The sequence below is a fragment of the Actinomadura sp. 3N508 genome, from assembly GCF_044326375.1.
Lineage (GTDB): Bacteria > Actinomycetota > Actinomycetes > Streptosporangiales > Streptosporangiaceae > Spirillospora.
On the sequence record NZ_JBIRAX010000015.1, the window covers coordinates 57672 to 115342 of the forward strand.

General features: G+C 69.2%; 48 protein-coding genes and 1 pseudogene (2 of these 49 cut by a window edge). 17 read left to right on the forward strand and 32 right to left on the reverse strand.

From position 1 onward, the window contains the following. Positions 1-38 carry the 5' end (the start) of a sensor histidine kinase gene (locus ACH34S_RS37625; RefSeq protein ID WP_395957679.1) on the reverse strand. It extends 1123 nt beyond the left edge of the window, so the window shows 38 of its 1161 coding nt (coding positions 1-38); its start codon is at positions 36-38; its stop codon lies off the left edge, out of view. Positions 39-91: 53 nt separating this feature from the next. Continuing rightward, entirely contained in the window at positions 92-361 is a 270-nt protein-coding gene (locus ACH34S_RS37630; RefSeq protein WP_395957680.1) for a hypothetical protein, read from the reverse strand. Between ACH34S_RS37630 and ACH34S_RS37635 the strand changes: the two genes are divergently transcribed. From ACH34S_RS37635 to ACH34S_RS37655, 5 genes are all read left to right on the forward strand, one after another. After that, entirely contained in the window at positions 360-2528 is a 2169-nt protein-coding gene (locus ACH34S_RS37635; protein WP_395957681.1) for an MMPL family transporter, read from the forward strand. The genes ACH34S_RS37630 and ACH34S_RS37635 overlap by 2 nt on opposite strands. A 480-nt stretch (positions 2529-3008) precedes the next feature. After that, a complete protein-coding gene (locus ACH34S_RS37640) occupies positions 3009-4604 on the forward strand; it encodes a hypothetical protein (RefSeq protein WP_395957682.1) in 1596 nt (531 codons plus the stop codon). Then, the gene (locus ACH34S_RS37645; protein ID WP_395957683.1) at positions 4588-5325 is read left to right on the forward strand and encodes a hypothetical protein; all 738 of its coding nucleotides are present in this window, start codon (positions 4588-4590) and stop codon (positions 5323-5325) included. The genes ACH34S_RS37640 and ACH34S_RS37645 overlap by 17 nt, the downstream gene beginning before the upstream one ends. Next, positions 5322-9800, forward strand: coding sequence for a hypothetical protein (locus ACH34S_RS37650; protein ID WP_395957684.1), 4479 nt, complete (start codon positions 5322-5324; stop codon positions 9798-9800). The genes ACH34S_RS37645 and ACH34S_RS37650 overlap by 4 nt, the downstream gene beginning before the upstream one ends. Continuing rightward, complete coding sequence (locus ACH34S_RS37655; RefSeq protein WP_395957685.1) at positions 9797-10834, forward strand: Wadjet anti-phage system protein JetD domain-containing protein; 1038 nt, start codon at positions 9797-9799, stop codon at positions 10832-10834. The genes ACH34S_RS37650 and ACH34S_RS37655 overlap by 4 nt, the downstream gene beginning before the upstream one ends. Positions 10835-11146: 312 nt before the next feature. Here the strand turns inward: ACH34S_RS37655 and ACH34S_RS37660 are convergent, their stop codons facing one another. Then, positions 11147-11395 carry a hypothetical protein gene (locus ACH34S_RS37660; RefSeq protein WP_395957686.1) on the reverse strand — a complete coding sequence of 83 codons (249 nt, stop codon included), beginning with the start codon at positions 11393-11395 and terminating at the stop codon, positions 11147-11149. Between the two features lie 407 nt (positions 11396-11802). Between ACH34S_RS37660 and ACH34S_RS37665 the strand changes: the two are divergent. Next, positions 11803-12036 (forward strand): annotated as a pseudogene (locus ACH34S_RS37665) (IS630 family transposase); the annotation flags it as partial. A gap of 28 nt (positions 12037-12064) precedes the next feature. On the opposite strand, the gene ACH34S_RS37670 reads toward ACH34S_RS37665, so the two are convergent. Next, positions 12065-12253, reverse strand: coding sequence for a hypothetical protein (locus ACH34S_RS37670; RefSeq protein ID WP_395957687.1), 189 nt, complete (start codon positions 12251-12253; stop codon positions 12065-12067). Between the two features lie 192 nt (positions 12254-12445). After that, positions 12446-13984 carry a PQQ-binding-like beta-propeller repeat protein gene (locus ACH34S_RS37675; RefSeq protein ID WP_395957688.1) on the reverse strand — a complete coding sequence of 513 codons (1539 nt, stop codon included), beginning with the start codon at positions 13982-13984 and terminating at the stop codon, positions 12446-12448. Positions 13985-14237: 253 nt separating this feature from the next. Here ACH34S_RS37675 and ACH34S_RS37680 point away from each other — a divergent pair, with 253 nt between their 5' ends. The 5 genes from ACH34S_RS37680 (at position 14238) to ACH34S_RS37700 (ending at position 20712) form a co-directional block, all read left to right on the forward strand. Next, entirely contained in the window at positions 14238-14360 is a 123-nt protein-coding gene (locus ACH34S_RS37680) for a hypothetical protein (protein ID WP_395957689.1), read from the forward strand. Between the two features lie 172 nt (positions 14361-14532). Next, a complete protein-coding gene (locus ACH34S_RS37685) occupies positions 14533-15138 on the forward strand; it encodes an FMN-binding negative transcriptional regulator (protein ID WP_395957690.1) in 606 nt (201 codons plus the stop codon). 23 nt (positions 15139-15161) lie between these two features. After that, positions 15162-18566: an AAA family ATPase gene (locus tag ACH34S_RS37690; protein ID WP_395957691.1), complete on the forward strand. Its 3405-nt coding sequence runs from the start codon at positions 15162-15164 to the stop codon at positions 18564-18566. After that, complete coding sequence (locus ACH34S_RS37695) at positions 18566-19288, forward strand: class I SAM-dependent methyltransferase (RefSeq protein WP_395957692.1); 723 nt, start codon at positions 18566-18568, stop codon at positions 19286-19288. Before ACH34S_RS37690 ends, ACH34S_RS37695 begins: the two co-directional genes overlap by 1 nt. A 20-nt stretch (positions 19289-19308) precedes the next feature. Further along, a complete protein-coding gene (locus ACH34S_RS37700) occupies positions 19309-20712 on the forward strand; it encodes an SET domain-containing protein-lysine N-methyltransferase (RefSeq protein ID WP_395957693.1) in 1404 nt (467 codons plus the stop codon). Here ACH34S_RS37700 and ACH34S_RS37705 read toward each other — a convergent pair. The 14 genes from ACH34S_RS37705 to ACH34S_RS37770 all read right to left on the reverse strand — a co-directional run bounded on the left by ACH34S_RS37705 (position 20709) and on the right by ACH34S_RS37770 (position 37303). Beyond that, positions 20709-21569 carry a diiron oxygenase gene (locus ACH34S_RS37705; protein WP_395957694.1) on the reverse strand — a complete coding sequence of 287 codons (861 nt, stop codon included), beginning with the start codon at positions 21567-21569 and terminating at the stop codon, positions 20709-20711. The genes ACH34S_RS37700 and ACH34S_RS37705 overlap by 4 nt on opposite strands. After that, positions 21569-22006: a hypothetical protein gene (locus tag ACH34S_RS37710; RefSeq protein WP_395957695.1), complete on the reverse strand. Its 438-nt coding sequence runs from the start codon at positions 22004-22006 to the stop codon at positions 21569-21571. The genes ACH34S_RS37705 and ACH34S_RS37710 overlap by 1 nt, the downstream gene beginning before the upstream one ends. A gap of 403 nt (positions 22007-22409) precedes the next feature. Further along, positions 22410-23627, reverse strand: coding sequence for an amidohydrolase family protein (locus ACH34S_RS37715; protein WP_395957696.1), 1218 nt, complete (start codon positions 23625-23627; stop codon positions 22410-22412). Beyond that, positions 23628-24641 (reverse strand): BMP family protein, encoded by a 1014-nt coding sequence (locus ACH34S_RS37720; protein WP_395957697.1) that lies wholly within the window; start codon positions 24639-24641, stop codon positions 23628-23630. Between the two features lie 65 nt (positions 24642-24706). After that, entirely contained in the window at positions 24707-25678 is a 972-nt protein-coding gene (locus tag ACH34S_RS37725; protein ID WP_395957698.1) for an ABC transporter permease, read from the reverse strand. An 11-nt stretch (positions 25679-25689) separates the two neighbouring features. Continuing rightward, positions 25690-26748, reverse strand: a complete 1059-nt coding sequence (locus ACH34S_RS37730; RefSeq protein WP_395957699.1) for an ABC transporter permease — start codon at positions 26746-26748, stop codon at positions 25690-25692. Further along, entirely contained in the window at positions 26748-28358 is a 1611-nt protein-coding gene (locus ACH34S_RS37735) for an ABC transporter ATP-binding protein (RefSeq protein ID WP_395957700.1), read from the reverse strand. Before ACH34S_RS37735 ends, ACH34S_RS37730 begins: the two co-directional genes overlap by 1 nt. A gap of 79 nt (positions 28359-28437) precedes the next feature. Next, the gene (locus ACH34S_RS37740; RefSeq protein ID WP_395957701.1) at positions 28438-29523 is read right to left on the reverse strand and encodes an LLM class flavin-dependent oxidoreductase; all 1086 of its coding nucleotides are present in this window, start codon (positions 29521-29523) and stop codon (positions 28438-28440) included. Continuing rightward, on the reverse strand, positions 29520-31622 hold the full coding sequence (locus tag ACH34S_RS37745) for a hydantoinase/oxoprolinase family protein (protein WP_395957702.1): 2103 nt from the start codon (positions 31620-31622) through the stop codon (positions 29520-29522). Before ACH34S_RS37745 ends, ACH34S_RS37740 begins: the two co-directional genes overlap by 4 nt. After that, the gene (locus ACH34S_RS37750) at positions 31619-33859 is read right to left on the reverse strand and encodes a hydantoinase B/oxoprolinase family protein (RefSeq protein ID WP_395957703.1); all 2241 of its coding nucleotides are present in this window, start codon (positions 33857-33859) and stop codon (positions 31619-31621) included. Before ACH34S_RS37750 ends, ACH34S_RS37745 begins: the two co-directional genes overlap by 4 nt. Next, positions 33856-34515 (reverse strand): cysteine hydrolase family protein, encoded by a 660-nt coding sequence (locus ACH34S_RS37755; protein ID WP_395957704.1) that lies wholly within the window; start codon positions 34513-34515, stop codon positions 33856-33858. Before ACH34S_RS37755 ends, ACH34S_RS37750 begins: the two co-directional genes overlap by 4 nt. Before the next feature lie 160 nt (positions 34516-34675). Then, a complete protein-coding gene (locus ACH34S_RS37760) occupies positions 34676-35578 on the reverse strand; it encodes an agmatinase family protein (protein ID WP_395957705.1) in 903 nt (300 codons plus the stop codon). Between the two features lie 83 nt (positions 35579-35661). Continuing rightward, positions 35662-36360 (reverse strand): YybH family protein, encoded by a 699-nt coding sequence (locus ACH34S_RS37765; RefSeq protein WP_395957706.1) that lies wholly within the window; start codon positions 36358-36360, stop codon positions 35662-35664. A gap of 100 nt (positions 36361-36460) precedes the next feature. After that, complete coding sequence (locus ACH34S_RS37770) at positions 36461-37303, reverse strand: DUF1028 domain-containing protein (RefSeq protein ID WP_395957707.1); 843 nt, start codon at positions 37301-37303, stop codon at positions 36461-36463. A gap of 228 nt (positions 37304-37531) precedes the next feature. Here ACH34S_RS37770 and ACH34S_RS37775 point away from each other — a divergent pair, with 228 nt between their 5' ends. Next, entirely contained in the window at positions 37532-38299 is a 768-nt protein-coding gene (locus ACH34S_RS37775; RefSeq protein WP_395957708.1) for a FadR/GntR family transcriptional regulator, read from the forward strand. A gap of 203 nt (positions 38300-38502) precedes the next feature. Here the strand turns inward: ACH34S_RS37775 and ACH34S_RS37780 are convergent, their stop codons facing one another. The 4 genes from ACH34S_RS37780 to ACH34S_RS37795 all read right to left on the reverse strand — a co-directional run bounded on the left by ACH34S_RS37780 (position 38503) and on the right by ACH34S_RS37795 (position 43835). After that, positions 38503-40278: a dipeptide ABC transporter ATP-binding protein gene (locus ACH34S_RS37780; RefSeq protein ID WP_395957709.1), complete on the reverse strand. Its 1776-nt coding sequence runs from the start codon at positions 40276-40278 to the stop codon at positions 38503-38505. A gap of 1 nt (position 40279) precedes the next feature. Continuing rightward, a complete protein-coding gene (locus ACH34S_RS37785; protein WP_395957710.1) occupies positions 40280-41209 on the reverse strand; it encodes an ABC transporter permease in 930 nt (309 codons plus the stop codon). An 11-nt stretch (positions 41210-41220) separates the two neighbouring features. Further along, positions 41221-42141, reverse strand: coding sequence for an ABC transporter permease (locus ACH34S_RS37790; protein ID WP_395957711.1), 921 nt, complete (start codon positions 42139-42141; stop codon positions 41221-41223). A 161-nt stretch (positions 42142-42302) separates the two neighbouring features. After that, positions 42303-43835 (reverse strand): ABC transporter substrate-binding protein, encoded by a 1533-nt coding sequence (locus tag ACH34S_RS37795; RefSeq protein ID WP_395957712.1) that lies wholly within the window; start codon positions 43833-43835, stop codon positions 42303-42305. 262 nt (positions 43836-44097) lie between these two features. On the opposite strand from ACH34S_RS37795, the gene ACH34S_RS37800 reads away from it, so the two are divergent. Next, positions 44098-44562 carry a hypothetical protein gene (locus tag ACH34S_RS37800; RefSeq protein WP_395957713.1) on the forward strand — a complete coding sequence of 155 codons (465 nt, stop codon included), beginning with the start codon at positions 44098-44100 and terminating at the stop codon, positions 44560-44562. A 112-nt stretch (positions 44563-44674) separates the two neighbouring features. On the opposite strand, the gene ACH34S_RS37805 is transcribed toward ACH34S_RS37800, so the two are convergent. From ACH34S_RS37805 to ACH34S_RS37815, 3 genes are all read right to left on the reverse strand, one after another. Continuing rightward, positions 44675-45703 (reverse strand): LacI family DNA-binding transcriptional regulator, encoded by a 1029-nt coding sequence (locus tag ACH34S_RS37805; RefSeq protein WP_395957714.1) that lies wholly within the window; start codon positions 45701-45703, stop codon positions 44675-44677. Positions 45704-45907: 204 nt separating this feature from the next. After that, positions 45908-46537 (reverse strand): fasciclin domain-containing protein, encoded by a 630-nt coding sequence (locus ACH34S_RS37810; protein ID WP_395957715.1) that lies wholly within the window; start codon positions 46535-46537, stop codon positions 45908-45910. 44 nt (positions 46538-46581) lie between these two features. Further along, on the reverse strand, positions 46582-48150 hold the full coding sequence (locus ACH34S_RS37815) for a molybdopterin-dependent oxidoreductase (RefSeq protein ID WP_395957716.1): 1569 nt from the start codon (positions 48148-48150) through the stop codon (positions 46582-46584). Between the two features lie 100 nt (positions 48151-48250). Here ACH34S_RS37815 and ACH34S_RS37820 point away from each other — a divergent pair, with 100 nt between their 5' ends. Next, positions 48251-48853, forward strand: a complete 603-nt coding sequence (locus ACH34S_RS37820; RefSeq protein WP_395957717.1) for a sigma-70 family RNA polymerase sigma factor — start codon at positions 48251-48253, stop codon at positions 48851-48853. After that, positions 48850-49560, forward strand: a complete 711-nt coding sequence (locus ACH34S_RS37825) for an anti-sigma factor domain-containing protein (protein WP_395957718.1) — start codon at positions 48850-48852, stop codon at positions 49558-49560. The genes ACH34S_RS37820 and ACH34S_RS37825 overlap by 4 nt, the downstream gene beginning before the upstream one ends. Positions 49561-49597: 37 nt before the next feature. Here the strand turns inward: ACH34S_RS37825 and ACH34S_RS37830 are convergent, their stop codons facing one another. From ACH34S_RS37830 to ACH34S_RS37855, 6 genes are all read right to left on the reverse strand, one after another. Next, positions 49598-50320: a class I SAM-dependent methyltransferase gene (locus ACH34S_RS37830; RefSeq protein WP_395957719.1), complete on the reverse strand. Its 723-nt coding sequence runs from the start codon at positions 50318-50320 to the stop codon at positions 49598-49600. A 5-nt stretch (positions 50321-50325) separates the two neighbouring features. Beyond that, the gene (locus tag ACH34S_RS37835; protein WP_395957720.1) at positions 50326-51312 is read right to left on the reverse strand and encodes an ABC transporter substrate-binding protein; all 987 of its coding nucleotides are present in this window, start codon (positions 51310-51312) and stop codon (positions 50326-50328) included. A gap of 45 nt (positions 51313-51357) precedes the next feature. Beyond that, on the reverse strand, positions 51358-52152 hold the full coding sequence (locus ACH34S_RS37840) for an ABC transporter ATP-binding protein (protein WP_395957721.1): 795 nt from the start codon (positions 52150-52152) through the stop codon (positions 51358-51360). A 7-nt stretch (positions 52153-52159) separates the two neighbouring features. Further along, positions 52160-53266, reverse strand: coding sequence for a FecCD family ABC transporter permease (locus ACH34S_RS37845; protein WP_395957722.1), 1107 nt, complete (start codon positions 53264-53266; stop codon positions 52160-52162). Positions 53267-53383: 117 nt separating this feature from the next. Continuing rightward, the gene (locus ACH34S_RS37850) at positions 53384-53587 is read right to left on the reverse strand and encodes a hypothetical protein (RefSeq protein ID WP_395957723.1); all 204 of its coding nucleotides are present in this window, start codon (positions 53585-53587) and stop codon (positions 53384-53386) included. Between the two features lie 6 nt (positions 53588-53593). Then, positions 53594-54862 carry an MFS transporter gene (locus tag ACH34S_RS37855; protein ID WP_395957724.1) on the reverse strand — a complete coding sequence of 423 codons (1269 nt, stop codon included), beginning with the start codon at positions 54860-54862 and terminating at the stop codon, positions 53594-53596. Positions 54863-55115: 253 nt separating this feature from the next. Here ACH34S_RS37855 and ACH34S_RS37860 point away from each other — a divergent pair, with 253 nt between their 5' ends. Next, positions 55116-56282, forward strand: coding sequence for a cytochrome P450 (locus tag ACH34S_RS37860; protein WP_395957725.1), 1167 nt, complete (start codon positions 55116-55118; stop codon positions 56280-56282). Between the two features lie 265 nt (positions 56283-56547). Next, positions 56548-57671 carry the 5' portion of a M28 family peptidase gene (locus ACH34S_RS37865; protein ID WP_395957726.1) on the forward strand. The gene runs 412 nt beyond the window's last position, so the window shows 1124 of its 1536 coding nt (coding positions 1-1124); it begins with the start codon at positions 56548-56550; its stop codon lies beyond the right edge, outside the window.

Below are 57671 nucleotides of genomic sequence, written 5' to 3' on the forward strand. Positions count from 1 at the left end.
GCGTCCGCGGCGCGGGGCCAGCGGGTGAAGGGGTTCACGCCTGTCTCTCTGACGTGCTCGCTCGGCGCGCGGGACGGCGCGCCCGGGCCGCTCACCGTCGCTCCCCGGTGATCCATGCGGTGGGCCATCGCGGCTGGTGGGCTGGCACGGGTTCACCGTAGGCGAGGTCCGGGACGCGGTCATCCGCCCGCAGTCGGAGGCGGGCCTCCGCCGCGCGGCGGGCGGGCGCGCGGCGCGGCGCCCGCCCAGCGTGGGACGGCGGAACCGCCTGCAGGCGGGCGACCTCGCAGGCCCCGGCGAGGACCGTGGAACGCGGCGCCGCTCCCGGCGCCCCGCCGCCCGGAACAGGAGCATCGGTCATGCATCGCCTCGTCCGCAGCATCGGCGCCGTCAGCGCCCGCAGGCCATGGATCGTCATCGGAGCGTGGCTGATCGCCGCCGCCCTCGTCGTGGGGCTCGCGGGCACCGTCGGCGGCTCGTTCGCCGACGACTTCGCCGCCCCCGGAAGCCAGAGCGAGAAGGCGATGGAGCTGCTGGACGAGCGCTTCCCCGAAGCGTCCGGCGGCAGCGCCAGAGCGGTGTTCGCCGCCCCGGAAGGGCAGCGGTTGGAGCGCTACCGACCCGCGGTCGAGGCCGCGGTCGCGCGGATCGCCGCCGTGCAGCACGTGACCGGGGTGACCGATCCGTTCACCGCGGGCACGGTGTCGCGTGACGGGCGCATCGGCTTCGCCGAGATCGCCTTCGACCGGCCGGACACCGAGCTGGGCGCGGAGCCGATCGCCGAGGTCGCGGACGTGCTCGAACCCGCCCGGGCGGCGGGCGTCAGGGCCGAGCTCGGCGGCGACGCGGCCTTCGTCAACGCCGAGCCGGTGACGTCGGCGACCGACGCCGCCGGGCTGGTGGCCGCGCTGGTCGTCCTGCTCGTCGCGTTCGGGACGGTCGTGGCCGCGCTCGTGCCGATCACGCTCGCCCTGGTGACGGTCGCCGCGGGCCTGGGCGGCATCGCGCTGCTGGCCGCCACGATGGACGTCTCCGGCGCCGCGCCGACCATCGGCGCGGTGATCGGCCTCGGCGTCGGCATCGACTACGCCCTGTTCATCACGGCCCGCTATCGCGAGAACCGCGCCGCCGGGCAGGACGGCTCCACCGCGCTCGCGGACGCCATGGGATCGGCGGGCTCCGCCGTCCTCTTCGCCGGCGGCACCGTCATCGTGGCGATGGGCGCGCTCCTGCTGACCGGCCTGGGCTTCCTGATCTCGGTGGGCATCAGCGTCTCGATCGTCGTGCTGTTCGCCGTGGGCACCGCCCTCACGCTGCTGCCGGCCCTGCTGTCGGTGCTCGGCGACCGCATCGACCGGGGCCGGCTGACGCGCCGCCGGCGTCCCGTCAAGCAGGCCGCGGACACGGCCTGGTGGCGCCACGCCCACCGTGTCTCCGGCCGGCCGTGGCCGTACCTGATCGTGGCATCGGCGGTGCTGCTCCTGCTGGCCGCCCCGGCCCTGTCGATGCGAACGGGCTTCCCGGACGCGGGCGACGACTCGCCGGGCACCACGCATCGCCGCGCCTACGACCTGCTGTCCGAGGGCTTCGGCCCGGGCTTCAACGCGCCGCTGCTGCTCGTCGCCGACCTGCGCGCCCCCGGTGTGGACGCCCGGGGCATCCCCGCGCTGTCGGAGCGCCTCGCCGCCGACCCCGGCATCGCCACGGTCGGAACTCCGCGGACCTCCCCCGGCGGCGACACGGTCGTGCTGCCCGCCATCCCCACGACCGCGCCCGCCGGCACCGAGACCTCCCAGACCCTCGAACGCGTGCGCGGCCTCGTCCCCGCCAATGTCTCGGTGTCGGGCCTGACGGCCATGACCGACGACCTCACCCGGCAGCTCGACGCCACCCTGCCGATCTTCGTCGCGGCGATCCTGGCCACGTCGTTCCTGCTGCTCATGCTGGTGTTCCGATCCATCGCGGTGCCGCTGAAGGCCGTCGTGATGAACCTGCTGTCGATCGGCGCCGCGTACGGCGTCGTGGTCGCGGTGTTCCAGTGGGGATGGCTGGCGGGCCTGTTCGGCCTCGAAGGGACGTACCTGATCGCCTCCCCGCTGCCCACGATCTTCTTCGCGATCCTGTTCGGCCTGTCCATGGACTACGAGGTGTTCCTGCTCTCCCGCATCCGCGAGGAGTACGACGCCACGGGCGACAACGCCGAGTCGGTCGCCCGCGGCATGGCGAGCAGCGGCCGCGTGATCACCTCCGCCGCATTGATCATGACGGCGGTGTTCCTCAGCCTCGTCCTCAACGCCTCGCCGCTGGCGAAGATGCTGGGCCTCGGGCTGACCACGGCGATCGTGCTCGACGCGACGCTGGTGCGGATGGTGCTGGTGCCGGCGGCCATGGCGCTGATGGGCCGCGCGAACTGGTGGCTGCCGCCCCGGCTCGACCGCCGGCTGCCCCACCTGAACGTCGAGCACGCCGGCGATACCCCACGCACGCCCCGGCCGGCACCCCGCACCGAGGCCCCCACCAAAGGCTGAAAGCTCCAACCGCAGATACCAGCTCCCATACCGTCGGTCGGGCCACCAACTTCGGGCAGCGGTCTCCCCACGCCTTCCCCGTCCGCGGATCCACACACCCACATCGTCGGCAGATCCCACCGACACTCTTGACGATCGCCCTACATGGTTCGTACACCAACCTGTCCTAGATCATCGTCGGCTTCCCGTGATGCGCGCTCACCAGAGCGGCCTACCGTGAGAAACCGCCCGATGCTCCTCCGCTTCACCGTCCTGCCCACGCTGGCTCGGACCGCCTCCCCAGTCCGGTGGGCTCCACTACAACCTCGACTGCATGCGGGTGGGCCAACTGCGGAGTGCCAAACAATGATCAAATCGTCGTCAGAGGAGATCAAGGACGTTTAGTCGGATCGCGCGCGTACTATGGCAATCGCCCCCCTGGCCCCCAGGACCACCCGTTGGACACGCACGTACCAAATCCTCGCCGAAAGAAGCGCGGCAATGGCGAACAATTGGGATCTTTCGCCTGAAAGGTCGATGTGGGACATCACGATCCCGACTGACGACACGTCCATCGTCCGGAGGAGAAGGGCCCTGGCGCCGATACAGGTGCTGACCGATATCGAGCGAAACAAGGGTCAGCTGGACGGCGGCTTTTGGCACCGTTACGACCTGTTCAACATCGCGCTCGCTGTGATCGACCAGGTGGCGCTGGCGATGGGCATCTCCGTCGGGCGCACGTGGGGCGAGGCCGTCGAGTACGCGGTCGAGCAGGCATCTCGTCAGGTGCCGGACGCGGAGCGTTCCGAGTGGCTGGCCGTCGCGGAGCGGGTCGTCGTCTCCCTCGTCACCACCGATGTCGAGGTGGTCCCGTATCTGATGCACGCACCGGATGGCCCGAGCTGGCTGGCGCAGCGTTTTCGCCTGTTGTACGTCCATCAGGGGAGCGAGGATGGCTCAGAGTATCTTCGTGCGTCTGAGCAAGCCATCAATATCTTTGTCGAGGCTCTCGACATCGATATCGAGGCGGCACAGATCGCCAACGAGGCGCAACTGAGCGCGCTGATCGCGCGCGGTGCTGTTGAGTCGGCCGTGCAGATCGCCCGGCATGCACGTTACCGGTCCATCCAATATCAGGAGCGTGTTCGGCGGATCGTCGCCGACACTCTGATCGATCCGGACGCGCATGACTGGATCGGCGATGTTCCCGGTTTGCTGGACGCCGCGCTGGCGCACGTGCGGGAACGACTCGAAGCCGAGGCGGTGCTGCTGGACGCGGTGGCCGACCGGCGCACGGAGATCGAGGACATGTCACGGCTGGCCGCGGCGAATCAGTTAATCGAGATTCTCCGCGAGTGCCGGCACAGGCATGACGAACTGCACGGCCATCTGATCGGGGCGCGCAGCCGGTATCGCGAGACGCTCGACGACCGTCTCAGGCGGCCCCCTGGCTCGGCCGACCGGGTCGACCTCACCTCGGATCTGCTCAGGCCCTACATGGCCCGGCCGATCCAAGAAGGTGTTGTTGCCGCTGGACGCCTGCTGGCCATCGTCGGCGGCTTAGCCGCGCGGTGGTGGCCGTCACTGGTGGTCCTCACCGACGAACTTTGTGCGACGGCCCGAAGGCCAGAGCCGGGCGAAGAGGTGGTTCCGCCGGAGTTCGATGAAGCGGAAGGAGCCGAGTGGTGGGAACCGTACGAGGCCACCGTGGAGGCGATGTTCGATGCAATCGAGGAGCCGATCCGGCTGTCCCAGCTGCTCGCACGCGTCGAGTCCGTGGCAGCCGAGTTCGCCGATGACTATGGCAGGCCGCTCGACCCGCATTTGCTCGTCGCGGCGGAGGTGCATGCCGCTCACCGAGCCTGGGCGACGCATCTCGCCGGCCGTTCTGCCGGCGACCGGGTCGTGGTCGCGGCCGACACCGGCGACGTGCTCGAAGCCCACGGCGTCCGATCGATGGATCTCCTGCTGGTCCCGGGTGTGGTGAGTGTCGACATCGACGCACCGGCGGATTTGCGTGGAGCCGATGATTCATCTGTCCCGAACGGGTCGGACATCTGGGAGGTGGAGGTGACCGACGATGAGCCTTCATGGTGACGCCGCCGATATCGGCCGGATGCTTGCCTGGGCCGCTCGCCCTCGGGAGCTGCCCGGCCGCCATGACGACTACCACCGGCTCGTGGTCCGGTACCGCCAGGAGCCGGACTTCGCGGCGGCGGTTGATGCCGTATGTTCCGGCGCCGGCCTGCATCTGATCGTCGATGAGCGCGATGGCGCGATCGTCAGCGCCGCCGCGGACTCGCCGCTGCGGGTCACCCTCACGGACGTGATGAAGCGCGCCCAGCCGAACCATCGCGCGGTCGTTGGCGCCGTCGTCCTCGCGATCGCTTCGGTGGCGTATCCGGAGGCCGTGATGGTGGATGACCCAGACCGGGTGGCGGTCTTCACGACCCGGTCCGTGGTCGACCATCTCGATCGCCTCGCACAGGCTCACTCCGAAGACGCCGAGCATGATGGCGGGCTGGAAGAGGACATGCTCGAGTCCTGGCGCGGCTGGTTCGCGCTCGCTTCCGCTCGGCCGAACGCTCAGCGCCGCTCCGGCAACGACAGACCGGGGATCGTCAACAAAATCTGCAAGCTGCTGGTCGAGGCGGGCTACCTGACCGCGCGTGGCGATGTCGACGGAGGCACGTGGTTGGCTCGTCCCCGCTTCCGCCACGCGGTCGCCACGCTCTGCGCGGACTCGGAGCTTTACGCTCTTGTCAACGGCTTGGGCGATGCCGGCTCCAATCGCCGGGGCGGTAAGGAACGCCCTTGAGCGGCATAGGAGCGGCACAGTCTGCTGGAGACCTGCCTGTACCGCCGTTGCGGTTGCGCAGGATCCGGCTCCACGGGGTCGGGCCCGACGGCGCCCGGTTCGACCCGCTGGACCTCGACTTCACCACTAGGGGCGGGGCCGCCGGCCGGGTCCTGCTCTCACTGACGAACACCGGCGGCAAGTCCACATTGATCACGCTGGTGTCCAGCCTTGTGGTGCCGGCCGCCAGGGCCCAGATGGGCGGCAAGAACCTCGGTGACTTCGTTCTCGCCGGCGATACCTCCCATGTCGTCTGCGAGTGGGAGGACGCCACAACCGCGACCCGGACGGTCACCGGCACGGTCATGGAGTGGAAAGACGGGCGCCGCCAGCCAGGGCACCGACAGCGCTCGACGACCAGGATGCACCGAGCCTGGTACCTGTTCCGCACTGGACCGGAACTGCCCGGCATCGACGACCTGCCCTTCGTCGTCAACGGTCGCCGTACGGTCTTCGAGAAGTATGTGGCGGCACTTCACGAGCTGGCCGCGAATTATCCGGACGCTCAGTCGGTTCTCGTGCGGTCTCAGCAGGAATGGACGCGCGCGCTGGAGGAGCGGACGAGCATCGATCCCGTCCTGTTCGGCTACCAGATGCGCATGAACGATTCGGAGGCCGGCGCGGAGAAGCTGCTAGCCACCTTCGACTCGCCCGACAACGTCATACGGTTCTTCGTCGCCGCCCTCAACGACGGCCGAGAGATCGCGGACTTCACCGACAAGCTCCGAAAATATGCGGAACTGGCCGCCCGCCGTCCCGCTCTGGAAGCGCTCAACGACTTCTGCACTGCGGTAAGTCCCGGCATGGGACTCATCGCAGACAGAGCCGAGGCCGTGGAGGTGGCCGCCGCGAGGCTGGTCCAAGCGCGGCTGCGCGGCGGAGAGCATGCCTGTGCGCTCGGGAATCGGCTCGGCCAGGACCGCGTGACGCTCCAAGAACTGGAAGCGACTCTCGAGGATGCCGCGCAGGAAGTGGTGCAGGCCCGGCGTGAGTACGGCCAGATCAGCGATATCCGTCAACAACTCCTACTCGAAGAAGCACGCGCTCGCTACGCGGCCGCAAAGATCGAGGTACAGGAGCGGACGGGGTCGGCCGAGCAGGCATCTTTGGAGGCAAGCGCCTGGGATGCCGTCGACGCCGTCCTCGAAGTGGCCAGTCGGCGCGTGGAACGCGATTCTGCCAAGCTCGCGTACGAAGCCGCCGAAGCCGGCCTTGGGCCGCTGCGAACTCGAGTCGCCGAGGCTGCGGCCCGCCTGGCGGGACGCCTTGACGGGCTCGCAGAGGAGGCACGCGGAGTCGCCGAGACCGCAGATGACCGGGTGGCGACCACGCGAAGTGAGTCGAAGCGCGCATTCACCGCCGAGAAGGAGGCTGCCAAACGCCTTAACAACGCGAAGCGGACACTCCAGGAAATCGACGCTCAGGTCCAAACTGCTGACAACGCGGGCGCGGCCGCGATGGCGGGCGGCTGGCTCGCCGCCGGTGAACCGCCCGAGGATTGCCTGCGCCGATGGCAGGAAGCCCGGGGAAGCGCAGGTCGCCTCGCAGAGCAGGAGAAGAAGCGTGCGGAAAGCGCCGACAAGGCACGAAGCGAGATAGACGGTGAGCTCGAACACCTCGACGATGAGTTGTTCCAGTTGCAGCGCACAGCGCAAGCGGACCAGAACCGTCTCGACGCCTTCGACTCCGACCGTGCCGCAGTCGCCGCGCACGAGGTGGTGCAGACGCTCCTGGGCGGCGCACCGCGGTCCGCAGCGAACGTCTCACGCGCCGCAAAACTCGCCGAACAGGCCGCTCACGCCGCCGACAGGCGCGCCGCCGACCACGAAGGCCGAGCCAGCGCCGCCCGCAGAGAGCTTGCCCATCTCGATGAGACCGGGACCGCCCCGACCGGTCAAGACGTGCTCACAGTCCTGACCGCCCTCCTCCACGATCGGATCGGGGCCGTCACCGGGCTCGAATGGATCGAGCACAACATTGCCGATCCCGACGCCCGTCCCGAATTCATCGCCGCTCACCCGGAGATCGCCGGGGGCGTAGTCGTAACCGACGCGACCAAATTCCCGTCCGCGGTCGAAAGACTCATGGAAGTCCAGCCCAGGACACGGACCCCCATCACAGTGACGACGACACCGACGGCCGTGGGGGCGCCGAACGGCGCGGCACAACAGCGGCACATCGTCCTGCCGCACCGTGAGACTTGGGACCGTCAGTGGGCGGCGACGACCAGGGCCAAACTGGAGGAGACCGCGACGACCGAGGGAAGCGCCGCAGCGCACGCACGCCAGTCCGCGAAGTCCTACAGAAAGGCTGCCGCCACGTGCGCCAGCTTCACCGACCGCTGGAAGGAGGCCACCCGCGAGGACCTAGTCAGCCAGGCCGACGGCTCCCTTAGCGCGGTGACATCGGCCGAGAGACGCCGACGGAACCTGCGGTCTGAGCGGGACCGCCAACGAGACGCCGCCCACGAGGCACGTGAACGTGCCGAGTCGGCCCGGAGTGATGCCGAACGTGCATACTCGCGGGTCAGTCTGGCCACCGAACTGGTGGAGGTGAAGACTGCCGCCCGGTCCGCGACCGCGAGGCGCCCAGCGGCTGAGACTGCTCGTATCCAGGCCGAACGCGACCAGAACGCTGCGGAGGCGGCTCGGGAGGCGGCCGCGGAAACCATCGATGCCTGCATCGAGGAGGCAGCCCAGGCACGCAGTGCGCGAGAGTCCTGGCAACGCGAACGCGACCGCCTCGGCGTCGAGCATGCCGCGTCCGACCCTGGCGGAAACCTGGACACCATCCGCACCACATGGCAGGCCCTGCGCGACGAACTCTCCACCGCGGAGCGAGGCATGGTCGAGGCGGAACTGCTGGACCGGGCCGAACGCGCGCTCGGCACGGCCCACGGCCGACGGCGCCTCTTCGAGGAACCCGTCTGGAAGCGCGCCGAGGTGCTGGCCACGACGACCGCAGCTTCATCACGGGAATCCCTGATCGGTGCCCAGCGACGTGCCAGAGATGTCTCAGCATCACGGGAAAAGGAACGTCTTGCCGCTGAGCACCGTCTGAAGACGGCTGAGACCGACATGCGAGCTGCAGAGCCCGCGTCCGGGGACAGGCAGAACCACATCGACCTGGCCAACGTCCCGGAGTGGTCGCCGGCATCGCCGAGAGACATTGCGGCGCTGCTGGAACGCCTGGAAGTCCATAACGTCGAACTCCGTGAGCGTCGCGACGCAGCTGAGCAGGCCGAGCGCGACGCCGTCGAACTCCGCGACGCGGTCGCCGCGGACGTCGAAGCCTTCGTCGATCTGGTTGCGATGTGGCCCGGAGACAGAACACCCACCGACCACGTCTTCACTGGTTCCAAGGACACGGCGAGAACCATGATGCACGAGCTGCTGAAGGCGCACCGCGGCGCCGACGGGGCCGAACGCGCGGCACGGGACGAGCTCCGCGAGGCGGTCAACGCGGCTCGGGCCGTCGCAAATGCCCCACGCTGGCTCGGGCTCGACACGCCCGTCGCGACACGGATCCGTTCGCTGCGCGAACCGGACCTGGTGGCTGAGGCTGAGCACCTCGCCCGCCGTATCAAGGCACTGGCCGAATCCGCCAGCGGTGATTTGAAGGCCCTGGACACGCACCGCTCCATCCTCCGCGACGGCCTGCTATCGCTGTGCCGGGAACAGCGTCGCCTTCTTCGGGAAGTCTCGAAGCTGTCGCGGCTTCCGTCCGGGCTCGGGGACCTTTCCGGCCAGGCCACCATCAAGATCCGGTTCGAGGACGCCCCCGACGATGAGGCTGCGGCGCATCTGGCCACCCGAATCGACTCCTGGGCGACCGAGTTAGCGGCCAACCCCAAGCGGGCCGCCTCCGCCGAGACCCGCGCCCGTTGGCTCGCCGACGCCGTCCGGGACACCGTCCTAGACCGCACCCGGGCCGGGGCATGGTCGATCGAGATCCTCAAACCCCGCATCGACGGCCGAGTCGTGCACTGCCCACCGGACCGAATCCCGCACGAGTTCTCAGGCGGGCAGGTCCTCACACTCGCCGTGCTCGTCTACTGTGCCCTGTCCGGCGTACGTTCAGCACACCGTCCAGGCGGCGCGCGGCCAGCCGGTACTCTCATCCTCGACAATCCCTTCGGCGCGGCGTCCGCGGAAGCCCTGATCGAGATGCAACACCGGCTCGCCGCCCACACCGGCCTCCAACTGGTCTGCGCGACCGGCCTCAACGACGCGAATGTCGACAACGCGTTCACCGGTCCGGGCTCGGTCATCGTCAAACTCCGTAACGACGGAGACCTCCGGCGAAACCTGTCGTATCTCCGGCTACGCACCCAGGTCGCGGACGGCGCCGACATCACCGCTTCGATCACCGCCGGGCGATCCGCCACCGCACCACAGAACTGGGTCGACGCCGTCCAGTACGAGATCCGCCAATGACGGACGCGCTCAACCGCCCTGCCGAAATCGCCGCGCTCGCCGAAGCCGTGGCATCGCACGGCAACGTACGAGTCTCCCTTCGCGACCTATGGCGGCTCTGGGCCGCCTCAGCACCCCGGCTCATCGGACATCCTGCCCAAGCGGCGGCCTTGGCGGCGGCTCTCACTGATCTCGCCGACCGAGACCTGATCGAACTCCCCCGCACCGCATGGGACACCTCCACCGCACCGCCCTTGCCCCGATCGATCACCGTTCCGAAATCGCGCCGACCCGGCCGTGTCCGCCGCTGGACGCAATTCCCGTGGTGCAGCGAGCTCGGTTGGGCGGCGTCACTACCGTCGCTGTCCGATGCACGATTCAACGATCTGGTAGCGATCAACGACTGGCTCGTCCGCACACGGGGAACCCGCCTGCCCGTCCTCCCCATGCGGTACCGGTCGGTCCAGCTCTTCGGCGACGAGAAGCACTTGGAGGCCATGGCCCGAACCAGCCTCTTCGGGCCGGACCGGCTCACTCTCGAGACGCTGGCCTGCGTGCGCATCCCGCCTCCCCTCGCAGCGGCCGCGGTAGGTGCCGGACCCGACGTTCTCGTGATCGAGAACAGCGACACTTACTGGACAGCCGTCCACGCCCTCCGCCACCAGATCACTCACAGCATAGGAATCGTGGCCTGGGGCGCGGGACGCGCATTCCCTTCCCAGGTGCCGACGCTGGCCGTCGACATCGCTGGCCGGGGGCCTGTCAAAGGCACCGTCTGGTACTGGGGCGATATGGACCCCGATGGGTTGGCCATTGCCAGCGGCGCCGCCGCTGTCGGCACGATCCCGATACTCCCAGCCCGCGCGCTGTGGGCGGCCATGGCTGAGCGTCCGGTACAAAGCCCCGGCACCGTCGACTGGACGGCGACTCCCGGACGGGAATGGTTAGGCCCAGAACTATGGACTCAACTCGCCGAGATACGGTCCGCCAGCGGCCGAGTAGCCCAGGAAGCCGTCCCCTCTACCGTCATCGCGGAGTGGGCTTCGGCCACATGAATGCAGGTAGTAGTCCCGACGATCCATGTTGCGACGGCTGCACCTCGATGTGAAACGCCGTCGCAGTTGCCTTCCGAACACCTTCAAAGCCGACATCGGGAAAAGCTGGTATCGCCTCTCATCAAGCGACTCAACGAGGCCCTCCGGTTGGCACGCGAACGAGAGTCCGGCAGCCGACGAGACTGACGTGTCGAGCGAGTTATCGAGGATTTCGCAGACGACCACCCCACCCGGATGACGGGGAAAGAACCAGCCGAGCCCGTTCACGCGCATCCGGGTGAATGGCGATGCAGTGGCGCTCCCGGGCTGGGCTCACGGATGCCTCTCGGGCTCGGTTGTGTTCATGACGCCGATCTGGGCGCGCGTCGTCGACCGGGTGATGGCTTCCGTACGCAAGGCGAGGAGCCAAACAGCGCCCGGGACGGCCATGACGCCCGGGACGGCCATGAGGGCGCCGAGGAGAAATGAGCAGGGCGCGGTGGCCGAGGCCGACGTGCAGGCCAGTCGGTCCCCGGACCAGACCATCGTGCCTTCCGCGCACTGCTTCTCGGCCAGTGCCAAAGCAGCGCCGCTACGGACCGCGGCGGGCCTAGGCCCGAAGCAGGCCAGGCAGGCGATGGGCATCACCGCGCCGAGGCTCACACTCGAGGATTGGCCTGTCAGTCGATCAGCATCGGATGGTGTTCGCACGTTCTTTCCTCGAATGTCGCGGAACGCTCTGGTAGCCAGCGGTACGAAGCGACAGCGCTGACCGCTGATGCCTATACAGAACGGGATAGACCGACGGTTTTGCACCTGGAAAAACGCACCGACAGGACCGGTAGCCGACTTCTAATCCGACGGTCGCAGGTTCGAATACTGCCGAGCGCGCCCCATCTGACCTGCGGTTTCAGGGTGGTGGCGATGAGGTCGGCGATCCGGGTGCGGTTTTCGAGGTCGCCGCTGATGGCCAGCCGCTCGTGGAGCCGGGTGAGCTACGGTTCCACCTGCACTTCACCCCACCAGTTCGTCCTGGCCAAGCCTGGTCGAGCGCTGGTTCGCCGAACTCACCAACCGCTCGCTGCGCCGCTCGGCCACGCCGCAGCGTGGTCGAACTGGAGCGTGACCTCCGCGGCTGGATCAACGAGTGGAACATGAGCCCCAAGCCCTTCGTGTGGACCAAGCCCGCCGACGAGATCCCCGAAATACTCGCCAAATACTAGCAGCGAATTGACGACTCACGACACTAGTTCAGCCATGATGCCCCAACTCGAAGTCCGTCCGTCGCTCACGAATCAGGGCTTCATCGTTCTTGCGACTGTTCTCGCATTGGAGTAGAGCGAGGAGCACGAAGACTGGGGCGGAGCTGCCGGCTATGGCGCTACTGGCCTGCACCCACTCAATGCCGGTCAAGTTCTGCAGCCAGTCGATGAAATGCATGCTACCAATCCCGCCGTCCAACCCCGCTGCGGTGATCTGTCCCGCACACTCTCCCCATTTTGCTATGGGCTACGCGGGAGGCCACGCCCGTGATCCCATCCATCCTCGGGTGTCAATGACGAGCGCGGCGAAGCCTTCGAACACCCGTAGCTGGGCTGCGACCTGAAGCTGGGCTGTCCGCGCGGCAGTACCTCAGAGACCTCTGGTGGTCGTCCCGGTGTTTGCATCGATCGCGTACAAACACCCATCGTTACTTCCGATGTAGACGGTGTTGTCGGCGATAGATGGCGATGACCAGACTTGTCCGCCTGTCTCGTAGCGCCAACGCTCGCTTCCGTCCTCACAGGACAGCGCGTAGACATACCCGTCGTTGCTACCGACATAGACGGTGTTGTCGGCGATAGATGGCGATGACCAGACTTGCCCGCCTGTCTCGTAGCGCCAACGCTCGCTTCCGTCCTCACAGGACAGCGCGTAGACATACCCGTCGTTGCTACCGATATAGACGGTGGAGCCCATGACCGCAGGCGATGACCACACATGGCCATCGGTTTGATAACGCCAGTACTGATGGCCTGCGGCGGCGTCGAATGCGTAGACGGCGCCGTCGTTGCTTCCGATATAGACCGTCTGTTCGGTGACAGCGGGCGATGACCAGACCTGCCCGCCGGTCGACTTTCGCCACCTCTCATCGCCCGTGGCGGCGTCGAATGCGTAGACGGCGCCGTCGTTGCTTCCGATATAGACCGTCTGTTCGGTGACAGCGGGCGATGACCAGACCTGTCCGCCGGTCGACTTTCGCCACCTCTCATCGCCCGTGATGGCGTGCAGCGCGTAAAGGTGGCCATCGTCGCTGCCAATATAAACCGCTTTGTTGACGACAGCGGGCGATGACCAAATTTGTCCTTCAGTCCTTGATTGCCATCGCTGACGGCCGGAGAAAGAATCCAAGGCGTAGACGATGCCATTGTGGCAGCCAAGGTATACCGTACCGTAGAGCACTGCAGGAGATGAGCCGATCCAGCCGTCGAAGATGAAGTCGTGGCTGCCCAGTTCAATAAGCCATCGTTGTTCGCCCGTAACGGCGTGCAGTGCGTACACGGATTTGTCGTGGCTGCTGAAGAATACGGTTCCCTCGGCCACAGTGGGTGAGCATGGAACCTTCCCGCCTGTTCGATAGACCCACGGCCATTCGCCGTACTCGCTGCTGTCGGTTGGATAGACGCCCAAACGCCGACGACCACCGCGAAAGATGGACACCGGATCGCCCACGGGGGACACCGGTCGACCCCGCACCGCCTCGGCGCGCGAGACGATCGCGGCGGCACGTTCCCTAGCATCGGCCATGATTTGGACGGCCGTCTGGCGCGCGTCCGCCAATTCCGCCTGTGCCCGCGCGCGGAGCGCGTCGGCCGTTTCGCCGCCCGGAGTTCGTGTAGTCTCAGCGACCTGTTCCCAGGCACGTACCCATGGCATCACTTCGCCGGACGGGACACCGCAGGCCCGGACGAAGGCGACAAGGGCGTCCCGCCCCGGAAAGCGTGAGCCTCGCAGGATCTCGCTGACCATTGACTTCGACAGTTGATCCCCTGCATTACGGGCGTGGGTTTCGAGAGCGCGGTAGGACGGGCTGCCGGCACGGATGTGCAACGTGCGCAGCAGAGCGTGCAGATCTGCAGGCGAGGCGGCGCAGGCCAGCTCCAGATCCGCGACGTTCGGAGGGACGTCCATGCCTGGACCTCCTGTCCTGGACCGTCCTCGAATGTCCATGAGCGTAGGCCCTGACGTCGTCACGATGGTCTCAATGTCCGGCGCGGATCGGTCTCTGTCCGATCTCGGACGGATTTCGGCCGCCCATGATCGGCCTTTGTCCAGGCATCTACTGGACGCTGTAGCACCAGGATTTGCTGGACGTATGCCGGACGGTACGGAGCCGGCTGGGAGCCGACCCCCCATCTCACGGTCGGAGAGCCTGGAGAGAGGCATGGCGCGTACGACGGCCAGTGATGAAAACCTGTACTGGCGGATCCGCATCGTCCTGGAAATCATCCGCATGACACTATGGTTGGTAGTGCAGACTACCCTGGCGTTGCTCAGCAGCGGTTGACCCCTGCGGGCGGAAGAGACGGAGATCTCTTCCGCCCGCACGATGCCTCTTAAACGGGCGCCCGCATCCAGGATGCCCAGCCAACCGTAATGCCTTATGATCAAATCCTCGGCAGCTGGATCAGTGAACCGGCTCGCTTGCCGTCCGGTCTGCTGCGTGCAAGAATCCGGGTGTGACATATGTTCCGCACAGCATGCCTCAACCTACCGCGGCTCAGGCGTCGGCATTTGCGCGAGATGTCGGATTTGGCTCAGTAATTTTGGGCCGGTCTCCCGATTATGCGGTCGCGCATGTTCCGATTCAAGTCATACTTGATTCGGCCTCGGGTGAGGCCGAGGAACTTGTTTTCCACTTCTCCACCAAAAACGCATTGTCCGATCTCCTGGTCGAGCCCGCCCAGGTGCTCATCATCTTTCGTGGGCCCGACGGGTACATATCACCACGATGGTACGACCACGAGAATGTCCCCACCTGGGACTATGCCGTTGTGCAGATGACGGGCCGGGCAACCCCCGTCGATGAAGGCCGGCTCCGGCAGCATGTCAAAGACCTGGTCCGCCAGTTCGAGCCGGAAGTTGCAATACGTGAGGCTTATATAGACCAGTATCTCGACTGGATCCGGGGCTTCTCACTGCGGTCCCCGGCGATCGAACCGGTATTCAAGCTCAGCCAAGACAAGAACGAGGCGTCGATAGCCGGCGTGCTGCACGGGCTCCGGCAACGCGCAAAGGGCCTCGACGAACAACTCGCCGCCGCGATCGAAGCGGCTCGCAGGTAGCGCTGACCGCACCCGGGGGAGGCATGTTCGATCTGCTCGGCTCTGGTGCCCTTGCCGCGGTCGCGGCCGCGGCCGGCGCCTCGGCGGTCGTTGTAGTCGGCCACTTCAGAAGGCGGGCGTCTGCCGCCCTGGACGGCCTACCGGAACTGCGCGGCGAGATTCCATCCATTCCCGAGGCCGGTTTCGTGGGCCGCGAGGAGGAACTGGCTCGCTTGGAGCAGCTCGCACGGCTCACCGATGTACGGCTGATCTCGATCGTCGGTGGCGGCGGGATCGGGAAAACCGCGCTGGTGGCCGAGTTCGCACGGTCCGCACTGCGGGGCGGCCGCGTATACCAGCAGGTCCATTGGTCCACCGTGCGGCTCCGCCCGCGGGCCGCCGACTTTCTGGCGGACGTGGTCTTGGCGCTGGCCTCGCGCCACTTCGAGCTGGCCCAGACCTTGACCGGACGCACCGACCAACTGACAGCACTGCTAAAGGAGAAACAGCGGCTCCTCGTGATCGACAACGCCGAGTCCGTCCTGGTGGGCGAGGGTGCGACCGATGCCGCACTCCGGCAGGAGTACTCGCACGTTCTGGACCGGATCATGCGGACCGGCCACCGATCGCTGGTGCTGATCACCTCGCGGATCCCGATGCCGCCTGACCTGCGGCTCGACCGGGGGACTCGTGCATATCGAGAGTTGCGGCTCGGAGAACTCCAACCCGACGACGCGCAAGAGCTGTTCAAGCGGCGCATGAGCGACCTGCTGGACGATCCCGGCATCGCCGAAGACCCGAGACTGGCCACGCTGGAAACCCAATCACCGCGAAACCCCTTGCTCATCGAACTGATCGCCCTGCAGTCCTTCTCGGCACCGGAGGGCCGGCTGCTCGGAGTTCCGAACTTCTCGCCTCGGGCGACGGCCGGCGGCTTCAAGGACGTCGTCGACTGGTACATGGAACGCCTTACACCGCTGTCGCGGTCGATTGCCTTCCAGATCGCACTCGCCGCGGAGGGCACCGATCATTACCAGCTCGCCGAGACCTTCCACCCGGCGATCGAGCATGCCGACATCGAAAGGGCCGTGGCCGAACTGGAGTTCGCATTGGGCCTTCGCCGTGATGGACTCCTATCCTTCCACGCGGTCATCAGCGAACTCCTCGGCGAAGTTTTGGTCGCTGAGTGTGTCACCGAGTTGATAGAAGAACGCTACGACACCCTCCGCAGGGTGCTGTTGCAGGACGCGCACGCCTCGACCGGGCAGAGAGGAGCGAATGAACGCCGGATCCTTGGCCCCATCCTCGACCGACTCGGCGATCTTCCACGCTCCGGTCGGCAGACCACCGAGCCGCTGGTCCAGGCCATCGCCGCAGCCCGCGGTGAACCGGCCCAATCGACCCTAGCCAGCAACGTCGTGACGCTGCTGCTCCTCAGGGAGGAGCGGTGCCAGGATCTCGACCTCTCCGGGCTGATGTTTCGGAAGGTCGACTTCACCCAGGCCGAACTTCATCGCTGTGATTTCGCTGGCAGTACCTTCGTTGACTGCCGGTTCACCAGCCCGCACGGAACGATCCTCGCGTTCGCCTGGTCGCCGGACGACCGCCAGCTTGTCGGTGTGGACGCGCTGGGCAACCTCCTTCAGTGGCAGGGTCACGGCCTTCGAGAGATGGCCACGGCACGGATCAGCCGAAGCTGGTTGAGGGCCGCCCAGATCATGGCGAACGGGCTCGTCGTGGCTGGCGGAGACGATAGCGAACTCATCGTGGTGGACCCGGCGTCGATGGAAGTGGTCGGCCGCACCCGTGAAGAAGGCATGTTCTGGATCAGGGCGGTCGACGGCTTCGACTCTGTCTACACGGGAAGCGAGGACGGCGACGTCCGCCGGTGGACGCTCGGGGCTACCGGGCTCGGCCGCGACACGTCCTGGTCGCTCGACGGAGGCGCCATCCGCGCCGTCCGAGCTTTTGGCAAATCCGCGGTGGTGGCCGGATGCGATGACGGGTCGATCGCCGTTCTCAACGAGAAGGAGTTGCCGGCGCACCGCATCCGCATCGGCACCCTTCGGGTCCGAGGGCTGGATGTGCATCGCGACCGACCGTTGATCGCCGTCGCGCTGGACGATGTCGGCCTCTGGGTCGGGGATCTCTCCACGAGGTCGTCGACGACGACCGGACCTCTCGATATGGGCTCCGTCCACGCCCTCACGTGGACGTCCGGCAGGTATGCCGTTCTTACGGCAGGGGACGACGGCGTTATCTGGGAATGGCCCGTCCGAGAGCGCAAGGGACGCGGCTTGTCGATCGGAGAACCGCGGGTGGTGACCGTTCTCAGCTCGCGGGTACTCAGCCTCAACCTCGCCAACGACGGGGATGCGCTGGCGGTGTCCTGCCAAGGCGAGAGCGCCTACCTCGTCGACCTGCCACAAGCGCGGGCCCGGGCCCTGTCCAACGGATGCACGCGGCGGATCTGGAGCCTCAGTCTTTCGCCGGATGGCCGTCAGATGGCCTGCGGAAGCGAGGATCGTCTTGTTCACGTCTGGCGGCTGGACGAACGCGGGCGCACGATGGAGGCCGGCTCCTTACGGCACAACGGGCGCGTATGGCGAGTTTGTCACTCCAGGACGGGTAAGGAGATCGTCACAGCCTGCGACGACAATCTGGTACGAATCTGGGACGCGGAGTCTCTCAGGCTGAAGGCCGAGATGGTCGGACATCGTGACTGGGTACTCGATGTGCGCACCTACAGCAAAGACGGTATCGAATACATCCTCAGTACAAGCAATGACCGCCGGATCGGCGTTTGGACGCTGGAAGGCGAGCGTGTGGGGTGGAGGACACATCATCGCGCTCGCGTGCTCCGCGTTACTGAAGTGCGGGATGGCCTCGCCGTCTCCTCGAGCAGTGATGAAAGGCTTGTTCTGTTCCATCCGATCAGTGGCGAAATCATCGAGCAGGGCGGCAGACCCGGGCACCGTGCCTGGGGACTTGACTACTCCCCGCGGTACAACGAGATCGCCACAGGTGGGGACGACGGACTCGTCTGCGTTTGGGATCTGCAGCGTGGCCTACGGGATCCGTTGGTCATTGGTGAGGTACCCGATACCGTGCTGGAAGTTCGCTACTGCCTAGATGGTGAACTGCTCATCGTCGGCAGTCTGATCGAAGACGGGCTGCGTGCCTTCCGACGCAGCGGAAGCCGATGGCGTCCAGCAGAGTTTCTGGAACAAGGGCACCGGGTGAGGGCGATCCAGGAGCTGGAATCTGCCTCGCTGCTGCTGGCGGCGGGCGCCGACGAGACCATCATAATGTACTCCCTGCCGGATTTGAGTCTCGTCGACGCGAGCAGGCTCACGCCCTTCTATACCGGCTGCTCGTTTGCCCGCGCACAGAACCTGACATCCGGGCAGCGGGCCGCGTTGCAGGCATTGGGCGCCGAGGTGGACTGATGGACGCATTGTCCGCACGAGCCCGAGATGACCGCGCCAATCGACGCTACGAACAGGTAGTGGGAGATCTTCGGAAGTTCACTACCGAAGAGTATGAGTTTCTCCAGCCGATATACGAAGAGATGCTCTGGGCGAGCCGCCCACGGCCATCGCTTCTCGACATCGGATGTGGGGTGGGCGTGCAAGCGGTGGCTGCGGCACGCTGCGGCTTTCATGTCGTCGGCGTCGACCACAGTCACACGGCCTTGATGGCGGCGAGGCACCTGGCCGCTCTCACCGACGTCACAGTCAGGTTGGTGTTGGCCGATGCCCGCTGGCTTCCGTTCGCTCGCTCGGCTCGGTTCGATGTCGTCCAATGTCTCGGCAACGTCCTTCTCCTGCAACGAAATCTTGCAGAGGCGCAAGTGTTACTCGAGACCGCGGTCTCGAATCTCGGTACAGCGGGTTGGCTGCTGCTCGGTTGGCGAGACTACCAATCCTCGCATGGATGGTCTCCGCGCACGGACACGATCGAATACCGTGTGACTGTACACGAATCTTTCAGTACGCTCCGGCTTAGATCTTCCGGCCATGCCGATGAGCCGTTTGAGCACTGTTTTGAATTGCTGCGCCTGCCGCACGGATGGCTCATCGAACAAGGGGCTCGACTCGGCGTCCGGCAAAGCGCGGCCATCCGGACCAACGGCGGGTTCAACTATTCTCTGTTACGGAGCACGAGATGAAGTCGTACCGTAGTGCGTCCATGGCGATCAGGCAGAGTGCGATACATGGCACCGGGGCATTCGCCGTGCGTCCGATTTCGCAGGGGGAGATCGTCGCAGTCAGAGCCGGATCGGTTGTCTCTTATGAGGAAGCGCGACGTCGTGACGCCATGCTCGGTGGGTTCAGCATGCAGGTGGAAGAAGGCCTTTTCCTGTGCCCAGACACCGCGAACGACCTGCAGAATATCGCGGTCTTCCTCAATCATTCTTGCGCGCCGAATGTAGGCATCCGCGGACAGATCTCTTTCGTCGCTCTTTGTGACATTCGCGTGAATGAGGAGCTGACGTTTGACTATGCGATGAACGTATCCTTTCCCTATGCGTTCACTTGCCATTGCGGGGCGGACGCCTGCCGGGGACGGGTAACCGGGGATGACTGGCGCGATCCCGCGCTCCAGCGGCGGTATCAAGGGTTCTTCGATGCCGTAATCACCCAGAAGTTGAATCAATGGCCCACAGTCGGTGAAGTGGGAACACATCGGCCAGCCGTCCCTCACGAGGGACCGGTGTTCGATCGCATTTGCGCAGCACTGGACGGTTTTGATTTATTCGATGCCTGGCGCGACGGCGAGATCAGCCGATCGGTCTATGCGCAGGGGATCGACTCAGTCCTTGAGCTTCCTTCGACCCTTCCGCTGAATGAGAACGAAAGAGCGCTCAGTGCTCGGATCCACTGGCGGCCGGGCCCTTTTGTTGATCACGCTCTGCGCTCGTTACGCAGTGCCGGAGGACTGCAGGACACCGACTATGACTGGCGTGAGTTTCGCCGCCACAAGCGGATGATGGAACGATATTGGCAGCATGACGGACGCAGTACTTACATATTTCCGGAAGAGGCACGGCTGATCTTCGCAGTGGCCCAGCTTCGGGCTGCGTCGAACGTTGTTTTTCTTGGTTCCTACTATGCCTACTGGGCGTCTTTCGTGATCGCCGCCCTTGCTGGCCGGTTGCGCTCAGCCGTCCTGGTGGACACAGACCCCGAAGTTTGCGCGCTCAGCCGTCGTAACCTCGAGCGCCTCGGGCTGTCGGCCGGTGTCAGGGTTGTCGAGGAAGAGGCCATCGAGTTCCTGCGGAGCGAAGGCGACTCTTTCGACCTGGTCGTTCTCGACGCCGAGGGCCCGCAGAGCGGTACAGATCCACGTTACCTCGGTAAGGCGATCTATGGCCCAATAGTGGAAGCCCTTGCTGGATGCCTCGCGCCGGATGGCGCCTGTCTTATCGCGCATAATGTTCTTCTGGAGAACACCTTTTCGCATCCATACTTCGACGAGTTGTGTGCTCGCAACCGTTCTCAGCTTACCGAATTCTTGAATCGGGCCGGCGAACTGTTCTCCGAACACGCTTTGTTCGCCACAACGGAGGGTGTCGGGGTGTACTGGAGCTAACTCTTAATCAGTCCTTCCAATGCGAAGCCGTCACGTGCGCTGGATGTTTCCAGCACGCCAATGCTCTCGGCGAGCTTGAGGGTGTGACGTGCGGCGTGCCGCGTGCTTTCCTGGATCGCTTCGATCGAATAGACCTCCTCAATGACTGCTCGGGCGGTAGCATCGTTCAGTCCACATAGTTTCAATGAGGCCAGTATCGGAGTCAGGTTCGGATACAGGCAGGCTGTGATGATGCGCGGCAGGCGAGCAGCCGCTTCGGTCCGCGCTGAAGTGTCGAGATTCGTCCAGAGTTCTCGGAAAAATTTTGCGAAGTACGCATGATGCGCAGATTCGTCGTAAGCGTGATCACGGACGATCTCCCGCACGAACGGATGGATTTGCGGATCCTGGGGGATGTCGTGCATCATGTTTGTGAGCACGGTCTCGAACACAACCACCTGGAGTACTTTGACCAGCTCGCGAAAGCCGCTGTCGTTGGCCGGGTTCGCGAACTCCAACTGTCGGCGGATTGTCGTGAAATCATATCCCGGGTCGGGGACGCGGGTAATGGTCGCGAGCTGCCGGACGGCGTCGAAGGTGCACAGGGCGTGGTAGGCTTCATCGCAATATATTCTGTACGCATCAAGCCGCGCGTCGTCCTTCATCGGCACTGGCAGACGGTTCTCCGCGATCATTGCGGCGACCGGATTAACCACATTCAATTCGAGAAGTGTGGTGAAGTTCAGGTACTGATACAGGTGGCGAGCCATGAGAGCGTTCCTGGCATCCTTCGATAACGCCTGAATGGCCTCATGGCCTGCGTAAGGGATCAGATGCTCCGGGAAGAGGCGGCACTCTGATCCCATGGGCGCGGTCATCACTCGCCGGGGTCTCGACCGCACTGTAGCCAACTCGTGCCAGTTGCGCTCCATTGCCTACCCTTCGCAGGTATCAGCTGTACGGCCATGGTCTCCTTTTGCCGCATGAAGTCTGTGTCACACGACACTTGAGACCACAACAGGATGCGGCGCAGTGGGGCGACTTCGGGCAGGACGGAGGCGTAGGCGGCGATGGTCGGCACGATGCTGGAATGCCCCAGCAGGTCCTGCGCTACCTTCAACTCCACCCCCGCCGCCAGCGCCAGGATCGCAGCCCCATGGAGCAGATCGAGCAGCCGGCTCGACGGCAGCCCATGCTCGGCGATCAGGTCACGGAACAGGCAGGTCGGCTGGTCCGGGTTCAGCGGATCACCAGCAGGGCTGGTGAAACGTAGGCGCTGACGCAATGGGCTCGCCCCGCCTGCTGACGTTCGCATGCTCGGTCGCCTGGCCGGACTTGGCGGCCGGCTCGGGCCACCTGTGGCCCACCTGCGCGAGCCACAGCCTGCCGGTGGCGTCGAGGTACTCGCGGCCTTCGGTGTCCCCTCCCCGGACGCCATGACGATGCGCTCGTCGACGGTGCCGGGCAGGTTGGGGTGGGGATCGAGCGCCGGTCAAGCATGGGCGGCTCCTGCTCAGCGCAGATGGGCGGACGTCCTGGCTGCTGCCGGACCCCGGAACCGCACCCTGCGGCCGAGCCTGCCCCTCTTCCGCTCCTGCGGCTCCAGGGCCGTGTCGAGTTGCTGGTACATCTCGGCGATTAGTGGGGCGCTTGGTGAGGTCGTCGAGCATCACGCCGGACGTGTCCGACCGTTTCCGTGCTCGCTTCGGGGCGGTGGGTTACGGGGCTCTTAGGACGTCGGTGTGCCGGACGATTCTGGGGCCGCGGATCACGGTGCGGGCTTCGGTGGCGGTGGCGAGGGCCTCGCGGAGGGAGCCGGCGGCGATGGCGAGGAGTTCGGCTCGGGAGCCCGGTTCGATGCGGGCCGGCGGGAGGCCCATGACCTGCCGGGCGCCCTCGCTGACCAGGTGATACGCCTGGTCGACGGGGAGATGGCCGGCCATGACCAGCAGTTGCGCGGTCTGGAGGGGGTCGCAGCGGCCCAGGGGGTTGAACGGGTCCTGGACGTTGTCGCCGCCGGCCGCGACCCGTACTCCGGCGCGGAGCAGCTCGCCGACCGGAGCGAGGCCGCGGGGCGTGCCGGACTGCAGGTCGCGGCCCTGGAGATAGAGGTTGGTCGGTGGACAGGTCACCACGCCGACGCCCGCCGCGGCGACCGTCCGGGAGACCTCCTCCTGGACGGCGGGCGTCCGCATCCCCAGGCTGACGCAGTGGCTGGCCGTCACCGCGGGCGGCGCACCGGGGGCTCCGGCCAGACGGGCGAGGGCGGGCAGGTCGAGCGCCTCCCCGAGGTGCTCGTCCATGTGGAGGTCGACGGGTACGCCGTGTTCGGCGGCCAGTGACATCACCGTCCGCAGGTGGCGGGCCGGGTCCTCGTCGATGTGCGGGGCGCCGCCGAGCAGGTCCGCGCCCAGCGCCAGGGCGTCGCGCAGCCTGTAAGGGGATTCGCTGCCTGCTCCGGTGAAGGAGTTGGCCATCGCCACGACCTGGATGTCGACGAGGTCGCGCAGCTCGTCGCGCAGGTTCACCAGCGCCTCGACGGCGCGCAGCTCGATGCCGGGCCCGACGTCCGCGTGGGTGCGGATCGCCGTGACCCCGTACGACAGCGCGAGCAGCGCCGCGCGCCGGGCGCGCCCGGTGATGTCCTCGGTCGTGAGCGTCCCGCGATGCTCCCGCCAGGCGGCGACGGCGGCCGGGAGATCCGCGTTCGGCACCGGCACCTCGTCGGCGGTCAGGGCCTTGTCGAGGTGGGCGTGCGGTTCGGCGGGGGCCGGCAGGAGCAGGCGTCCGTCGAGGTCGGCGACCCTCTCGCCGGGCCGGGCGGTGGCCCGGCCCGGCGGAGCGACCTCGGCGACGAGGTCGCCGGAGATCCGGACGTCGGCGCGCGAGCCGCCGGCCAGCGTCGCGCCGCGCAGGAGCAGACCCTCTGGCCGCATTCAGCCCTCCGTCACGTAGGGGACCTTGAACGTGCCGTCCACGATCTGCTTCTTGACCTTCTCCATCTCCTTGATCGCCGTGGTCAGCCGGGCGTTGGCGGGGTAGTCCGGGTTGAGGGTCAGGTCCACGCCGCCCTGGGCGAGGCCGAAGTGGTACTTCTTGCCCGGCTGTATGCCGCCACCGGACAGGTCGTTCACCAGTGCCGTGTAGTACGGGACGAGGTTGTAGGTGACCGAGCCGACGAGGTTCTTCGGCGCCAGGGACCGCATGTCGCCCATGTAGCCGAAGCCGCCGGTGTTCGTGGCCTTGATGGCCTGCACCATCCCGTTGGCCGGTCCGCCGCCGCACGCGATGGCGACGTCGGAGCCCTGCTGATGCTGTGACATGGTCGCCTGCCTGCCCTTGGCGGCGTCGTTCCAATCCCCGATGTAGGTAGCGATCATCTTCGTGCCCTTGCGGACCCGCTGCGCGCCCAGCTCGAACGACTTGAGCAGCGCGTGGCACAGCGCGATGTCCTGCCCGGCCGTCCCGCCGATGACGCCGCTCTTGGTGATGTCGCCGGCCAGCATTCCGGCGAGGTAGGACGCCTCGTACAGCGGCTCCTCCAGCAGCGCGACGTTGTCGGCGCCGGTCGAGCCGTACGTGGCGAAATGCGTGTCGGCGAACTTCTTGGCCACCTCCAGAACCGCGTCGCCCCACGTCGAGTGGGCGATGACCAGGTCGGTGCCGGACTGCGCGTACTGCGCGAGCACCCGGGAGATGCCCGCGGTGTCCTGCGGGGCGTTGGTCGTCACCTTGAGTTCGATCTTGCCTTCGGACTCCAGCTTCTTGGCGGCGCTGAGCGCCTGCCCGCACCACGGGTCGCTGGCCGTGCACGGCATCACCAGCGCGGCCGTCAGCTTGCCCTCGGCGGCGGGGTCGCCACCGGACGAGTCGCCGCAACCGACGACTCCGAGTACCGGAAGGAGCGCCGCGGCGGCGGCCACGGTCCTGGTCCTGAGCTTGTCGAGCATGTCCTTCTCCAGTCGTCGTACGTCGGCGGATCTCTCGGGTCGGGAGGCTTCTGCGGCTGCACCCCTCAGGAACTCCTGGCCTCCTTCCGGAACGGGACGCCGAGCGCGGACGGCTGCGCGGCGCGGCGGCTGCGGATCGTCGCCGCGACCATCACCGCCAGCGTCACGACGTACGGGAGCGCCGCGAACATCTCGTACGGGACCGCGGAGTTGACCCCGCCGCTGATCGTCTGGACCCGGAGCTGGAGCGCGTCGGTCAGCCCGAACAGGAACGCGCCCGCCAGCACCAGCGCCGGGTTCCAGCGCCCGAAGATGACCAGCGCGATGGCGATCCAGCCGCGCCCGGCGGTCACGGTGTCCTCGAAGAGGTTGAGCTGGCCGACCACCAGCACCGCGCCGCCCAGCCCGGCCATTCCGCCGCACACGAGCAGCGCGATCCAGCGGACCCGGCGGACGTCGACCGACACCGAGTCGGCGGCCTCCGGCCGTTCGCCCACGGCCCGGATCGAGAGGCCGAGGCGGGTGCGGTGCAGGAGCACCCACGTCCCGAGCGCCAGAACGAGCGCCACGTAGAAGAGGAGGTTCTGCTGGAACAGGATCTCCCCCACCACCGGGATGGATCCGAGGAGCGGGACGTGCAGGTCCGGGATGCCGGGGATCGTCGGCTGGTCGGCGCCGCCGAAGAGCCGCTCGAAGACGAACGCGCAGATCCCCTGGGCGAACAGCACGATCGCGATGCCGTTGATGATCTGGTCGGTGCGCAGCGTCACGCTCAGGAAGGCCATCAGCGCGCCGAGCACGACCCCCGCGACCGGGCCCGCGACCGCTCCGGCGACCGAGCTCTCCAGGTAGTACGCGGCGAGGAACGACGCCAGCGCGCCGGAGAGCATCATGCCCTCCAGCCCGAGGTTGAGGACCCCGGCGCGCTCGGCGATCGTCTCGCCCACCGCGGCCAGGGCCGTCGGCATCGCCAGCGCCAGGCCGGTCTTGAACAGCACGATCAGGGCGGCGGATCCGAAGACCGCTGACCAGTCCATTCCCATCACCGTCACTCTCGGCCGAACCGGTCGGCGATCAGCAGGAACACGACGAAGACCCCGGTGATGGCGGCGACGATCGCGTACGGGAGGCCCTCCGTGACGCTCATCCCCTGGCCCCCGGTCACCAGCGCCGCCAGCAGCAGCCCGGCGGCCAGCACGCCGAGCGCCTGGAGCCGTCCGAGCAGCGCGACGACGATCGCCGTGAACCCGTACCCCTGCGAGAGGTCGGGGTCCAGCCGGTCCGAGACGCCCAGTACCTGCAGCGCCCCGGCCAGCCCGGCGAGCGCGCCGGAGATCAGCATCAGCCGGACGACCATCCGGCCGGGCGGCACGCCCGCCGCCTGCGCCGCCTCCTCGTTGAGCCCGAGCATCCGCACCCGGAACCCGAACGGGGTGCGGGCGCTCACGTACCAGACCAGCGGGACCAGGACGAGCACCGCCAGCGCGCCCGCGTGGACCTGGAGGCCGGGAAGGTCGGGCAGCGCCGCCCCCGCGGGCACCTGCTCGCCCTTGAGCGCCGATGTCGTGGACGGATCGCGCAGCGGCTTCCGGATCACGTAGCTGAAGATCAGCGTCGCGACGTAGTTGAGCAGCAGCGAGGTGATGACCACGTTGACGCCCCAGCGTGCGCGCAGCACCCCGACCGCGTACGCCCAGGCCGCGCCGCCGGCGACCCCCGCCGCCAGCGACGCGGCGATCAGCACCGGCGCGGAGCCGACGGGCAGCAGGATCGCGGTGGCCCCCGACGCGAGCGCGCCCATGAAGAGCTGCCCTTCCGCGCCGATGTTGTAGACCTTGCCGCGGAACGCCAGCGCGAGCCCCAGCCCGATCAGCACCAGCGGAACCGCCACGGTGAGCATCTGGCCCACGCCGTACGGCGAGCCGAAGGCGCTGTCGAGCAGCGCGCGGTACCCGGAGACGGGATCGCCGCCGGCGATCACCATCAGGGCCCCGCCGGCCACCAGCGCCAGGACGACGGCGACCGGCGTGGACACGACCGGCCGGCCCATCAGCCCGCCGGCCCGATCGGGAAGCGCGGAGTCCCGCCCCAGCCGTACTCCGGCCATCAGGCCTCCTCGAAGTCGGGGCTCGGGGTGCTCCCGGCCGGGCGAGCGCCCTCGGCCGCCGGACGGACGTCCCCGGGCGGGGTGGTCAGGGCGCCGCCCATGGCCAGGCCGATCTGTTCGCGGTCCAGGTCCTCGCGGGGCCAGGACGCGACCAGCCGGCCCCGGTAGAGGACGCAGCATCGATCGGCGATGCTCATCACCTCGTCCAGGTCGGTGGAGATGAGCAGGACGGCGAGCCCGGCGGCGCGGGCCTCGGCCAGGCGTGCCCAGACGAACTCGATGGCGCCCACGTCCAGGCCACGGGTCGGCTGGGCGGCGACCAGGCAGCGCAGCCCCGCGCTGAGCGCCCGGGCGAGCACCGTACGCTGGGCGTTCCCGCCGGAGAGCGTCCCCGCGGCCTGTGCCGGGGACGACACCGCGATCGAGAACCGCTCGATCTCCGCCGCCCCGTTGTCCTCGATCGCCTGCCGCGAAACCCGGAGCGGGGTGCCGAACGGCGCCCGCCCGATCCGGTCGAGGACGAGGTTCTCGGCGACCGAAAGGCCGCCGACGATGCCGCGCCGGTTACGGTCCGACGGGACGAGCCCGAGCCCGTGACCCAGCCGCGCGCCGGGCGGCAGGCCGGTGACGTCCCGTCCGCCGAGGACGACCCGCCCGGCCACCGGCGCCCGCAGGCCCATCAGGACCTCCTCCAGCTCGGGCTGCCCGTTGCCCTCCACACCGGCGATCGCGACGATCTCGCCCGCCGCGACGCTGAAGCTCACGTCGTGAAGCGCGACCGGGCCCCTGTCTCCGTGCGCCTTGATCCCGTCGACGGTGAGCACCGTGTCCTTACGGGCGGGCGGGCCCGTCCGCGGCGCGACCCTGCCCACGTCGCGGCCGACCATCATGCGGGCGAGCTCCGGCTCGGACGTCGCGGACGGGTCCAGCACACCGGCCCGCGTGCCGCGCCTCAGCACGGTGATCCGGTCGGCCCAGCGCATGACGTCGCCGAGGTGGTGGGTGATGAACACGACGGCCGCGCCCTCCCGCGCCATCGCGCGCAGCCGGGGGAACAGCCGCTCGCTCTCCACCGGCGCGAGCGTCGAGGTGGGCTCGTCCAGGATGAGGACGCGCGCCTCGTGGTAGAGCGCCCGCAGGATCTCCACCCGCTGCTGCTCCCCGACCGAGAGCTGCCAGACCTTGGCGTGCGGGTCGACGTCGAGCTCGTATCGCCGGGCGAGCTCGGCCAGCCGCGCGGCCACCGCCGCCAGCCGCCGCCGGCCGAGGAAGAGCCCGCCGGGCCTGCCGAGCACCATGTTCTCGGCCACCGTCAGCGTCGGGACGAGCATGAAGTGCTGGTGCACCATCCCGATGCCCTCGGCGGCCGCGTCCCGCGGCGCGGCGAACCGCACCGGCCGGCCGCCGATCTCGATGGTCCCGGCGTCGGGCCTGGTCATCCCGTACAGGACGTTCATCAGCGTGGTCTTGCCCGCGCCGTTCTCGCCGAGCAGCGCGTGCACCTCACCGGGCCGCAGCTCCAGGTCCACCCCGTCGAGCGCGCGCACGGCCCCGTACCGCTTGACGATGCCGCGCATGACCAGCGGCCCTCCTGCCGGTGGTGTACGCATCGGTTGCTCCCTCCCTCCTGCGACGACTGCTCGGACTCCAGGGGAAACCCGCTGGCTTCCCGGCGATCTACCGGGTCCATCAGGGGCTTCCGGCGCGGGCACCCGGTCTTCGGGCCTCCGTCCGGGACGCCGCGACCTCCGTCCGGGTGGCGACCTCGGCGTGGAAGCGCGCCAGGGTGTCCCGCACCTCCCCGCCGCCCGGCGGGGCGTACGGCACGATCACCACCTGGTCGATCTCCGGGAACGCGGCGAGCAGGCGGGCCAGTGCCGCCCGGCAATGCCCCGGGGTCCCGGCGAGCCCGAAACGCTGCAGAACGTCTTCGGGGAGCAGCTTCCCGGCGGCGGTGACGGCGGCGCGGTCCAAGCTCCAGCCGCGCGCCTCCATGGCATCGGCGTACCGGCCCGGCAGCTCGACGCCGAGCTCGCCGAGAATGGGCCGGCTGGTGGCGAGCGACGTCGCCACCATCGGGCGTATCGCGTCCAGCGCAGCGTCCGGATCGTCCGCGACGCAGCAGTAGAACCAGGCCACCAGCCGCACGTCGGCGAGCCGCCGCCCGGCCCGCGCCGCGCCGCGGGCGATGCGGCCGGTGGCGTACGACCAGCCTTCGGCGGTGGCGAGGTTGCCGACGATGACGCCGTCGGCGACCTCGCCCGCCACCTCAAGGAGCCGCGGGCCGCGCGCCCCGACGTAGATCGGCACGTCCGCGCGGAAGGGCGCGAAGTCGAGCCGCGCCCCGTCCGTGCGGACCACCCGGCCGTCGAGCGTCACCTCCTCGCCGGCGAGGAGGCCGCGGGCCACGGCGACGGCCTCGCGGAGCGCGGCGGCGGGCGCGTCCCGCCGGACGCCCAGCGGGCGGTGGCCGGTCCCGCCGGTCCCGAGCCCGAGCACCGCCCGGCCGCCGGACAGCTCGTCGAGCGTCGCCACGGCCGACGCCAGCAGCGCCGGATGGCGGGTGTAGGGGTTGGTCACGCCGGGGCCGAGCGCGACGCGGGAGGTGGCGCCGGCGATCGCGGACAGCAGCGCGATCGGGTCCCGCTGCAGCCGGTCGTCGTTGACCCAGACGTTGTCGTAGCCGAGCGCCTCGGCCTCGCGGGCCAGCGCGACCGTCTCGCGCGCCGGGAGATCACCGGGCAGCGCCACCCCCCACGCCCGCCGGCCGGTCATGTGAGGTCCAGGCGGAGGTTGAGGTGGCCGTCCACCCAGAGGTGCTGGCCCGGATGGACGAGCACCGTCGTGTCGACCGCCTCGATGATCGCGGGCCCGGCGAGCCGGTTGCCCGGACGCAGCTTCGCCGCCTCGTAGGTCGGGACCGTGTCGGACGTGCCGGGCCCGAGGTGCACCAGGCGCTGTCCCGAGCGCGCCGCCGAGGCGTCCTTGCCCTCGTCCGGGAGGGGTGCCGGCTCGGGGATGCCGAGACCGGCGACCGCCTCGACCGAGAACGTCATGGCCTCCACACCCGCCTTCCGGTAGGCGGTGCCGGGGCCGTACGTCTCCTCGTAGGAGTCGGTGAAGCGCCCGATGACCCGCTCGCCGCCGTCCGATGCCGCCAGGTCTGCGTCCTCGACCGGGACCCGCACGGTGTGCACCTGGCCGCGGAACTGCAGGTCCACGAAGCGCCGCAGGGTGAGGTCGTGCGCCGGGAGGTTCGCCGCGGCGAAGTCCGCGCGCAGCCCGGCGGCCAGGCCGTCGAAGGTCGTCCGCCACCGGTCCAGGTCGAACGGCGCCCGCGCCGGGTCGGACACCTGGGCGATGCGCTTGGCGTCGCTCAGCCCGATCCCCATGGCGGAGAAGACGGCCGCCTCGCGCGGGACCACGACGTGCCGGCAGCCCAGCGTGGCGGCGTACGCGCCCGCGTGCAGACCGCCCGCGCCGCCGTAGGCGAGCACCGTGAGCCGCGCCGGATCGAGGCCGCGCTCCACCGTCACCCGGCGGATGAGGTCGGCCATCTGCGCGTCCACGATGCCGATGACGCGGGCCGCCGCCTCCTCCGGCGTCAGTCCGAGCGGCTCGGCGACCTGCTCCCGGACGGCCTCGCGCGCGGCGTCCGCGTCGAGGCGGATCCGGCCGCCGAGGAAGTTGGCGGGGTCGATGCGGCCGAGGACGACGTTGGCGTCGGTGACCGTCGGCTCGGTGCCGCCGGCGCCGTAGCAGACGGGCCCCGGCGAGGCGCCCGCGCTCCGGGGCCCGACCTTGAGGACGCCGGTCTCCTTCTCGACCCAGGCGATGCTGCCGCCGCCCGCGCCGATCGACGCGACATCGATGATCGGCAGCGCGACGGGATGCTGGGCGAAGATCGGCGCCTCCGCGTACGCGGGCTCACCGTCCACCACCATCCCGATGTCGAAGCTCGTGCCCCCGACATCGGTCGCGATCACCCGGTCGAGGCCGAGCCGCGCGGCGAGGTTCCGCGCGCCGAGCATCCCGCCCGCCGGGCCGGACGACAGCAGCGCCACGCCCCGCTCGCGCGCCTCCTCGATGGACGAGACACCGCCGGAGGAGTGCATCACGGTGATCGCGCCCCGGTGCCCCTCGGCCCGCAGCCGCTCGGCCATGATGTCGAGGTAGCGGTGGACGCCGGGGGTCAGGTAGGCGTTGAGCACGGTCGTCGACGTCCGCTCGTACTCCCGGATGACCGGCGCGAGATCGCTGGACGCGGTGACGAACCAGCCGTCGTCACCGCCGGCGAGCCATTCGCGCAGCTTCCGCTCGTGCTCGGGGTTGAGGAACGACCACAGCAGGCTGATGGCGATCGACTCGACGCCCGCGTCCCGCAGCCGCTTGCGGAGCCCGTCCGGGCCCTCCAGCCGGTCCAGCTTCAGCGGCGCCACGATCTGACCGGCGCGGTCCACCCGCTCGTCGATGCCGTGGATGCTCGTGCGCGGCACCAGCGGCTCGGCCTTGGCCAGCGCGGCGACGTTGATGATCTCGGCCTCGGAGAGCCCGGCCACCTTCTGGACGGTCCGGCCGATGAGCATCACGTCCTCATGGCCGCGGGTGGTGAGCAGGGCGGTGCGCGGGCCCGTCCTCGTGATCAGGATGTTGGTGGCGACGGTGGTGCCGTGCGCGAACAGGGTGGTGCCGGCCAGCAGCGTCCCCAGCGGCATGCCGAGCTGCTTGGCGGCCTGGGTCACGGCGTCCAGGACGCCCTGCTCGAACTGCGGCGGCGTCGACGGCGCCTTCGCGCGGGTGGCGGTGCCGTTCCCGTCCAGCACGACGCAGTCGGTGAACGTGCCGCCGCTGTCGACGGCGATGACGTAGCTCATGAGCGGTTCTCCCCCTGCCGCGTGTCTTCGTCCCGTGCCAGGCGGGCGTCGTCCAGGACCGGATCGCCGGGACGGGCGATCTCGACCTCCAGAAGGGCCAGGCAGCCGGGGCAGTAGAACTCGCGCAGCTCGAAACGGGCGCCGTTGATCTTGTGCGGGTTGACCTCCGGGCCGATCCGCTGCACCGGGAAGCGCGCCTGCGCGGCGAGCTCCTTGTACGGACGGCCGGCGGAGCCGAGCACATGCCCGCACCGGCAGCGGACCACCGGCCCTGTGCCGGATGGTCCGGCGGGCCCGCAGAACAGCAACTCGCTCAACCGATCCCCGGCAACGTCACCGATGCCGTCCGTCCCATCGGACGGGCCCGAAATCCCGGCGGCTTTGGCACGTTCCCGGCGGAGGGCGGCGCGGCGGCGGGCGGTGGCGGCGGCGTCCACCTGGAGGGTGCCGGGGTCCAGGACGACGCCCCAGACGCGCTCGGCCCACTCGCGGCTGACGAGGAAGGCGCCGACGTCCCGGGCGACGAGCGCGGGGTCGCGCTCCAGCGGGTCCCCGTAACCGCCGCCGCCCATGGACACGACCCGGTACACGTCGTCGGACCGCATCGAGGTGGCGGCGAACGCGCCGAAGACCTCCAGCGTGCCGTCGAGGTCGTCGAGCTCCTGCGGCACCTCACCCCGCGCCAGGCGTGCCCGGACGTCCGACCCTCGCACGATGGCGAACTGGTTCGTCGTGGACGGGTAGCCGCCGCACAGGCCGGGCGACTCGGGCTGCTCCACGCCGAACGTGTGCAGGATCTTGGTCGGGATCTCCTCGACCCCGTGGACGATGTACATCATGCTGGGCCCGGCGCCGCCCCGGTACTTGCCCGGCCCGCCGGAGTCGCGGGTCTGCCGCCGGTAGAGGTACAGGATCGGGTAGCGCAGCTCGTAGCTCTCGACGTTGGCGATGGTCGCGCGCAGCGAGCTGGTGTGCCCGCCCGTGTCGATGCCGTCGCGGGTGGCGAGCGCGCCCCCGCCGCCGGCCATGCCGTCCAGCAGCGGGCCGCCGAAGCGCTCGCCGTCGGCCTCGTACCCGAACAGCTCCTCCAGCGCCTTGACGCCCTGCCACCCGGCCATCGCCCGGTGCCGGTGCGGTTCGCTGGCGGCGAGCATCTTGCCGCAGGTGATGCTCGCCAGGTTGCGGACCTCCCAGATGGAGGTCGTGGTGGATTTCGAGACCCCGGCGGGACGGGCCGCGTCCACCACCGAGCCCTCGCGGGACTCGATGGTCAGTGCCCGCCGGACGCCCGCCGGCGACCACGGGATGTCCCAGCACAGGTAGACCAGGACCGCGGCGAGCACTCCGCCGTGCAGCGCGGGGCGCGCGCAGTTGATGACGGCGGGCGCCTGGTCGGCCGTCTCGGTGAAGTCGAAGGCGAGGTGCTCGCCCTCCTTGCGCATCGTGACGTGGCAGTCGTAGATGTCGTCGCCGAACTCGATGTACGCGCGGTGCCGCCACGTGCCGTCGGGCAGCTCCGCGAGCCGCGCCCGCAGCCGCCATTCGGTGTAGTCGATGACGTCTTCCATCGCGGCGAGCACCGTCTCGGCGCCGAACTCGCGCAGCGTCTCCACCAGCCGGGTGCGGATGACCTGCACCGCCGCTACCTTCGCCCGCAGGTCGAGGCCGAGCAGCTCGGGCAGCCGCGAGTTGTTGAGATAGGTGTTCTCGACGTCCCGCCGGAACCTGCCGCCCTCGTACACCTTGATCGGCCCGATCAGCGGCTGCTCCCCGTAGATGTCGGCGGCGTCCGGCTGGACCTGGCCCGCGGTCGGGCCTCCCACGTCGATCGCGTGCAGCGACGCGCCGGCCCACGCCACCAGGTCGCCCTCGTAGAAGATCGGCGCGACGACCTGGACGCAGTTCTGGTGGCAGACCGAGACGTACGGGTCGTTGCACAGGAACACGTCGCCGTCCGCGAAGCCCGGGTTGTCTGCGTAGAACTCCAGCAGGTGCTTGACGTGCGCCGACAGGGTCGTCGCCTGCGCGCAGATGAAGTTGTCGATGTAGACCAGGTCGCCGTTCGCCGTCATCAGCCCGGTGTTCATGTCGAACACCTCGGTGGCCACCGGCGACCCCGACAGCCTGCTGATCGTCAGCGCGCCCTCGTCGTTGATGTACCAGAGCCGATGCCGGACGATCTCGAACACCGCCGGGTCGAGCCGCAGCCGCCGTCCGGCCCGCGTCCCGACCGTCATGCCGACGCCTCCACGGCCTCCGGCGACATGACCACCGAGGGAAACTCGCCGAGCGTGACGACGGCGCCGAAGTAGGTCTCCACCTTCGCGAGCGTGTCCTCGTGGAACCGCTTGCGAGGCCCGGCGACGCATTCGCGGACGACGATCACGTCGAGGTCGCGGTAGTAGCCGTCGCGGATCGTGGTCTCGACGCAGAAGTCGGTGTTGCAGCCGGAGATGATGATCTGCTCGATCCCCAGCATGCGCAGCTTGGTGTCGAGCGTCGTCTCGAAGAACACCGACGCGCGGTGCTTCTCGACGATGATGTCCTCGGGGCGCAGGACCTCGGTCACCTCGTCGACGAAGTCGGCCTCCCAGGTGCCGCGCAGGCACGGCGCCCACTTCTGCTTGTCGATGTGGGACGGGATGCTGCGGCGGCGCCGGGTCACGTCCTCCGGGTAGTGGATCTGCTGCGACCACAGGATCGGCATCCCGTAACCCCGGCACAGCTCCACCAGCTCGAGGATCCGGGGCAGGGCCGCCCGCTGGTTGGCGGTGCCGATCCCCGCCTTCTCCATCCGGCTTTCGGGGTCGCAGAATCCCTTCTGCATGTCGATGACCAACAGTGCGGTGCGGGACGGGTCGATGTACGGCTTGGTCGCCGGAACGTCGGTCATGCGCTTCCAATCTCGTTTCGTCGCCTGCGGTGCAGGCGGTGTTCGGATGCTTCGCGTGCGGCACCCGGAACGGCCGAGGTCATACCTGGCGGCCCGGGTCATGGACGTCGTACTCGGATACGCGCCGCGGGCTCGGATACGCGCCGCGGACACGCTCATGTCATGCGCGGGGGGCGGAGGGGAGGGGATGGCCGTCGCGGGCGCGGCACGCCCGGGCGGCGAGGATGTCGATGATCAGGCGCGCGCCGACCCGCGCGGTGTTCCCGGAGGCGTCGAGCATCGGCGCGACCTCGACGCAGTCCGCGGCGCAGATCGGCCCCGCGGCCACGATCTCCAGGGCCCGGACGATCTCCCGTCCGGTCAGTCCTCCGATCTCTGGACCACAGGTGCCCGAGACGTACGCGCCGTCGAGGACGTCGATGTCGATGGAGAGGTAGACGCCCGCGGTGCCGTCGGACGCGGCGGCCAGGGCGCGGCGGGCCACCTCGTCGATCCCCAGCCGGTCCACGTCGCGGACGGTGAAGACCCGCACGCCGTGCTCCTCGGCGATGTCCTTCTCGTACTTCGGGTTGGCCGCGCCGTGGATGCCGATGAGGACGACGTTGCTCCCGTCGACGTTCGGCAGGTCGAGCACCCGGTGCACGGGTGAGCAGTGCGAGAGCGGCTCCCCGTCGATGTCCGGCGCGGTGTCGAGGTGGGTGTCGAACATGATGAAGCCCATGGGCCCGTCCAGGTGCCGGGCGAGGGCCCGGGCCCCGGGGATGGTGGTCATGTTGTCGCCGCCCATCAGCACCGGGAAGCAGCCGGCGGCGTAGAGCTCGTCCAGCGCCCGCTCCGCCCGCTCGACCGTGACGGCGGCGCGGCCCGGGGCGCCGTCCACGTCCCCGCAGTCGACGATCTTGAGGTGCTCGGAGATGGTGACGTCGTAGTCGAAGTGGTAGCCGGCGCCGAACGAGAAGTGCGACGACGCGTCGCGGATCGCGCGCGGGCCGTGGCTCGCTCCCGGACGCGTGACGGTCGTGCTGTCGTACGGAAGCCCGAGGACCGCCACATTGGCGCCCACTGATCGGAGCTCGGATCTCTCCGGAGCCACGTAGGGAGACTGGAGAAACGTCGCGATGCCTGCGTGCAGGATTGCCACAGCGTTCAGCCCTTCTCAGGGTTCGAGGTAAGAGGTCGGACCTCTATTCGCTCATTCTTAGCCGGGTGGCCGCCGGCCGTCAATACCCCCGCCGGCCGCCGTCCGGCGGCCGTGTCCCCGAAACCGGGCCGCGGCTCGTGCTCCGGCGCGAGCGGAGAGCAATGGAAATGCCAGATCTTCCAGGCGCGCCCGCCCTCGCCGTCGTCCCTGCGCAGGACGCACGTCTCGCGGAATCGGACGTGCACCGTCCGCCCGTCGCCGTCGTACAGCGGAACGACCGCGTCCAGCGTGGCCGACCCCGACCCGTCACCGCTGACCTCGAAGGGCAGCACGCCCTCCGAGGTCACGTACGCCATGTCCCCCACGACGACGACCCTGACGTCCCAGAGCCGGGGCGGCTCGGCGGGCACGAGCCGCCCCTTGTAGTACTGGAAGAGCGCGATCTTCTCGTTGAGCCCGTAATACGGATGGCCGTTGAGGTTCCACATCAGGTAGCCGGGGGCGAAGCACTCGCGCATCCGCTCGACGTCCAGCCCCTGGTTCGCCTCCCACCACTGCCCGTGGACCCGCCGCACTTCCCGCACGTCCGCCACCGGCCCGAAATCACCCACGCCAAGCCCCTGCTCGGCCTCCGGCACATCGCGCCGACGCCCCTCCGCGGGCCGCCCGCGACCACCCCTGTCCAGATCCCGCTCAACCGACATGTCACCCTCTCCTTCTCCATGGCCCGGCCGACATCCGCCTCAGCAAGCACCCGGCCACCACGCGCGGGCGCGATCACCGCTCGACGCGTCCGGTCACCGGTCAGCCGGCCGTCGCCTTGCGGATCTCGGTGAGTACGACAGGGTCGATGCGGTCGGCGCCCCGGACTCGCTCCTCGAGGTTCTCCACACCGGCCCACGCGAACAGATCCGCGGCCAGGTCGCCCCCGTCGTGCCCGAGCGCGCGCAGGCGTTCGCGCAATTCGGCTCGCAGTTCCGCGTCCACGGCGAGCCAGCGGCTCTCCGGCGTCCGGCCGAAGTAGAGCTCGTGCAGCCCGCGCAGCCTGCGCAGCTCGACCAGCGGCCGCGCATGGTCGTCGACGCGAAGGTCCATCACGACGCTCGCTCCGCCGTACCCGCCGCCCTCGCGCATCACCCGCAGAACAGCGGACTGCTGGCCACGGCGATCACCGCCCGCCGCCTGCCCGGCCTCCATCGCGGCAAGCAACCGGTCGCCCAGCGGCTCCCCCGCCCGCGACTCGTACTCCGACACCAGAGCGTCGAGCGTGGCGGCGGAGACGAGCATGTTGCCCTGGGCTGCGTAGCCGTCGCCGGTCCGGCCGCCCGCCCAGTCCATGCAGCGCGAACCCGTGTAGGTGGCGGAGCGGCCCACGGCGTCCACGATCCCGAGCTGGCGCAGGTCACGCCCCTCGTCACCGGCCAGCAGCAGGTCAAGCGCCGCATCGGCGGACGTGCCGCCCGCCAGCAGCCGCAGGCCCTCTTCTCCGTGCGCGGCATTGATGAACGACTGCGTTGCGACGGCGCCGACCTCGGCCTCGGCCCACGCGCTGAGGGCACCGATGGCCAGGAACCGGGAGGCGATAGCGACCCCCCACTCCCGCCGGACGGGGTCGCAGGCGACGATCGAGAACGTGGCAGACCTCATGAGGCGGCTCCCTGGTTCGACCTCCGACGTCAGGTCATCAAAGACCGGCGCTCGCCCGAATGTCAATGGACCGGCTACCATGAGGATGGAGGTCCAACCCCTCGGTCGGACGCCGCTCGCGCCGCCGGAACCGTGCTACGACTGCACGGAGAGCGCGGGCGGAGACAACCGAACGCCGGCGACGAAGACCGGCGTGAGACACGGATTGGGGCACGACAGGTGACGCCGATGTCGCACGGTGAGCCCAGGCTTGAGCCGCTGCGCTCCGAGCCGATCAAGGAACGTGTGATCCGCGAGCTGTCCCGGCAGATCGAGGAGGGCGCGTTCCAGCCCGGCGACCAGCTGCCGAACGAGCGCAACATGAGCGAGCAGCTCAAGGTCAGCCGCGGCACGGTCCGGGAGGCCCTGCAGTTCTTGCAGACCCTGGGGCTGGTGGAGATCCGGCATGGCGTCGGCACCTTCGTCCGCTCCTCGGGCGACTCCCGGCCGTTGCGGACCGAATGGCGCCAGTGGACCGCCCGGCACGCCGACCAGGTCCACGACATGCTCGAGGTGCGCAAGGGCCTGGAGTCCTTCGCCGCCGAACTCGCCGCCCAGCGCGCCACCGAGGCCGACCTCGCCACCCTCGACGAGGCGTTCGCCCGGATGGAGGCCGCCTTCCACGACCGTGACCTGATCGCGATGGTTCAGGCCGACGTCGAATTCCACCGTGCGCTGATCGCCGGGGCGCACAACGAAGCGCTGCTCGAACTCGCGAACACCATGGGCGAGCAGCTCCTCCCGGAGCGCGGCGCCACCTGGGACCTGCCCGAGCGGCCCGAGAAGTCCATCACCGAACATCGCGCCATCCGCGACGCGATCCGCTCTCGCCGAGGCGAACTCGCGCGGTGGCACGTCATCGCTCATCTGGAGAGCGTCGAGCAGGACATCGCCGGCTCCCTGGCCCCGGACAACCGCCCGACCCCCGTCCCGGATTCCACCCCACCGCCCCCCTGACCTGCTTCCCTGGTCACCACCGAAGGCGGCGACCACAGCGCGGTCACGCAGCAGCAGTCCCAACGTTAGACGTCGGCTGCCGCCCCGACCGGAATCACGATGCCGCCACGCGCAGCCCGTCCGGGACACGCTCGGTGTCGAAGACTGCGTAGTCGAAATCCTGCCTCCAAGAAGCTCACCGAACTCCCCAGGTGAGACACGCTCTAAACCGTCGGCTCGAACGCATCGGGTATTTCGAGCGTGGCGGCGACAAGACCCTGCGTGTAGGGGTGGGAGGGTGCCGTGAGGACGGAATCGGCCGCGCCTGACTCGACGACCCGTCCCTGGTTCAGCACGACGACGCTGTCCGCGATGCTGCGCACCACCGCCAGGTCATGGGTGACGAAGATCATCGACAGTCCGTCGTCGAGGAGCGAACGCAGCAGTTCCACCACGGACGCCTGCACCGACACGTCCAGGGCGGACGTCACCTCATCGCAGATGAGGAGCTTCGGTTCGCACACGAGGGCGCGCGCGATCGCGACGCGCTGGCGCTGGCCTCCGGACAGCTCGGCCGGGTAGGAGTCGGAGAGCCGTGAGGGCATCTCCACCCGTTCGAGCGCCTCCCGCACCCGCTTTCTGCCGTCGCGCGCGCTCATACCGAAGTAGTGCCGCAGTGGGACGAGCAGGCTGCTTTCCACGCTGCGATGGGGATTCAGGGAGGCGTAGGGGTTCTGGGAGACGTACTGCAGTTCGCGGCGAGTACTTTTACCGCGTTTCCCCGCCCTGGCCGGAATCGGGCGGCCCTCGAACGTCAGAGTCCCCTCCTGCTCTTCGTGCAGGCCGATGAGGCAACGCGACATGGTGGTCTTGCCACTGCCCGATTCGCCGACGAGGGCCAGGCATTCGCCTCGGGCGAGGCCGAAGGACACATCGAAGAGGATCTGCCTGCCGCCATAGCCGGCGTTCATGCCGGAGACCGAGAACACGTCTGGTCCCGCGTCGGCGACCGCGTGCGTCTCGTGCGAGCGCTGCGGCGCCCGGGGCTTCCGCATCACCTCCTCCGTGCGCAGGCACCGGGCCAGCGTCCCCGACGGCGCTGGCACGAGTTCGGGACGGGTCGTCCCGCACTCGGCGACGGCGTGGTCGCAGCGCGGCGCGAAGACGCAGCCCCGCCGGCTTTCAGCGGCGCTGAGGGCGCGCCCGGGAATCGGGACGAGCCGGTGCCGGTGGGTCGCCGACGGAACGGCGGCCAGCAGGGCGCGGGTGTAGGGGTGGGCGGCGCGGAGCAGCACGTCCTTAGTGGTGCCGCTCTCGACCACCTCGCCGCCGTACATGACGGTGACGTGGTCGGCGACGTCCGCCACGACGGCGAGGTCGTGGGAGACGTAGATCGCCGCCATCTCGTGCTCGCCGCAGAGTTCGCGCACCATCTCCAGCACGCGGGCCTGGGTGGAGACGTCGAGTCCGGTCGTCGGCTCGTCGAGGACGATCAGCCGCGGTCCGGCCGCGACCGCCATCGCGATGGCGACGCGCTGCTGCTGGCCGCCCGAGAGCTGCCGAGGACGGCGCTTGAGGAACGCGTCGTCGCTCGGCAGTCCCACGGTTTCGAGGAGCCGCCGGACGCGCGGCAGCGCCTCGCGCCTGGGCCGGCGCAGTCCCTCGGTCAGCTGGGTCGCGAGGCTCAGGCTCGGGTTCAGCGCGGTCGCCGGGTCCTGCGCGACGTGGGCGACCCTGCTCCCCCGTGCACGACGCAACTCCCCCGGCGGCAGGGCGAGGAGGTCGACGCCGTCGATGACCACCCGGCCGCCCGTGATCGTCGCGCCCTTCCGGGCGAATCCCAGGAGAGCGAGCGCGAGGGTGCTCTTGCCGGAGCCCGATTCGCCGACCACGCCCATGACCTCGCCCCGGCCGAGCTCGAAGGAGACGTCCTGGACGATGTCGTTCCCCATGGCGCCGGCCGTCACGGTGACGCCGGAGACCTCCACCTCTTTCGCCATTTCAGCGCCTCCCTTCCGTACGGCCGACGGTCCTGGCGACGGACTCGGCGATGAGGTTCCCCCCGAGCGCCATCATGAGGATCAGCGCGATCGGTGCCAGGACCGGAAGCGGAGCGACCGAAAGGCTGTCCTGGTTCTCACCGACCATCAGGCCCCAGTCCGCCGCGGGCGGTGCGATGCCGAACCCGAGATAGCTCAGCGAGGCGATCGCCGCCACCGCCCAGACGAGCCGCATGCCGGCCTCCACCATGAGCGGCGAGGTGACGCCGGGCAGGACCTCCCGGACGAGGATGTGCGCCGGCGGCAGCCCGTTCGCCCTCGCCCAGAGCACGTACTCGCTGCCGATCACCGGGAGGGCCGCTCCGCGCATCACGCGGGAGACGCCGGGCACGAACGCCACGCCGACGAGGACCGCGGTCAGCAGCGTGCTCTTGCCGAGCATGGAGACGAACAGGAGCACGAAGATTATTTCGGGGAAGCTCAACAGGACGTCCATGCCGCGCATGAGCAGCGCGTCGATGATCCCGCCCTTGTAGGCGGCGGTGAGGCCGACGAGCGAGCCGAGGAACGTGCCCAGGCCCGCGGCGAGGATCGCCATCCACGAAAGGCTGAGCCCCCCGTGCAGGAGGCGGCTCAGGACGTCGCGGCCGAGAATGTCGGTGCCCAGCGGGAACGTCGCGCCCGGATGCTCCAAAGGCCGCCCGACGATCGCGTCGGGAGCATGGCGAGCGAGAAGGGGCCCGGCCACGACCATGAGGGCGACCGCCGTGAGGAGTGCCAGGCCGAGCCGGGCCTGCCCGGTGCGAACGGCCCGGCGGAGCAGCGAGAGGCTGCTCTTCCCGCCTGCCGTTGCGACGGCGGCCGGCCGCGCCGCGTCTCCGGTCACCGGATCGCCGGACGGCGGCGGATCGGATATCTGGTTCGTCGTCATCGCCTGCTCCTTCATCGCGACCTGCTCATTACCGCGAAGACGTCCGCGAGAAGGTTGAAGAGGTAGTAGGTGGTCGCGAGGATGAGAATGCATGCCTGCATCACGGGCAGGTCATGGGCGTTCACAGCGCCGACCACCGCCGTTCCGAGCCCCGGATAGGAATAGACGTCCTCGACCACGACGATGCCCGTGAGGGTGATCGCCGCGACGAGGCCGGCCGCCGGAAGGCTGGCCGCAATCGCGTTGGGAAGGGCGTGCCGGAACAGAATGCGGGGGCCGCTGAGCCCCTTCAGTACCGCCGTCTGGACGTACTCGCTGTTCATCGCGTCGATGAACGAGGCGCGGACCAAACGTCCCAGATACATGACACCCATGAGCGTGAGTGTGGCGACGGGGAGGACGAGTTCCGCCGGATACCACCAGGGCATGTCTCCGGGCGGGATGTTCGAGACGCCCGGGAGCACGCTCAGCACCGACGTGGCGAAGAACGCGATCAGCAGCATTCCCACGACGAATGAGGGGAGCGCCGTGAAGAGCGAGGACACCGCGACGAATGCCTTGTCCAGAACGCTGTCGCGCTTGTGGGCGCTGAAGACGCCGACGAGCACGGCGAGCGGGAGGATCAGGGCCATCGAGACGAAACCCAGGGTGAACGAGTTGAACATCCTCGGCCCGATGATCCCGGTCACGGGCTCGCCGTTCTCCAGGGACGTTCCCATCCGCCCGGTGAGCATGCCGGTGAGCCATTGCCAGTACTGGGCGGCGAGCGGCTCGTCGAGCCCAAGCCGCCGCCGTAGAGCCGCCACCTGCTCGGCCGTCGCGTCCTTGCCGAGAATGATCCGGGCCACGTCTCCCGGCAGCGCCTGCGTCACGAGAAAGAGCAGCACCGAGACCAGGAACAGGACGAGCACGCCGACAAGAAGCCGGCGCACCAGCCATGAGAGCGTCGCGCTCTCCGGCCCCGGTCGTGAAATGCGTTGGAAAGCGCGTATCCGCGTCGCCAGTGAGGACATGACAACCTGTCGTTCGGGTGCGGTGAGGGGCCGCCCGCCAGGCCGGACCAGGCGGCCCCATTCCAGGGATGAGGGAGGTGTCAGCTTCCGACGGTCACGTTCGTCAGGAAGGAGAGCGGGCGGCCGCTCACGTCCGTCACCAGCCCGCGGACCTTGCTGCGATAGGGCAGGAGGACGTCGACGAACGCGGGCGTGATCATCGGCCCCTGCTCGTACTCGATCCTGTGCATCTGATTCATGATCGAGCACTGCTGCGCTTCGGGCGCCGAGAAAAGTCTGCCGGCGAGCTTGGCGAACTCGGGATTCTCCCAATGCGCGGCGTTCGCGACACGCCGGGGCAGCAAAGAGGTGATCACATACGGCAGGTAGGGAAGCGTGTTGAAGTCGATGTACGCCGGCCACTTGCCCCATTTCGACAGGAACTCCTGCGGAGTGACGACGTTGACGTCGACCTTCACGCCCGCCTTCGCCGCGTTCTCGGAGAACACCTGGGCCAGTTCCTGCATACCTGGCAGAAGGCCGTCCGTCGCGATCGAGAACGACAGGTCGCTCTGGCCCGCTTCAGCGAGAAGTTTCTTCGCCTGCTGGATGTCCTGCGTGCGTTGAGGAACGTCCGGGGCGGGGCATTGCGGCGTTCCCGCCTCGTGGTCGTTCGCCACACGCGCGTACCCGCCGAAGGCGTTGGACACCACCTGCCGCCGATCGAGGAGGATGCGCAGAGCCTGCCGCACGCGTACGTCCCCGAAGGGCGCCACCGTCGTGTTGAAGCCGATCCGTAGCGTGAAATCGCCCTTGCTGTCGAGGAGCTTGATGTCCTTCTTTCCCGCCAGGGACTTCGCGATGGTCGGGGTCGCGCTTGAGGCGATGTCGACCTCGTCGGAGAGAAGGGCGTTCGCCTGCGCCTGCTGGTTCTGGTATTCGATGATGTCGACCGCTTTGAGCTTGGGCTTGGTGCCCCAGTAGCCGTCGAATCGTGCCAGCTTGGACTGCCGCCCAGCGGTGAAGGTCTTGACGGCGAACGGCCCGGTCCCGATCGGCTTCCCGGGCACCGAGCCCGCCTTGGTCATGGGCAGGAAGACGTTCGCCCAGAGGTCCTTGAACGGGCCGAAGGGTTCGCTCAGGCCGACCCGGACGGTCAGCGGGTCCACCGCTTCGACCGCGTCCGGCTTGATCTTCTCCAGGAGCGCCAGCCCCTGGACGGCGTGCTTGGGGTCGCGCAGGTACTTGATGCTCGCCACCACGTCGGCGGAGGTGAAGTCGCTCCCGTCGGTGAACTTGACGCCGGGGCGGAGCTTGATCGTCCACTCGGTGAGAGCCGCGTTCGGAGTCATGTCGGTGGCGAGGCGCCATTCGAGCTTTCCCGCGGGGCTCAGGTGGGTGAGGCCCTCGTACAGCAGAGAGCTGCGAAGTTCCTGGGTGGGGGTCTGATTGCTCGCGTAGGGGTTCAGGGTCTCGCCCGTGTCGGTGGCGGCGGCGATGCGTAGCGTGCCGCTCCTCCCGTCCTGCGCCCGTTCCGGAGGGGCGCAGCCTGCGAGGGTCGCGGCCGCGAGAGCCGCGCCGGTCGCGGCGGCGAGCGGTCTGATCGAGAAACGTCCGGCCGGCGTGCCTGGCACGGCGGCTGGTCCGGAGCGTGGGGGTCTGCGCAACACCGGGTCACTCCCGTTCCGAGTGGATGGATGGTCCACGTTCTAATCCGTTAGATCGGCTTCCCTCTGTCTGACCCCTGGCGAAGTTCGCCCTAGAGTACGTCGTCCACTGGCCTGGGGGAAGAGGTTCCATGAATCCCTCAGCCGACATGATGAGGGATGGTCTAATCGATTAGATTCTTGCTACTCTCGGCGCTGATCGCCGGGAGAACCACAGGAAGAGGGACCGATGGCCAGTCCGTATGAGCGCCTGTTCGTGAGGAAGATGCAGAACTGCATCGAGGACCTCGTCAACGAAGGAACCGCCGCCGGCGTCGTCGAACCGGACAACGTGGGCGAGCCGCTCGCTCTCATGCGAGCGAAGGAGGTCCCGAGGAGCAAGATCCACCTGACCTACACGTGGATCGGGAAGTGCGACAGGCCCGTGCAGTGGGTGAAGGAGCACGAGCACGACTATGACGAGGTGCTGATCTGGCACGGCAACGACCCGGACAACGTGGACGACCTCGGGGCGGAGATCTACCTCGACATCGAAGGCGTCCGGCACACGATCACCACGAGCGGCGCCGTCTACCTCCCCGCAGGCGTTCGCCACTGCCCTCTCGGGTTCAACCGCGTCGACCGGCCGTTCCGTTTCAGCGCGCTGTCATTGAGCCCGATCTACAAATCGGACGAGCACGAGCTCAAGCCGTAGGGCAGCTCGAAGGCCGCCGCCGGCCCCGCCGTGCGCTCGCGCGGCGGGACCGCGCCGTGCAGCCGCGCCGCCGCGCTCGACCTGAAGGATTGGAACGGGCGGGCCGCCGTGCTCAGCAGCCGCAGGTCACGCCGATGCTGAGGGTGCCGTCCAGGACCACCGACCCCGCCGACCCGCCGCCGTCGTAGAACGTGTCCTCCAAGGCGTCGAAGGCGCGGACCGCGAGTTCTTCGAGCGGGAGGCAGATGGTGGTGAGCGGAATGCTCCCGAACCGCGCCTCACGGACGCCGTCGAAGCCCACGACCGCGAGGTCGCCGGGGACCCGCAACCCGAGGCTCGTCGCCGTGCGGATCGTCGCGAACGCCTGCTCATCGGTCGTGGCGTAAATCGCCCGGGGCCGGTTCCCGCCCTCCAGGACGGGACGCACCGCCCTCTCCGCCTCGACCCTGTCGAACGGGACCCGGACGAGCCTGCCTTCCGTGGGCAGCCGCGCGTCTTCCATCGCCTGGCGCCAGCCGCCCTCGCGGCCTTTCGCCGGCCCTGCCTCGAGTTCCCCGGCCACGCAGAAGACATCCTCGTAGCCGTGCCAGAGCAGGTGCTCGACGGCGAGCCTCGCGCCCTGCAGGTCGTTGAACGTCACGCTCGGCGAGGCGGTGTCGGGGGAAGCCCACTGAACGTAGACCCTGGGGGTCTCGTCCTCCTGCCGCGGCTCTTCGCCGGTCGTCACGAAGATCCCGCGCGGCCGCAGCTCCGAGAACGCCTCCCCGTAGTCGTCCCCGAGGGACGCGCGATAGCCGGTGTTGCCGAGCAATGTGAGCAGGCCCCGGCGGCGCCCCTCCGCCTCGACGTAGCGGGAGAGTTCACCGAAGAAGGCGTTCGCCGTGTCCGGAACCAGCAGGCCGATGAGGTTGGACCGGCCACCGCTCAACGCGCCGGCGAGGGGGTTGCGGCGGTAGCCGAGCATCTCGATGGCTTCTTCGACCTTGACCCGAGTCGCTGCCGAGACCGGACGGGGCCCGCTGTTCAGCACGTAGCTGACGACGGCCGTCGAAGTCCCCGCGAGGCGGCCGACGTCCAGAAGAGTGGGCCTGCGCACGGGACGCGCCGTGCCCTTGGCTCCCCCGCCCCTGCTCCCTGCCATTTCGTGCAACCGCCCTGGTCCCGGAGATCGCGCCACCGCCTGCGACGTGATCGCGCCTTCACCTTAGATTACGCGGAATCGGCTTGCCGAACCGCCGGTGATGACTGCGCGGCACCAGGCCGATGAGCTTCCATGACAAATGCTGATCTCGGGCGGGCGGCCGGGGCCCGGCTGCGCAGGGTCCCGGCCCGTCGGTTTGGCTGGCTACTTGGGTGGCATCAGGACGGTGTCGATTATGTAGACGGTGGCGTTGGCGGTCTGGACGTTGCCGCACACCACGTTCGCGTTCTCTTTGCCGACCGTGTACGCATCGCCCGAGCCGGCGGTGGTCAGGCCGGCGCCCTGGAGGGTTTCGAAGCTGCCGGCCGACAGGCCGCCGGGCGTGATCTTCTGGCCGACGACGTGGTAGGTCAGGATGCCCTTCAGCGTCTCCTTGTCGGCCAGCACCTTGTCGAGCGTGCCCTTGGGGATCTTCTTGAACGCGTCGTTGGTCGGCGCGAACACGGTGATGTTCTGGGCGGAGTTGAGGGTGTCGACTAGCCCGGCCTGCTTGACCGCGCTGACCAGCGTGGACAGGACCGGGTTGTTGGACGCGGCGGTCGCGACGGGGTCGGCGGACATGCCGCTGAAGCTGCCCTTGCCGGACGCGGGGACGGCCGAGCACGCGGTGCCGAACGGCGTGTCCGCCGCGGCGGCGGTGCTGGCCGGGGCCGGAGCGGACGTGCCGGGGGACGCGGCGGTGGAGCTGCCGTCGTCTCCGCCGGAGCAGGCTGTGAGCCCGGTGGTCAGGGCCGCCGTGGCCAGGACGCCTGCGGCGATTCGGGTGTGCTTCATGGTGGACTCCTTCGGGGTTGGAGAACTGTCGTCGGCTGCCGGGGTCAGGTCACGGTGACCGCCACCGAATGCCAGCCGGTGGCCCCGTCCGGCAAGGGCGGTGACCGGTGCTCGGGTTGGGTCGTCCCGGTCCCGTCGGTGGCGCGGACGCGGAGCGTGTACGAGCCCGGGACGGCGTCCCACTCGGCGACCCACTGCCGCCAGGTGTCGATGCCGGGGACCGGGGCGAGCCGCGCCGGACGCCAGGGCCCGTCGTCGACCTGCCATTCGACGGCGTCGATGCCGCGGTGCTGGGCCCAGGCGGTACCGGCGACGGCGACGGGTCCGGCCTTGAGGCGGGCGAACGGCTTGGGGACGTCGATGCGGGAGAAGGTCTTCACGGGCGCTTGTTCGGCGTAGCCGCGTGCCGTCCAGTACGCCTGGTCTGTGGCGAACCGGGTGACCTTGAGGTCGATGACCCACTTGGTCGCCGACACGTATCCGTACAGGCCGGGCACCACCATGCGGGCGGGGAAGCCGTGCGCGACCGGCAGCGGCTCGCCGTTCATCCCCACGGCCAGGAGCGCGTCGCGGCCGTCGAGCACGGTCTCCAGCGGGGTGCCGAGCGTCATGCCGTCGGACGAGCGGGACAGGATCTGGTCGGCTCCCGGCAGCACCCCGGCCCTGCGGAGCAGCGGCGCGAGCGGCGCGCCGAGCCAGCGGGCGTTTCCGGCCAGGTCGCCGCCGACCTGGTTCGACACGCACGACACGGTGATGTCGCGTTCGAGCAGCGCCAGGCGGAGCAGGTCGTCGAAGGTCAGCTCGGCGGGGCGGGCGACCAGCCCGTGGATCCGCAGCGTCCAGTCCCGGGGATCGACCTGGGGCAGGGCGAGCGCGGTGTCGACCCGGTAGAAGTCAGGGTTGGCGGTACGGAACGGCGTCATGCCGGCGACCCGCACCTGGGCGCCCGGCGGGACCGAAGGCGCCGGGCCGGCCGGACGCGGCAGCCGCACGTTCGCCCGGATCGACGAGACGTCACCGCGGCGCAGGAGTATCCGCCCGGATACGCCGCTCACCGCGGCGACGCCGATCACCCCTGCGCCCGTCAGCACCCGCCGCCGACCGACCTCGGGCCCGGCGTCCTGCTCCGGCGTGGGGTCGCTGGACACGGAGGCGCGGAACAGGCGGGCGCCGGGGGTCAGCAAGGTCAGGGCGGCCATGCCCGCGAGCGCGCCGACCGTGGCCGGTACCGCGTCCACCGGTTCGGCGACCGGTCTGGTCAGCGCCGCGACGACCCCGACGGTTCCGAACGCGGCCAGCCCGGTCAGGCCCCAGGCGAGCCGGTGCCGGCCGAGCAGCCCGACGGCGAGCGCGGCCACGGCGATCCCGGTGCCGAGGCCGATCAGCAGGACCGTCTTGTCGTCGCTCCCGAACCGGCGGATCGCGAAGTCCTTCAACCACGCCGGGGTGAGGTCGATGAAGCCCGCTCCGACAGCCAGGAGCGGAGAGGACGACGCGCGTCCGAGCGCACCGGCCGCTAGCTCCGCGACTCCCATCGCGGCGGCCGCGGCGAGCAGCCCGCGCAGCGCCGCGGCGACCCGCCGCAGTCGCCCGGTCGCTCGTCTCGTCGTCACATCGGGTGTTCGGGACCGGGCGACGGGTGGATGGGTCGAATTCTTCAACGATCTCCCGGCCCATCCTTGAGGGCGTCGGCACCGAACCACAGGTGTGGAGATGACCCAGCCGACCGGCAAGCCGCCCAGAACACTGAAGCCGGTCAGTGGCGCGCCTGGGGAACCGCCCGACCTGGCCGAGCTGCTCGGCCAGGTCGCTCGCGGCGACCAGGACGCGTTCGGGCAGGTGTACGAGCAGCTGTCCGGGCCGGTGTACGGGCTGGCGCTGCGGGTCGTCCGCGACCCGGCGCAGGCGGAGGAGGTCGCGCAGGACGTGCTGGTCGAGGTGTGGCGCAAGGCGTCGCACTACCGGCCCGAACGCGGCAGCGCGACGTCCTGGATCCTGACCGTGGCGCACCGCCGCGCCGTCGACCGGGTCCGCTCCAGCCAGGCCGACCGCGACCGCGAGGAGCGCACCGCCGCGCCCGCGCCCGACTACGACGAGGTCGCCGAAGAGGTCGGCACGCGGCTGGAACACCAGCAGGTGCGGCGCTGCATGCGCGGCCTCACCAAGACCCAGCGCGAATCGATCGCCCTGGCCTACTACGGCGGCTACACCTACCGCGAGGTCTCCGAACTGCTCGGCGTCGGCCTCGCCGCCGTCAAGACCCGGATGCGCGACGGACTCATCCGGTTGCGCGACTGCCTGGGAGTCCAGCCATGACCCGCGACCCGCACGACCTGGCCGGGCCCTACGTCCTGGACGCGCTCGCCGACACCGAACGGCGCCGCTTCGAGCGCCACCTGCCAGGCTGCACCGCCTGTGCCGAGGAGGCCGCCGGACTCCGCGAGACCACGGCCCGGCTGGCGCTCGCCGCCGCCCAGCGCCCGCCGGACCGGCTCCGCGGACGCGTCATGGCCGAGATCGCCCGGACCCGGCAGTCTCCGCCTCCGCTCGCCCGCCGCCTGCCGTCCGCCCGCGCCCGCGGGCTGAGCCGGCTCGCCGCGGCGGCATGCCTGGTCCTGGCGCTGACCGGCGGCGGCGTGACCTGGCACCTCCACCGCTCGGCCGACCAAGCGCTGACCCTGAACCGCCAGGTCACGGCGGTGATGACGGCACCAGACGCGCACACTTCCACCGCGCGCGTCCAAGGAGCCGGCGCCGTCACCGTCGTGTCGTCGCGCTCGCTCGGCAAGGCCGTCGTCACCACGGCCAGGCTGGCGCCCTTGCCACCGGCCAGGGCGTACCAGATGTGGTGGCTCGGCCCGGCCGCGCCGCGCTCCGCCGGAACCCTGGACCCGGCGGGAACGCCGCGCCCGGTCGTCGCGGACGGCCTCGGGGACGCGCGGCGCTTCGGCGTCACCATCGAACCCGCCGGCGGCTCCTCCCGGCCGACCGGCCCCCCGTTCCTGACCCTCGACCTCGGCTGACCACCGCCGGCCCGCTCGGCTCGCCCTGGGGTGCCGCCTATCGCGTGCCGGGGTTCCGGGCGGTGATCAGGTGTTGCAGGGTGCGGCGGTGGTCGGCCGCGACGCCGTGGACGCCGTCGAGTTCGTAGAGCTCGGTCAGGGGCGTGACCTCTACGTCCGCGAAGCCGGCGGCGATGATCCTGTCCTGCCAGGCGGTGATGTCGTCCGCTTCGGCGAGCACCAGCGAGCGGCGGGCTTCGGCGTCGTAGGCGCGGGCCCGGGGGTCGGTGTCGGAGTGCCGCATTCCGCCGGCGTGCCAGGGGGCGTCCACGACGGCGAGGCGGCCGCCCGGCCGGAGCAGGCGGCGCCAGTTGCGCAGCGCGGTGTCGACGCCGGGCAGCGTCCAGAGGAGGTAGCGGCTGACGAGCGCGTCGAACGGGGCGCCTGGCGCTGCGGGCCTGACCGCGTCGCCCTGGACGAAGGTGATGTCGTGCCCGCGGCGGCGCGCGTTGTCGCGGGCGTGGTCCAGCATGGCGGGCGCGATGTCGATGCCCGTCACCCGGCGGCCGAGGGCGGCGATGGTGAGTGCGGCGTGGCCGGTGCCGGTGCCCACGTCGAGGACGGTTTCGGCGTCGTCGGGCAGTGCGTCCCGCCAGACGCGGGTCCATGCGGCGTCGTAGTCGGGGTGCGCGAGCCGTTGTTCCTGGAACTGCTGGTAGGCGGGGGCGTGCTGGTCCCAGTACCGGGTGATGCGGTCCTGGACGGGTGAGTCCGCGGACATGGCGGTCACTTCTCCTTGAAGTAGGTCGCCATGCGCTCCAGTCCGTCCAGGACGAGAGGTGTAGGCGGTTCGGTGAAGTTGAACAGCTGCACGTGGATCGCGCCGTTCTTCACCGCGCGCAGATCCTTGGCGCCGGGGATGTCCAGCAGCGCCTGCTTGATCTCCTGCTGGGTGCCGTCGGTGTGCAGCAGGATGATGGTGTCGGGGTCGCGTCCCAGCAGTTCCTCCATCGAGACCTCGAAGACGCGCTTGTCGGTCTCGGCGAACACGTTCTGGGCGCCGAGCGTCTTGAGCTGTGGTGTGGCCATGCTCTGGCCGCCGTAGGCCCCGACGGTCCCCTCGCCCCGGTAGGGCCACAGCACGGCGACCTTGCGGCCCTTCTGGTCGGCCGGCCCGGCCTGGACGGTCTGGATGCGCTTCTGGAGTTCCGCGACGGCCTGCTCGGCCTTGGCCTGCCGGTCGAAGACCCTGCCGTACAGCCGCATCTGCTGGTAGATCGTCTCGTAGCCGGGGTTCTTGATCCCGGCGGGGCAGAAGCTGGGCTCGTTGAGCACCGGGATGCCGACCGCGGACAGGGACTCGCGCGAGACGCCGTCCGGCAGCCCGAGCACCAGGTCGGGTTCCTCCGCGATGATCGACTCGGTGGAGATCTTCAGGTGCCCGTCGGAGCCGAGCCGGTCGGTGAGGGAGGGGACCTTGTTGACCGCGGCGAGGGTCTCCTTGGAGTAGTACTCCGGCGGGAACTTTCCGGCCCGCGACGACAGCTTGTCCAGCACACCGAGCGTGGACAGGTACTGCAGCGGAGCACTGTTGACGATCATGACGCGGGAGGGCGCCTTGTCCAGCGTGACGTCCACGCCGCAGTTCTTGACGGTGAAGGGGAAGTTCGCCGACCCGTTTGCCTGGTCACCGTCGCCGGAGCCGGACGAGCCGCAGGCGGTGAGCGCGGCGGCCAGCAGACCGGCCGTGAACCAGACGAGGCATCTCTTCATCGGGCGGGCTTCTCCTTGCAGGTGATCGGCGTGGCAGTGCGGGGGTCAGCCGGTGACGGTGGACACCGGGGCGGATTCGTTGTCGTCGAGCGGGTGGAAGAGGAACTGGATGCCGCGGGAGGTGTCGAGGCGTTCGACGCCGACGCCGTAGACGCCCTGGAGGAGTTCGGCGGTCAGCACGTCGGCGCACGGCCCGTGCGCGACGACGTCGCCCTCCTGGAGGACCAGGACGTCGTCGCAGTAGCGGGCGGCCAGGTTGAGGTCGTGCAGCACGATGACCGTGGTGATGCCGAGCCCGCGGATCATGGTGAGCAGCTCGTGCTGGAACCGGATGTCGAGGTGGTTGGTCGGCTCGTCGAGCACCAGATGCGTGGGCTCCTGCGCCAGCGCCCGCGCGATCAGCACGCGCTGCTTCTCGCCGCCGGACAGCCCGGCGAACAGCCGGTCCGCGAGATGCCGGGCACCGACCCTGCGCAGCACGGACGCCGCGATCCGGTGATCCGCCGCGCTGTTGCGGGAGAACGTCGTCTGGTGCGGTGCCCGGCCGAGCATGACCATGTCGGCCACCGTCATCGGCAGGTCGCCCACCGGCTCCTGGAGCACGACGGCGACCTGCCGGGCGAGCGCGCGGTGGGTGAGGGTGCCCAGCGGGCTCCCGTCGAGCAGGACCTGGCCGCGGCGCGGGGTCACGATCCCGGTGAGCATCCGCACCACCGTGGTCTTGCCGCTGCCGTTGGGCCCGAGCAGCCCGAGGATCCGGCCGGACTCGGCCCGCACGTCGACGTCGCGCACCACGGTCGTCGCGCCGTAGGCGTAGGTGAGCCCGCGTCCTTCGATCATGGGTGTCTCACTCGCTTCCGGCGTGCAGGCGGCGGACCAGGATGAGCAGGAACGGCGCGCCGACCATCGCGGTGATGATGCCGATCGGCAGCTCCTGCGGGCTCAGCAGCATGCGGGCGGCGAGGTCGGCCCAGAGCAGGAAGATGGCGCCGACCAGCGCGGCGACGGGAACCGCCCGGCGATGCGCGGCTCCCACGATGCGCCTGGCCAGGTGCGGGATCACCAGCCCGACGAACCCGATGCTGCCCGACGCCGCCACCAGCACCCCGATCGCCAGGGACACCAGGACCAGCAGCACCAGGCGGAACCGTGTCGGCGAGACACCCAGGGTGTGCGCGGTCTCGTCACCGATCGCCAGCGCGTCCAGCTGCCGTCCCCACACCGTGAGCAGCGCGATCACCAGGACGACGGCGGCCAGGACCACGACCAGCGGCGCCGACCAGTGCGCCAGCGCCAAGGTACCGAGCAGCCAGAACAGCACCGACCGGGATCCCTCGGCCGAGTCGGAGGCGAAGATCAGGAAGCTGGTGAGGGCGTAGAGCGCGTACCCGACGGCCACGCCCGTCATCAGCAACCGCGTCGAGGTGATCCGCCCGGCCGTGCGCGCTATCACGAAGACCAGCAGCGACGCGGCCAGCGCCCCCAGGAACGCGGCGATCTGCAGCGCGTGCTCGCCCCACCCCACACCGAACCCGAACAGGATCGCGGCCGCGGCCCCCGTCGAGCCGCCGGAGTTCACCCCCAGCAGGTACGGATCGGCGAGCATGTTGCGCACCATCGCCTGCAACGCCATCCCGGTCACGGCGAGCCCGGCCCCCACCGCCGCGCCCAGCAGCACCCGCGGCAACCGCACCCGCCAGACGATCGCGTCGTGCGAGGGCCGCCAGGTCACCTCGGCCGGGCTGCCGATCAGGTGATGACCCACGATGTTCAGCACGGTCAGCGGCGACACCGACACGGCCCCCATCCCGATCGCCGCGACGACCGTGCCGCAGAAGACCGCGACCAGCCCGAGCAGGAGCAGCACGTACCGGCGCCGCCGGGAGGACGCCCCCAGATCATCGTCGTCGGTCTCCGGAACCACGTCCGGCAGGACCACCGATGACGAAGCCATGCATCCCCTCCGTTAATGCATCTAATATGCAACAACTAAGGACATGCACTTACGACCTGTCAAGAGAGGACGACATGTGACAAACAGCTCGTCCGGCGACGGATCAAGAGGGCGTGGCTATTGGGCGCAGACCGCCGCCACGCCGACGTTCCAGTCGCCCGCGGTACCGCTCTCGTCCTCGACCGCGCTGATGGTGACCTGGTTCAGCGCGGAGTCGACGACGACGCGCTCGACATGCCGCCGCACCACCAAGGCTCTGATGGGCCGGGTCACCGGCGGTGCCGAGTTCGTCCAGTCGCGCCCGGTGGAGCTTGGCATCATCACCGATCAAGGCGCGGTCTTGGTGTCCGGTGAGGGAACCGAAGGCTCGGGCTTTCGGGGTGCCGGGTCGAGGTCTTCGGGCGGAAGGTCCTGCGGCTCGGGTTCGGCCGGTACGCGTACCAGCCAGACGGCGCACACGGCGGTGACCGCGGCCATGAGGACCAGCAGGACCCGGTAGTCGACGACCAGCGACAGTGCCGCGCCGAGGGCGATGGAGACGGTCTGCGGAGTGCTGACGGCGCCCATCGACGCGGTCAGCGCCCGGCCACGCAGGGCGTCGGGGGTTCGTCGCTGCACCGCCATGACCAGGCCGACGGTCGTCCAGCACATGCCGAAGCCGAAAAGGAACGCCCCCACCGCGACCGGGGGGATGGCGGGCGCCAGATAGACCAGGGACGCCAACGTGACCAGGGCGATGCCCAGCATCACCGTGCGCAGGTCGCCCACGCGGCGGATGGCGGCGCCCGCCGCCAGGCCGGCACAGACCGCGCCCGCGCCCTGCACGCTGCTCAGCACGCCGACGAACGCGGGAGCGCGGTGAAGCCCGTCGTCGACGATGGAGAAGATGAGGGTCTGGGAGAAACCCGTCACCAGCATGGCCAGGCCCAGCGCGCCCACCAGCGTGCGCAGTGCCGGGGACCGGTAGATGTGGCGCAGGCCCGACAGCACCTCTTTGCGCAACTCCAGCGCACCGGTGACATGACGCTGGTCACCGGGCGCCCGGATGAGCCACACGCATACGGCGGCCACCAGGAACGTCGCCGCGTCCAGCAGAGCCACTACGTGGCCGCCCGTCACAGTGAACAACGCCGCACCGAAAAGGGGAGCCAGCAGCTTCACTCCGTCGGCGGAGGTCTGCAGCAGGCCGTTGGCGTCGGGGAGTGCGTCCTCGTCCACGATCGCCGTGACGAGGGCGGCCTGGGTGGCGGTGATGATCACACCGGCGATGCCGTAGCAGAGGATGATCCCGTACAGCAGCCAGACCTGGCCCTCGCCGCGCACCAGCAGGCTGAGCAGCATGACGCCCGCCATCGCCAGGTTGGTCACGATGAAGATCTGGCGCCGGGGGAACCTGTCGATGAGCACACCGGCGAACGGGGCGAACAGAAACGGCAGGGCGACGAAGAAGAACGCGCCGCCCGCCGCGGCATTACTGCCGGTCAGCTCCTTGACCCAGATACCGAAGGCGATGATGAGCGCCCGGTCGCCCAGGGTCGACAAGGACTGGCCGATGATCAGGAGCCGGAACCCACGATTGGTCAGCAGAACCTTCACAGGCGGTCTCCTCGTCGGTGAGGCGAACCACAAGATCATGCCATAGCCGAGCGCGCAGGGAAATGGAAGACCGGTGGCCGGATCCGGCACTCGGCAATTTCGCCCTTCCCATTTACCATTCAGAAAGATCATGTGTCGGACGATCCATCGGACACCTGAGCGACAGCGCCGTCGTCCTCCCGGCTACCCGCACGGGCAGCGCCGGACGGGCCTGAGGCCGCTCGCCGGTTGCCGTCCGTGCGAGGAGGTCGGTATGTCGGAGGCGCCGGTCGCAGACCCCGCCGCGTTACTCGCGGAGCCCGCGGCTCTGCTGGATCCCTACTCCCTCTTCGGCCGCCTGCGCGAGAGCGCGCCCGTCTACCGCAGCGCCTTCCTCGACTCCTGGGTGGTGGCCGGGTACGACGACTGCGCCGCGGTGCTGCGCGACACGGAATCGTTCGCCTCGGACTGGCGCCGGATCGGCGAGACCGTACCGGAGCCGCTGCTGAGCATCCAGTCGCTCGACCCGCCCGAGCACACGGCCATCCGGCACTTCATGGTCGACGCGGTCCGCGGTCTCGACCTGGGCGAACTGCGCGAGCGCATCGCCGGGCAGGTCCGCCCCCGGGCCGAGCGGCTGCGCGCCGCCGGGGAGTTCGACTGCGTGTCCGACCTCACCGCGCCCCTCGCGCTGGACACCATCACCGCGGTGCTCGGGGTGCCGCCCATCGACGCCGCATGGTTCCTGCCCGTGTCGCAGACGATCGTGGACGGCATGGACGCCGGGATCTGGCCGGAGACCGCCGAACCCGCCGTGCAGGCCCGCGCTGAGCTGGCCGAATACACCGGCCGATGGCTGGACGACCCGCCGGCGGACGGGCTGGTGGGGCATGTGGCGGCCAAGTTATCCGGCTCCGGCATCGCGCGCCCGGTGCTGCTGAACACGCTGCGGGCCGTCCTGCACGCCGGGTTCGAATCGGCGGGGCGGCTGCTCGGCAACGCTCTGGTCGTCCTGCTGGACGCACCGGACACGTTGGAGCGTTTCGCTCGCGCCGACCCCTCACTCGCCGTGGAGGAACTGGTCCGGTACGTGACGCCCGTTCAGGCCGACGGGCGGGCGTGTGTACGGGAGACGCGCGTCGGCGGCCAGGTCATCGCGCCCGGCGAACCGGTGACGCTGCTGCTGGCCGCCGCGAACCGGGATCCGGCCAAGTTCACCGAGCCCGACGAGCTGGACTTCGCCCGCCATCCCAACCCGCATCTGGGGTTCGGCCGGGGCGCCCACTCGTGCCTCGGGCAGTCGCTGGCGACCCTCCAGGCACGGATCGTCCTCGGCCTGCTCGCGACCGAGTTCCCGGGCATCCGCCTCGCCGGCGAGCCCGTCTACCACCGGAATCTCACGCTGCGAGGCGTGGCTCGGCTCAAAGTCCACCTTGGGTGACCGACCTCAGCTCCGTCTTGACAGAAAGGAGGTGGCACGATGCGTTACCTCCACTGAGTGACATAGAGGGGTGCCCGGCATATCGGGGCACGCTTCCGACCTGCCCCGATATGCCGGGCATTCATTATTCACCACGCGGCCGCCCGCGGAGACTCCCTGCAGATATCAGCATGGTCTCTGTTTCTGGCATCGCATGTTTTCCTCTGGAGCACTGATGAGGGTGTTTGTGCGCACAAAAACAGCCTTGGTAACCGGCCTCGTCACCATGACCGCCATCATCCTTTCGGCCGCTCCACCGTCCGCCACGTCCCACGCCGCCGCAGCTTCACCCCGCACTCCCACGACCCCGCCCCATGCGACATCGGGCCACGCGGCGGCAGGTCCTTCGGCCGGCGGCAGGTCTGGGGACCTGTGGCTGGCGCGGCTGCTGGCGGAGTCCACCCGTGGCGGCGACGCGTGGCGGCACATACGGGTCTTTGACCGGATCGCCGCACGGAACGGCGGGGTGCGCGCCACCGGCACGCCGGGGTTCGAGGCCTCCGCGCGCTACGCCACCAGGGTGCTCACCGCCGCCGGCTACCGCGTTCACCAGCAGCAGGTGCCGTACACCGACTATCGGATCGACGCGGAGAGCGCGGCGGTGACCGCGCCCGCCACACGGCAGGTGCGCGCGCTGGTCATGCGCTGGTCACCCGTCACCCCGCCCGGCGGTCTCGACGCCCATCTCGTCGTGCCCCGGGCCACGGCGGGCGACGCCGCCGGATGCTCCGCCGCCGACTACGACGGGCTGCCCGTGGCGGGATCGATCGTGCTCGTCCGGCGCGGATCCTGCGGCTACACGGCACAGCAGCGCGTCGCCGCCGGGCTCGGCGCGCGGGCGATGCTGATCTACCTGGCCACGCCGAGTCCGGACAACATCTACCGGCTGCACGCGTTCAACCCGCAGGCGTTCACCATCCCGGTGGCCAGCGTCACGCAGACGCAGGCCGAACAGCTCGCCCAGGAGGCCGCGCAGCACCAGGTGCGGCTGCGTCTCGACCTGCGCGGGCACGAGGTCGCGGGAGTCACCACCAACCTGTTCGCCGAGACGCGCGGCGGCGGCGACGGCCGCACGGTCATGGCCGGTGCCCATCTGGACAGCGTGACCGAGGCACCCGGCATCAACGACAACGCCGCCGCGGCGGCCGCGCTGATGGCGACCGCGCTGCGGCTGGCGCCCCATCAGGACAAGGTGCGCCACAAGGTGCGGTTCGCGCTGTGGGGGGCCGAGGAGCTCATCGACATCGGCTCCTACCACTACGTGTGCAACCTGCCACCGGCCGAACGCGCCAAGATCGCGCTCTACCTCAACTTCGAACTGATCGCCGCGCCGAACGGGGTGCGGTTCGT

What these genes read in the sequence shown, in the direction of transcription:
- ACH34S_RS37715 (WP_395957696.1), bottom strand. Translation starts at nt 23,627, where the DNA reads ATGCGGCCAGAGGGTCTGCTCCTGCGCGGCGCGACGCTGGCCGGCGGC.
- ACH34S_RS37840 (WP_395957721.1), bottom strand. Translation starts at nt 52,152, where the DNA reads ATGATCGAAGGACGCGGGCTCACCTACGCCTACGGCGCGACGACCGTG.
- ACH34S_RS37655 (WP_395957685.1), top strand. Translation starts at nt 9,797, where the DNA reads ATGACGGACGCGCTCAACCGCCCTGCCGAAATCGCCGCGCTCGCCGAA.
- ACH34S_RS37675 (WP_395957688.1), bottom strand. Translation starts at nt 13,984, where the DNA reads ATGGACGTCCCTCCGAACGTCGCGGATCTGGAGCTGGCCTGCGCCGCC.
- ACH34S_RS37835 (WP_395957720.1), bottom strand. Translation starts at nt 51,312, where the DNA reads ATGAAGAGATGCCTCGTCTGGTTCACGGCCGGTCTGCTGGCCGCCGCG.
- ACH34S_RS37830 (WP_395957719.1), bottom strand. Translation starts at nt 50,320, where the DNA reads ATGTCCGCGGACTCACCCGTCCAGGACCGCATCACCCGGTACTGGGAC.
- ACH34S_RS37800 (WP_395957713.1), top strand. Translation starts at nt 44,098, where the DNA reads ATGGCCAGTCCGTATGAGCGCCTGTTCGTGAGGAAGATGCAGAACTGC.
- ACH34S_RS37850 (WP_395957723.1), bottom strand. Translation starts at nt 53,587, where the DNA reads ATGATGCCAAGCTCCACCGGGCGCGACTGGACGAACTCGGCACCGCCG.
- ACH34S_RS37805 (WP_395957714.1), bottom strand. Translation starts at nt 45,703, where the DNA reads ATGGCAGGGAGCAGGGGCGGGGGAGCCAAGGGCACGGCGCGTCCCGTG.
- ACH34S_RS37725 (WP_395957698.1), bottom strand. Translation starts at nt 25,678, where the DNA reads ATGGACTGGTCAGCGGTCTTCGGATCCGCCGCCCTGATCGTGCTGTTC.
- ACH34S_RS37770 (WP_395957707.1), bottom strand. Translation starts at nt 37,303, where the DNA reads ATGAGGTCTGCCACGTTCTCGATCGTCGCCTGCGACCCCGTCCGGCGG.
- ACH34S_RS37710 (WP_395957695.1), bottom strand. Translation starts at nt 22,006, where the DNA reads ATGCGAACGTCAGCAGGCGGGGCGAGCCCATTGCGTCAGCGCCTACGT.
- ACH34S_RS37670 (WP_395957687.1), bottom strand. Translation starts at nt 12,253, where the DNA reads ATGCATTTCATCGACTGGCTGCAGAACTTGACCGGCATTGAGTGGGTG.
- ACH34S_RS37765 (WP_395957706.1), bottom strand. Translation starts at nt 36,360, where the DNA reads ATGTCGGTTGAGCGGGATCTGGACAGGGGTGGTCGCGGGCGGCCCGCG.
- ACH34S_RS37645 (WP_395957683.1), top strand. Translation starts at nt 4,588, where the DNA reads ATGAGCCTTCATGGTGACGCCGCCGATATCGGCCGGATGCTTGCCTGG.
- ACH34S_RS37820 (WP_395957717.1), top strand. Translation starts at nt 48,251, where the DNA reads ATGACCCAGCCGACCGGCAAGCCGCCCAGAACACTGAAGCCGGTCAGT.
- ACH34S_RS37695 (WP_395957692.1), top strand. Translation starts at nt 18,566, where the DNA reads ATGGACGCATTGTCCGCACGAGCCCGAGATGACCGCGCCAATCGACGC.
- ACH34S_RS37630 (WP_395957680.1), bottom strand. Translation starts at nt 361, where the DNA reads ATGACCGATGCTCCTGTTCCGGGCGGCGGGGCGCCGGGAGCGGCGCCG.
- ACH34S_RS37700 (WP_395957693.1), top strand. Translation starts at nt 19,309, where the DNA reads ATGGCGATCAGGCAGAGTGCGATACATGGCACCGGGGCATTCGCCGTG.
- ACH34S_RS37825 (WP_395957718.1), top strand. Translation starts at nt 48,850, where the DNA reads ATGACCCGCGACCCGCACGACCTGGCCGGGCCCTACGTCCTGGACGCG.
- ACH34S_RS37690 (WP_395957691.1), top strand. Translation starts at nt 15,162, where the DNA reads ATGTTCGATCTGCTCGGCTCTGGTGCCCTTGCCGCGGTCGCGGCCGCG.
- ACH34S_RS37720 (WP_395957697.1), bottom strand. Translation starts at nt 24,641, where the DNA reads ATGCTCGACAAGCTCAGGACCAGGACCGTGGCCGCCGCCGCGGCGCTC.
- ACH34S_RS37745 (WP_395957702.1), bottom strand. Translation starts at nt 31,622, where the DNA reads ATGAGCTACGTCATCGCCGTCGACAGCGGCGGCACGTTCACCGACTGC.
- ACH34S_RS37740 (WP_395957701.1), bottom strand. Translation starts at nt 29,523, where the DNA reads ATGACCGGCCGGCGGGCGTGGGGGGTGGCGCTGCCCGGTGATCTCCCG.
- ACH34S_RS37640 (WP_395957682.1), top strand. Translation starts at nt 3,009, where the DNA reads ATGGCGAACAATTGGGATCTTTCGCCTGAAAGGTCGATGTGGGACATC.
- ACH34S_RS37755 (WP_395957704.1), bottom strand. Translation starts at nt 34,515, where the DNA reads ATGACCGACGTTCCGGCGACCAAGCCGTACATCGACCCGTCCCGCACC.
- ACH34S_RS37785 (WP_395957710.1), bottom strand. Translation starts at nt 41,209, where the DNA reads ATGACGACGAACCAGATATCCGATCCGCCGCCGTCCGGCGATCCGGTG.
- ACH34S_RS37750 (WP_395957703.1), bottom strand. Translation starts at nt 33,859, where the DNA reads ATGACGGTCGGGACGCGGGCCGGACGGCGGCTGCGGCTCGACCCGGCG.
- ACH34S_RS37730 (WP_395957699.1), bottom strand. Translation starts at nt 26,748, where the DNA reads ATGGCCGGAGTACGGCTGGGGCGGGACTCCGCGCTTCCCGATCGGGCC.
- ACH34S_RS37845 (WP_395957722.1), bottom strand. Translation starts at nt 53,266, where the DNA reads ATGGCTTCGTCATCGGTGGTCCTGCCGGACGTGGTTCCGGAGACCGAC.
- ACH34S_RS37680 (WP_395957689.1), top strand. Translation starts at nt 14,238, where the DNA reads ATGGCGCGTACGACGGCCAGTGATGAAAACCTGTACTGGCGGATCCGC.
- ACH34S_RS37735 (WP_395957700.1), bottom strand. Translation starts at nt 28,358, where the DNA reads ATGCGTACACCACCGGCAGGAGGGCCGCTGGTCATGCGCGGCATCGTC.
- ACH34S_RS37810 (WP_395957715.1), bottom strand. Translation starts at nt 46,537, where the DNA reads ATGAAGCACACCCGAATCGCCGCAGGCGTCCTGGCCACGGCGGCCCTG.
- ACH34S_RS37705 (WP_395957694.1), bottom strand. Translation starts at nt 21,569, where the DNA reads ATGACCGCGCCCATGGGATCAGAGTGCCGCCTCTTCCCGGAGCATCTG.
- ACH34S_RS37780 (WP_395957709.1), bottom strand. Translation starts at nt 40,278, where the DNA reads ATGGCGAAAGAGGTGGAGGTCTCCGGCGTCACCGTGACGGCCGGCGCC.
- ACH34S_RS37860 (WP_395957725.1), top strand. Translation starts at nt 55,116, where the DNA reads ATGTCGGAGGCGCCGGTCGCAGACCCCGCCGCGTTACTCGCGGAGCCC.
- ACH34S_RS37775 (WP_395957708.1), top strand. Translation starts at nt 37,532, where the DNA reads ATGTCGCACGGTGAGCCCAGGCTTGAGCCGCTGCGCTCCGAGCCGATC.
- ACH34S_RS37635 (WP_395957681.1), top strand. Translation starts at nt 360, where the DNA reads ATGCATCGCCTCGTCCGCAGCATCGGCGCCGTCAGCGCCCGCAGGCCA.